Here is a 57,064-nt window from a genome sequence, read left to right as displayed (position 1 = left end):
GAACTGTCGCAGACGGGCGTGACGCTGAGCGCATCCAACATCGGCGGCACGTCGATCCTGCCGCTGATCACGACGCGGCGCGCGTCGACGACGGTCCAGATGGGCGACGGCGAGTCGTTCGCGATCGGCGGGCTGATCAAGGACAACGGGACCGGTGCGCTGAAGGCGATCCCGGGTGTCGGTGAAGTACCGGTGCTCGGCGCGCTGTTCCGCAGCACGTCGTTCCAGCAGGATCGCACCGAGCTGATCTTCGTGATCACGCCGCACCTGGTGAGGCCGCTGCAGACCGCCGACGTGCCGCTGCCGACCGACAGCTTCTCGAAGCCGAACGAGGCCGACGTGTATGCGACCGGCAACATGGAAGGCCGCAAGGGTGTCCGCCGGGCGGGCGCACAACCGGCGAGCGGCGCGATGGATGCACCGCAGACGCCGGCTCCCGCACCTGCTCCGGCGCCGCAATCGGCTGAGCCGGCCGCACCGGCCGCCGCACTGCCCGCACCGCGTGCGCCGCAGCCCGCCGATGCACCGGCGCCGGTGCCGGCGGAGCCGCAGAAGGCCGCGGCTGCCGACGCGGCTGGGACGGTGAGCGCCGAACCGGCGCCGGCCGCGCAGCCGCAAGAGCAACCGCAGTCGCAGCCGCAACAGCAGTCGCAGCCGCAGGCCGAAGCGGCCACCGCGGCTACCGCGGCGCGGATCGCGCGCATCGAAGCGGCTGCCGCGCGTCTCGCGGCCGCCGGCTCCGCCGCGCCGGCAAAACCCGCGCCGCGTTCGAAGCACGGCTTGCCGGCCGCCGCGCACGCGCAGATCGCGCGGGCGGGCACGGAACCCCAGTCCACCGATCGTTGAAGCCATTCAAGGGGAAGCTCATGAAATCCGCCTACCTCGTATTCGTGCGCCGCGCGGCGCTCGCCGTCCCGCTCGCGTTCGCGCTCGCCGGCTGCATGTCGTCGACGCCGGTGTGGGACACCCGCTTCGGCGACTCGGTCCGCGCCGTCACGCAAGCCCAGATCATCGATCCGCATGCCGCCGAACACGCGGCATCGAACCCGGGGGTCAACGGCAGCGCCGCCGCGTCCGCACTCGACAACTACGAAAAGTCGTTCAAGCAGCCCGAGCCGAAAGCCAATGCATTCGTGATCGGGATCGGCAAGTCGGCGCAGTAACACGCAGGCAAGCTCAGGGAGAACGCCATGTCCAGCGCAGCTCGTCATCCGAATCTCACGCGTCGCGGTATGCATCGCCAGCGAGGCGCCGTCGCGATCATCGTTGGTCTCGCACTGGCGGTGATGATCGGGTTCGTCGGTCTCGCGCTGGACCTCGGCAAGCTGTACGTCACGCGCAGCGAACTGCAGAACAGCGCCGACGCATGCGCGCTGTCCGCTGCGCGCGACCTTACATCGGCCATCAGCCTGCAGGTCTCGGAAGCGGACGGCATCGCAGCCGGCCACTCGAATTTCGCGTTCTTTCAGCAGAACGCGGTACAGATGCAGACGGATTCGAACGTCACGTTCAGCGATTCGCTGACCAATCCGTTCCTGACCAAGACGGCGGTTACCACGCCGGCGAACATCAAGTACGTGAAGTGCACCGCGCAGTTGAGCAACATCGCGCACTGGTTCATCGAGGTGCTCAACACGATTCCCGGCGTGCGGGTCGCGAACGCGGCCCAGGTCGCGGCGAGCGCGATCGCGACGGTCGGCGCCGGGCAGACGGCCTGCGCGATTCCGGTGTTCGTGTGCCGTGCGGCTGCCGCCGCGCCCTACAAGGTCGGCGACTGGATCTCGTCGCCGTCCGGCTCGTCGTCGACTTACGGGCCCGGCAACTTCGGCTGGGCCGCGCTCGACGGTTCGACGAACGAGCCGACCATCGCCAACGAACTGTCCGGCAACACCTGCAACATCACGTCGCCGCCCGACCTCGGGTCGACGGGCCTGAAGTCCGCGTCGCTGCGTGCCTGGAACACCCGCTTCGGGATCTACACGAACGGCGCCAACGGCTCGAGCGGCCAGCCGGACTTCACCGGCTACGCGTACGTCGGCCCCAACTACGGGCCGCCGGGAACCGCGGGCATCGTCGGCGACGCATACACGCAGTTCGTGCTGGACCGCGCGAGCTTCAAGTCCTACCAGGGCGACGGCGCACCGCCCACCGGCAGCGGCATCTCGACCAACGGGACGGCGACGGCGAGCAATTACCAGACGTTCGGCGGCGACCGCCGGCTCGCGCTCGCACCGGAAGGCGACTGCTCGACGTTGTCGGGCAGCAGCAGCAAGCTTCACGTCACGCAGTGGGACTGCGTGCTGATGCTCGATCCGCTGCCGTTCAGCCCGGGTAGCGGCGGCGTGACGGCACACCTCGAATACCTCGGCACGACGGCATCCGGCACGACGCCCTGCGCGACGCACGGCTTGCCGGGTACCGGAAGTTCGGCCGGCATCAAGGTGCCGATGCTCGTTCAATAGTGGAGACGTGATCATGAAAAGGCTCCCGATTCGCCGGTCACGCATGCGCGGTGTCGCCGCGGTCGAATTCGCGCTCGTGCTGATGCCGATGATCGTGCTCGCGACCGGCGTGGCCGAGTTCGGCCGCGCGATCTACCAGTACGAGACCCTCACCAAGGCGACGCGCAACGCGGCGCGCTACCTGTCGGTCTTTCTGCCGACCGACAGCGCGTATCCGCTCGCGGAGGCGCAGTGCCTGGTCGTGTACGGCAGCACCACGTGCGGCTCCGCCGGCACCGAGCTGGTGCCGGGGCTCACGACGTCGATGGTGATCGTCTGCGACGCCGCGCATTCGACCGATTGCGCCGATGCGTCCGACCCGCCGCAGTTCGCGAACCTGCCGACGTACGACTCGACCAACAACGCGGCAAGCGGCACGGCCACCGGCAGCATCAACGTCGTCGAGGTGAAGGTGAAGGGCTACCAGTACCAGCCGATTCCGGCCTACCCGGGGCTGTCCTCGATCACCTTCGGCAACATCGTCACCGTGATGAGGCAAGTGTCATGAACGCGCGCCCCTTTCCGCTGTTGCGCCGGCGCACTCAACGCGGCGCAACGATCGTCGAGTTCGCGCTGATCGCATCGATCCTGATCATGCTGCTGATCGGCGTGTTCGAATTCGGGCGCGTGCTGTTCTACTGGAACACCGCGACCGAGGCGATCCGGCTCGGCGCACGTACGGCGATCGTCTGCGACGTGAACGCCGCCGGCGTCGTGAAGCGTGTGAAGTCGCTGATGCCGATGCTGTCGAACGCGAACGTGTCGGTGAGCTACACGCCGTCGGGCTGCGACGTGAGCTCCTGCTCGTTCGTGACGGTCAGCATCACCAACGTGACGGTCAGGACGATGATTCCGATCGCGAACGTCTCGATCACGATGCCGTCGTTCACCACGACGCTGTCGCGGGAAAGCCTGAATTCGTCGACGGGCGGCACGGCCTGTCAATAATCGAACCGACGAGGCACAGTCATGATCAATATCCTCGTAGCTGCCGACGATACCGCCCGGCTCACGCAGATCGCGCGCCTGGTCACCGAGAGCGGACACTATCGCGTGACGCGCGCGCACGGACGGCCGTCCCAGATCGAGCATCGAACCGACGGTCTCGATTCGTTCGACATCCTGCTGATCGACGGCGCGACGACAGACGCGGCCGAGCTGTCGGCGCTCGAGCGGATCTGCCGGCTGCACCCGGGCCTGACCGGCATCCTGGTGACCGCGGATGCGGCGCCGCACGTGCTGCTGGACGCGATGCGCGCCGGCGCGCGCGACGTACTGCAGTGGCCGATCGACCCCGCGGCGCTCGCCCGCGCGCTCGAACGCGCGGCCGCGCAAAGCACGCGGCGCGACAGCGACGATACGCGCTTCGTGTCGTTCATGTCGTGCAAGGGCGGCGCGGGTACGAGCTTCGCCGCGAGCAACGTCGCGTACGAGATCGCCGAAGGCCACAAGCGCCGCGTGCTGCTGGTCGATCTGAACCAGCAGTTCGCGGATGCCGCGTTCCTCGTCAGCGACGAGACGCCGCCGTCGACGCTGCCGCAGCTGTGCGCGCAGATCGAACGGCTCGACGGCGCGTTTCTCGACGCGAGCGTCGCGCACGTGACGTCGACGTTTCACGTGCTCGCCGGCGCGGGCGACCCGGTGAAGGCCGCGGAGATGCGCGAGGACGCGCTCGAATGGATCCTCGGCGTCGCGGCGCCGCGTTACGACTTCGTGATCTTCGACATCGGCGTCAGCATCAATCCGCTGTCGATGATCGCACTGGATCGCAGCGACCAGATCCAGCTCGTGCTGCAGCCCACGATGCCGCACGTGCGCGCGGGCCGCCGGTTGCTGGAGATTCTCGTGTCGCTCGGCTACCCGACCGACCAGTTGCGGCTGGTGGTGAACCGGATGACGCGAGCGAGCGAGCGGTCTCGTGCCGCGCTCGAGGAAGTGCTCGGGCTGCACGCCAGCAGCACGATACCCGACGACGCCGACACCGTGCGCGAAGCGCTCGACCAGGGGCATCCGGCCTCGCGCGTCGCACGCGGCGCGGCGGTCACGCGTGCGTTGCAGGCCTGTGCGAAGCAGATCGTCGAAGGGGACGTGCGCACCAGGCACGGCACGTCCAGCAGCGAACCGTTGATGTCCCGGCTGTTCGGCCGCAAGGCCACGCCGAAGCTCAAGTCCATGTGAATCTTGCGGGGAAACCATCATGTCATTGCGCGAACAGATGTCCTTGTACCGGACGCAGCCGCAGGCTGCGGGCACCGAACCGGCAGGTGCGACGCATTCGTCGGTACGCAACGCCTACCAGAAGCTGCGCCGCGAAATTCACCTGGCGGTGCTCGAACGCGTCGAGCTGGAGCGTCTGTCGCGCCTGCCGCAGGAACAGGTCCGGCAGGAAATCTCGGCGCTGATCTCGCGCATCCTCGACGAGGAGCGCCTGCTCGCGAACGACATCGAGCGGCGCCAGCTCGCGATCGACGTGTACGACGAGATGTTCGGTTTCGGCCCGCTCGAGGCGCTGCTGCGCGACCCCGGCATCTCCGACATCCTCGTGAACACGTACCGGCAGGTCTACGTCGAGCGTGCCGGCCAGCTCGAGCTGACCGACGTGACGTTCTACGACGACGCGCACCTGATGAAGGTGATCGAGAAGATCGTGTCGCGGGTCGGGCGCCGCATCGACGAATCGACTCCGATGGTCGATGCGCGTCTGCCGGACGGCTCGCGCGTGAACGCGATCATTCCGCCGTCGGCGATCGACGGGCCGCTGATGTCGATCCGGCGCTTCGCGGTCAACCCGCTGAAGATGGACGACCTCGTGAGTTACCAGAGCCTCACGCCGCCGATGGCGGAACTGCTCGATGCGCTGGCCCAGGCGAAAGTGAACGTGCTCGTGTCGGGCGGCACCGGCAGCGGCAAGACGACGCTGCTCAACATCCTGTCTGGCTTCATTCCGCGTTCGGAACGGATCGTGACGATCGAGGATGCGGCCGAGCTGCAACTGCAGCAGCCGCATGTGCTGCGGCTCGAAACGCGGCCGCCGAACATCGAGGGCAAGGGCGAGATCACGCAACGCACGCTCGTGCGCAATGCGCTGCGGATGCGGCCGGACCGGATCATCCTCGGCGAAGTGCGCGGCGCGGAAGCGCTCGACATGCTCAATGCGATGAACACCGGCCACGAAGGCTCGCTCGCGACGATCCACGCCAACACGCCGCGCGATGCGCTCACGCGGCTCGAGAACATGATTAGCGTCGGCGGCCTGACGCTGCCGCCGAAGACGATGCGCCAGCAGATCGCGTCGGCGATCTCGGTGGTGGTTCAGGCCACCCGGCTCACCGACGGCAAGCGCAAGATCGTCAGCATCCAGGAGCTGACCGGGATGGAGGGCGACATCATCAACATGCAGGAGATCTTCACGTTCAAGCGCACCGGCATGGATCGCGACGGCACGGTGCGCGGACACTTCTGCGCGACCGGCGTGCGGCCGAAGTTCGCCGAGCGGCTGCAGGCGTTCGGCATCAACCTGCCGGATTCGCTGTACGACCCGGCGCAGCGTTACGAGACGAAGTGACGACGCGCGGTCGTCTGATTCCGGGGAGGCCTCATGGACTCGATCTTTTACGGTTTTGTGATTCTCACCTTCGTCGCGGTCGTGCTCGCGATCGAGGGCGTCTATCAATGGTGGAACACGCGCCACGGTGCCGCGGCGCGCCGGATCGAATCGCGCCTGCGCGCGATGTCGGCCGGCGGCAGCGTGCAGCAGGAGCGGCTGTCGATTCTCAAGAAGCGGATGCTCGACGAGTCGAAGCCGTTCGACCGGCTGTTGTTGCGCATGCCGCGCGTGCAGTCGCTGGACCTCCTGCTGCAGCAGTCCGGGCTCGACTGGACGGTCGCGAAACTGGTCACGCTCTGCGCCGCATTCCCGGTGGCGACGATGCTGGCCCTGACCCTGACCGTGTTGCCGCTGATCGTCGTGGTGCCGATTGCGCTGCTGACCGTATGCATCCCGGTAATGTACGTGATGCGGCATCGCAACCGGCGGATGCTCAAGCTCGAGCGCCAGCTGCCGGATGTCTGCGACATGATCGCGCGCGCGCTACGCTCCGGCCACTCGTTTACGAGCGCGCTCGGGATGGTCGGCGAGGAGTTTCCCGATCCGATGGGCAGTGAATTCAGGATCACGTTCGACGAGATCAATTACGGCGTATCGCTGCACGATGCGCTGGTGAACCTCGCCACGCGCGTGCCGGCCCATGACCTGCGCTACTTCGTGATCGCGGTGCTGATCCAGCGCGAGACCGGTGGCAACCTGGCCGAACTGCTCGACAGCATCGCGTCGCTGGTGCGCGAACGCTTCAAGCTGTTCGACAAGGTCCGCGTGCTGTCCGCGGAAGGGCGGTTGTCGGCCTGGATCCTCGGCCTGCTGCCGTTCGGTACCGCGGGCATGATGGCGGTGTTGAACCGTGAGTTCCTGTCGGTGCTCTGGGAGGATCCGGCCGGCATCAAGATGGTTGGCGTGATGCTCGGGTCGATGGTATTCGGCCTGCTGTGGATTCGCCGCATCATCCGCATTCGCGTCTGACGCGTGTCCCGGGCTTCACGAACCGAATCGAGGCTGTCATGCAAAACCTGAGCGTAGTACATACCGTGATGCTGGCCGGCTTGTTCCTTTTCGTCGCCGGCGGCGTGCTGGTCGCGATGCTGCTGTTCGCGCCGCGCAACATGGAGCGCCGGATCCAGCAGGCGAGCGGAGCGAGCGTGGGCATCGGCACCGGTGCGAACGACGGCGGCGGGCAAACATCGCACTGGGTCGCGAAACTCGTCGAACTGTCGAAACCGATTTCCCGGCTGTCGCTGCCGCAGGAGGGCTGGGAGAACTCGCCGCTGCGGATCCGGCTGATGAATGCCGGCTGGCGCGATGCGAACGCGGGCGCGCTTTACTTCGCGGCGAAGACGGTACTCGCGCTGGCGCTGCCGGGCGCTGCGCTGCTGGCGCTCGCCACGACCCGCCTCGCGGGTCAACGCATGCTGCTGTCGTTCCTCCTCGTGGCGCTCGCCGGGATCGGCTACTACGTGCCGAACGTGATCCTCCGGCGCCGGATCGCGAAGCGTCAGCAGGTGATCTTCGAGGACTTCCCGGATGCGCTCGACTTGCTGACCGTATGCGTCGAAGCAGGGCTCGGGCTCGATGCGGCGCTGATGAGGGTGAGCGAGGAGCTGCGCTTTCGCAGCGAAGTGGTCGCGGGCGAACTCGACTTGCTGCTGCTCGAGATGCGTTCCGGGTTCACGAAGGATACCGCGCTGCGCAACCTGGCGCTGCGGACCGGCGTCGAGGACATCGAATCGTTCTGCGCGATGCTGATCCAGGCCGATCGCTTCGGCACGAGCATCGCGGAATCGCTGCGCGTGCTCTCGGACATGCTGCGCACGCGGCGGCGGATGCGCGCCGAGGAGCGGGCCGCGAAGATCGCGCTGAAGCTGCTGTTTCCGCTTATCTTCTTCATCTTCCCGGCGCTGATGTGCGTGTTGCTCGGGCCGGCGATGATTCACGTGTATCGCGTGCTGCTGCCGACCTTCACCAGCATCGGGCAGTAAGCGGCGGCGGGGGCCGCGCGAACCGGATGTGCGTGCCGGCCCGGCATCGCCGGCCGGCACGGTCACCGTCTTCATGGGAGGCTCCTTCTCCCCCCGGGCGGCGCCGCGAGACAGGTCGATCATAGCGGCGTCAACGCAACCCGGACCCATGGTCGGCCATGGACGCAGCCGTAGTCCACTGCCCGCGCGGGTGGCCCCCTACGGCTTCCCCTCAAGGCCGCCCCTCGCTCGGCACATCGGCCGCCTTGCTGAGCTCGCCCATGATGATCCGTGCGATCTCGTTGGCCGGTGCGCGTCCGTCCGGGCCGGACGCCGTGTTCGCCCACGTGACGATCGTCGTCTTCGTTGCCGGATCGTAGCCCGCGAACGTATTGAAACCCGGTATTTCCCCGGTGTGCCCGTAGAACGTGCCGAACTTCGCGAGCCCCATGCAGTAGCTCGCCGACGCCGGATTCGACGGATCGATCGGCGTGCAGCTCGCGAGGCGTTGCGCCTGCAGGTCCGCATTCAGGTAGCCGCCGCCGACCATCCGCTGCACGTACGCACCCAGTTCGGCCGCGGTAGAGATGCCGGAGCCGGCCGTCCATGCCCACGACGTATTGACCGTCGTCACGTCGGCCGGCTGCAGCGTGCCGTTCTTCGCGGCGGCCTGGCGCGTGGGAGACAGCGCGTCGCCGTCGATCGTCTCCACGTTGGTGCCCCATTGATAACCGCGCGGCGCCGGCGCGGGGAGCGCCGTGTTGTCTTGCGGCGGCAGCGATGTCTCGGTCAGCCCGAGCGGCGCGAACAGCCGCGTCCGGATCGCATCGGCGGCGCTCATGCCGGTGCGCTGCTCGATGATCAGGCCGAGCAGCACCGTATTCGTGTTCGAGTAGCGAAAATCCGCGCCCGGCGCGAAATAGACGGGCTGGTTCTCCGCGATACCCAGCAGTTCGTCGACGGTCCACACCTTGTCCGGCTGCATGTCGAGCGACTGGTTGAACGCAAGGCTGGTCGAGTAGTTGTAGAGACCGCTGCGCATCGTCAGCAACTGCTCGATCGTGATCGTGTCGCCGTTCGGCACGTTCGCGACGTACTGGCTGACATGATCGGTCAGGCGCAGCCTGCCTTCCTGCACGAGTTGCAGGATCACGGTGCCCGTCCACGTCTTCGTCACGCTGCCGATGCGAAAGTGCGCGTTCGTCGGGATCGGCGAGTTCGTGCCGCGCACGGCCGTGCCGAACGACGCGAGCCAGTTGCCTTGCGGCGACTGCACGTAGACGACCGCGCCGGGCGTCATCGTGCTCGCGAGCAGCGCATTGATCTGCGGGCGCGCCTGGGTGGCGTAGGCAGGCTCGTCGCTGTTCAGCGAGCTGTCGCCGCCGCAGGCGGAAACGGCGATGCCGACGGCCAGCGCCGGTGCAACCGTCGCCAGGTGATGCACCAGCCGCTGCGCGGCGCGCGGGAAAAGCCGGGGAGGAGCAGAGGTCGCCATCGCGTGTTCCCTTCCTTGTTGTGTTTAAGTGGTCTCCTTGCACCCCCGAAACTATAGGACACGCAACCGGGCTCCGAAGGTGCGCGATGCATTCGTCATACGATATCGGCCGGCAAGGCCGGCCTGGTTTGCGCGTCACTGAAAATGATGCACGTACCGCAATACCATCCGCGAACCTTGCGGCCGGTTGCGCGCAAGGACCTCGAAGTACGCGTTGAACAGCAGGTGATCCTGCGGCGAAAAACTGACCATCGCGCCGGGCCCGATCGCGAGCACGGCTTCCCGTGTACCGGACACGTCCTGCCCGTTCACTTTCATGTCGGTGGTCTGGCGCAGCCAGTAGCCGTTGAGCCCCAACCGCAGCCCGGGCCGCACTTCGTACTCGGTCGCGAAGTTCGCATGAACGGCCTGGCCGGCCTGCGTCGACGTCACGTCGGGTCCGAGCGCGGTCGCCGGCTCGTGATTGGTCGCATTCCACAAATAGTGCAGGCGCCACGACACGGTCCACTTCGGCGTGACCCAGAACGTCGCGGCCCAGTACGGATCGAACGACCAGAAATGGCTGCCCGGATTGATCGCCCGCGCCGGGTCGTATGCGCCCGTCGGCGCGATGAACTGGAATTCCACCCGCTGCGCGAAGCGCGGCCCCTGCGGGCCCATCACCGGATCGAACTGGATGAACGGGCCGATCAGCAGATCGCCGAACCCGGCCCGCGAATTCAGCGCGACGTTGCCGATTCCGTCGTTCGTGTGCACGGACGCCACCCACGGCAGGATCACGTCGAGCCCCGGATGCATGCCGCCGAACGCCAGCGGCGACTGGTAGACGAGCTGGCTCAGCCCTGCGAACAGGTCGATGTCCTGCTTCGGCAGCCCGACCTTGTTGCCGGCATTGTCGTTGACGCGTCCGGCCGTGTAGTACTCGAGATACTGCGTGCCGTACCAGCCGGCACCGGCCGGCGGCATCCCGTCGAGGAAGCTGGTCATCCCCAGGTTGACCGATGGCAGGTCGGTCGCATGCGCCGGCACGTGCCCGGTCAGGCCGAAGCACACGAGGCCTGCGATCGCAAGCAGGCGAGAGCCGCAATTCATCATCACCACCTCCTGAATATTTGTTTGTATAACTAATCAAGCGGCACGAGAAAGATCGGGGTGTGCCGAGATCGCGCGATACTGGCCCGCATGGAACACGAGCGGTGCATGGCCGAACGCATCGAATGCCTCGATCTGGCCGATGAACAGCAGGTGGTCGCCGCCTTCGTAATGGCCGACATGGCGGCACACGAAACGCGCGCTTGCGCCGTCGAGACAGGGCACGCCGCCCGCATCGGCATCCACGTGCGGCACGCCGTCGAACTTGTCGGCGCTCGGCGTCGCGAAACGGCGCGACAGTTCGATCTGGTCGTGCGCGAGGATATTGATCGCGAAGTGCGTGGCCGCGACGAAATCCGGACGGCTCGGCGCGACCTTGCGCAGGCTCCACAGCACGAGCGGCGGATCGAGCGACAGCGACGAGAACGAATTGGCGGTGAGGCCGACCTTGCGCCCGTCCGGCGCGCGCGTGGTGATCACGGTGACGCCGGTCGGAAACTGCCCGAATGCGGCGCGCAATTGCTGCGGGTCGAGGCCCGGATTGCCGGAAGCGGTGGCGTTCATGTCGCTTACTCCGAACGTGCGGCGTGTTCGCGGATCAGCGCGGCGCAGGCCGCCGGCTCGAACCACCACGGCGCGAACCGGCGCGGATCGTCGAAGCCGTCGACGATCGTCGCGGCGAGCGACGGCAGCTGGCCGGCGGCGCCGAGCAGCTCGAGGATGTGCGGCGGCGGCGGCGTGAGCAGCGAGTTGGTCCAGCGCACGACGTGCTGTGCGTAGGCCCAGTAGCGTTCGAACGTGTCGTGCATCCAGGCTTCGTCGAACGGCTCGGCTTCGCGTGCGAGGATCGCGTCGCCGTACACCTTCGCGCATTTCGCCGCATTGTTCGAACCCTGGCCGGTGATCGGATCGTTGACGACCACCGCATCGGCCATGCCGAACACGGTGCGGCCCGACGGCAGGCGGAAGAACGGCTTGCGCACGGTCGGCGTGAAGCGCCCGGACAGCGTGCCGTTCGGATCGGTCAGCGCAACGTCGCGGCAGCGCTCGAATTCCCACGGCACGTACTGCTGCAGGAACGACAGGCTGCGGTCGAGATGCTGCTCGGGCGTCTTCACGTCGGCCCAGCAGTCGAGCGGGCCGCCGGGGATCCCTTCGAACACCATGATTTCGCACGGGCCCGTCGTGGTCAGCGCCGGAAACACGAAGTATTCGCCGATCCCGGGCAGCAGGTTGAAGCGCACGCGCGAATACGGCTCGCTAGGCGTCATGCCCGTCACGTAGGTGAGGGCCAGCGCGCGTTGCGGGCGCTCGAACGCGCTGCGTGCGTCGTCGCGGCCGAGCAGGTTCACGATTTCGCCCTTGCCGGCCGCGAGCAGCACGAGATCGTGGCTGCGTGCGAGCGCCTCGAGCTCCGGCACGCCGACGTCGCAGATGCGCACGTCGGCACCGCGGCGCCGGATCGCGTCGAGCCAGTCGGCCATCTTCACGCGCTGGTCGACCGATTGCGCGTAGCGGGTCAGCCGCGACGACCAGTCGATCGCCTTGCGACCGTTGCCTTGCGGATGCGGCACCGCGATGCCGATGCCGTCGATGGACGGGCACGCTTCTTCCCAGGCGTTCAGGCCGAGATCGCGTTCGATCTGCAGTGCGGTATGGAACATGCACTGGCTCGACATGACCTTGCCGGCGCGAATCTGTTGCGCGTCGCGATTGGTCGCGAGCGTGACGTGATAGCCGTGGTCGAGCAGCGTGAAGGCGAGTTGCAGGCCGGACTGGCCGGCGCCGACGATAGCGATGCGTTTCATGATGCAATCCTTTGCATGACGAATTAAATGGAGTGGAATGTGGGCGGGAAGGAACGGCCGGCGGTTATTCGGCCAACCTCGGAATCGCCGGCACCGCCTGCTCGGGGCCCATCGCGGAGTAGCCGCCGTCCACCGCGTAGTCGGCGCCCGTCACGAAGCTCGCCGCATCGCTGCACAGGAACGTGACGACCTGCGCGACTTCCGACGGATCGCCCACGCGCCCGAGCAGATGAAATGGCGCGGCCACGCGATCGGTTTTCGCGCGGTCGCCGTGCGTGAGCTCGTCCATCACGCGCGACCACGTCCATCCCGGCGACACCGAGTTGACGCGAATCCGGTCGGCGGCGAGATCCATCGCCATGCTGCGCGTGAGCTGGCGCATCGCGGCCTTGGATGTGGGATAGAGCCAGCGGCCGGTCTGCGCGCATTGCGCGGAGATCGAGCTGAAGTTCACGATCGCGCCGCCGCCGCGCCGGGTCAGGTAAGGGTGCACGGCCTTCACGAGCATCGCGGCCGAGACGACGTTGACGTCCATCGCCGCGAGCCAGTCGTTGCGCGTGGCCTGGATGCCGTTGTCGACGTAGCTGCACGCGAGGTTGATCAGCAGGTCGATCGAGCCGAAGCGTTCGGCGACGGCCGATACCGCGCGTTCGATCGCGCGGTCGTCGGTGATGTCGGTCGCGATGAACGTGCCGCGTTCGCCGAGCGTGTCGGCGACGCGCGCGCCGTTCTCCGCGTCGAGATCGAGGATCGCGACGCACGCGCCGGCGTGGCTCAGGTCCTGCGCGACGGCGGCGCCGATCAGCGTGGCGCCGCCGGTGACGATCGCGACTTTGCCAGCAAGGGCAGTCATGGGGAGTCTCCTGGAATGATTGAGCGCAGGCGGCGCGCGTTCGACGTGCCGCCCGGGTATCGGTCGATTACGCGCTGTCGCGCCAGCGCTGCATCAGCCCGTTGGACGGCACGGTTTCGTCGAGCAGCTTGCGCGCCGTTTCGACACCGGCGACGGGCAGCCCGGCCGCGTCGAGCAGGCCGACCTGCACGAGCACGCTCGCCTGGTCCCAATAGATGTGCTCGTGATACAGCTTGTCGCCGCGGAACTTGACGATCGCGACGAGCGGGATCTCGACGCGCTTGCCGGTCGGCGCGACGCCGGGCAGCATCCAGTCGATCTCGGTCGTGTGCGTGAAGCAGAACAGCAGTTCGTCGACGATCTGGCTCGCGCCGATCGTGCGCGAGATCGGCGTGATCGTGGTGTCCGGCGGGTTCGCATGCACGAAGTGATGCGTGTAGAAGCGCTTGAGTTCGTCGTAGCCGACGCCGCCCGTCAGTGTCGGAATATGGTTCACGTAAGGCTGCGCGACCATCGTATCCATCGTCGCGTCGACGTTGCGCGTGTCGAATTCGTGCCGGAGATGTTCTTCCCACAGCGCGGACAGGTCGTAGCGCGGGCCGAGCGCCGCGCGGAACGCGGCGATCGCGCGCTGATGCGCCATCACCGCGGCCGCCTTGTCGAAATGATCGCCGCCGACGCGTGCGAACGCATGATCGACGCCAGGGTAGACGTACACTTCCACGCCGTCGCGCCCCGCGAGCGCCGCGGCGATGCGTTGCTGCGCGTCGGGCGGACAGAAGCGGTCTTGCGCGGGGATCTGCAGCACGAGCCGGCCGCGCAGATGAGCGGCCTCGTCGAGCGCATGCTCGATGCCCACGCCGTAATAGCTGACCGCGGCGGCCACGTCCGGCAGGCGGCACGCGGCGAGATACGCGAGCTTGCCGCCGAGGCAGTAGCCGAGCACGCCGGCCTGGCCCGTGCATTCCGGCCGTTGCGTGAGCACGGCCAGCGCGGCGGCGATGTCCTCGACTCCCTTGTTTTCGTCGTATTCGCGGTACAGCGCCATCGCACGCTCGAAGTCGGCGGCGGTGTAACCGAGTTCAATGCCGGGCGCCTGGCGCCAGAACAGGTCAGGCACGAGCACCGTGTAGCCTTCTTCGGCGTAGTAATCGGCCACGTCGCGCATCGTCGCGTTCGCGCCGAAGATTTCGTGGCACAGCACGATGCCGGGCCCCGTGCCGCCGGCCGGCGTGCTCAGGTACGCGCGAAACGCGCCGCCGTCCGGCGACGGGATCTCGATGTGTCGTCCTTGCATGTGTCTCTCCATTCTGTTCGTGACTGGCATGGGCCCAGTATTGGCGGACGAAACGCGCGCTTCTATCCGCTTTCTTCGACCGGTATCCGCGAATTCCGGAAACCTGCGGACCGGCCCGCCGCAGCGGGGCCGGGCACGGCGCTCTGCGGGTTTGTGCGGATGCGGAAGCACCGCACAGTTTTCTACGATGCGCGAACGGTCCGCTTCTTGCATCGGGTGCGCAGGGCTTGCGTAGTGTAGCGAGGCGGACTGTCCGGATACTCCGGCCGCTATCCGGATCGTGCGACGGGATTCCCCGGAATCGGGAACGCGTGCACAGCGCAAGTGCGATCGAGCACGACGGGAGAACTTCGATGGGGCAATTTTCCGGAGCGGGCTGGCTGGGTGACGCCGCCTGTTTCAATCACGACACGCTGCTGCTGCAGTCGGATGACCTCGACGAGGTGCGCGCGCGGGTAGCGGACGTGTTCAAGCCGCATCGGCTCACGCTGACCGGCGATTCGCGCGCGCTGCACAGCCGCATGCACCATGCTCGCTGGGGCAACCTGTCGCTGAATCTGCTCGACTACGGTGGCGAGGTGTCCATCGAACCGGGGCCGCTCGAGCACTTCTATCTGTTGCAGATGCCGCTGCGCGGCGACGCCGAGATCGAGTGCGGCGCGACGCGCTTCGTGTCGTCGCCCGACACCGCGTCGCTGCTGTCGCCGACGCTGTCGCTCAGGATGCGGTGGGGCGAGGCGTGCCCGCAAGTGATCCTGCGGATCGAGCGCGAGGTGATGGAGCGGCATGCGCAGCGGCATTTCGGCGACGAGCGGCGCGCGCCGGTGGAGTTCGAGCCGGAATTCAGCCTGTCGTCGCAGCAGGGCGCGTGCCTCGCGCAGATGCTGCCGATGCTGGCCGACGCGATCGCGACGGACGGGCATCCGCTGCGCCATCCGCTCGCGTTCGAGCAACTCGAATCGACGCTGCTCAACCTGTTGCTGTACGGCCACCCGAACACCGCGCGCAACGGCACGCGCCACGCGCCGGCGCCGCTCGCGCCGTTCTACGTGCGGCGCGTCGAGGAATACATCCGCGCGCATCTCGACGAGCCGCTGACGATCGAACGGCTCGCCGAACTCGCGGGCGTCAGCCCGAGCACGCTGTTCGCCGGCTTCCGCAATCGCCACGGCATCACGCCGATGGCATTCGTGCGCCAGTTGCGGATGCAACGTGTGCGCGATGAACTGCTCGACGATGCGACGCCCGGGCTCGCGTCGGTGACGGACATCGCGCTGAAATGGGGCTTCGCGCACCTCGGACGGTTCGCGATCGACTACAAGCGCGCGTTCGGGGAATCGCCGTCGGCCACGCTCCGGATGCGGCGCGTGCGGTGCTGACGGGGCAGCCGCGACACAGGCTCGCGGTCGAAAGCCGAGTCTCGCGACGGGCGACGGATCACGCAACGGTGATCGTTACCGGCTGGACGGAGGATGGGGTTCGGAGCATGCGTCGCGCCGGCCAAGCGACGTGGCTTGCCGGCGCACGCGCGCAACGGGCCGGTTGCGGCAACCGGCCTCCTCGCGTGTGGTTCAGAAATGCACGACGGTCCGGATGGACTTGCCTTCGTGCATCAGGTCGAACGCTTCGTTGATGCCGGTGAGCGGCTTCGTGTGCGTGACGAACGGTGCCAGCTGGATCGTGCCGGCCATCGCTTCCTCGACCATGCCCGGCAGTTCGGAGCGGCCCTTGACGCCGCCGAATGCCGTGCCCAGCCAGCGGCGACCGGTGACGAGCTGGAACGGGCGCGTCGAGATTTCCTGGCCGGCGCCGGCGACGCCGATGACCACCGACTGGCCCCAGCCGCGGTGCGCGCATTCGAGCGCGGCGCGCATCACGTTGACGTTGCCGATGCACTCGAAGCTGTGGTCGACGCCCCAGCCGGTCATTTCGACGATCACCTGCTGGATGGGCTTTTCGTGATCCTTCGGGTTCACGCAGTCGGTCGCGCCGAACACGCGTGCGAGGTCGAACTTGCCGGGGTTGGTATCGATCGCGATGATGCGGCCGGCCTTCGCGAGCTTGGCGCCCTGGATCACCGCGAGGCCGATGCCGCCGAGGCCGAACACGGCCACGGTGTCGCCTTCCTGCACCTTCGCCGTGTTCTTCACCGCGCCGAGGCCCGTCGTGACGCCGCAGCCCAGCAGGCAGACCTGCTCGGGGTTCGCGTCCGGGTTGATCTTCGCGAGCGACACTTCGGCGACGACGGTGTATTCGCTGAACGTCGAGCAGCCCATGTAGTGATAGACCGGCTGGCCGTTGTAGCTGAACCGCGTGGTGCCGTCGGGCATCACGCCCTTGCCCTGGGTGGCGCGCACCGACACGCACAGGTTGGTCTTGCCGCTCTTGCAGAACAGGCACTCGCCGCATTCGGCGGTGTAGAGCGGAATGACGTGGTCGCCGGGTTTGACGCTGGTCACGCCTTCGCCGACTTCCACCACGATGCCCGCGCCTTCATGACCCAGCACGGCGGGGAAGAGGCCTTCGGGGTCGTCGCCCGACAGCGTGAACGCGTCGGTGTGACAGACACCGGTATGGGTGATCTTGACGAGCACTTCGCCCTTGCGGGGCGGTTCGACGTCGATTTCGACGATCTGGAGCGGCTTACCGGCTTCAAACGCAACTGCGGCACGTGATTTCATGACAATCCTGTTGAAAAAATCATCGAATGGAGCGGAGCGTCGACGATCCTGCGCCGGTCAACGCAGGTAGGACCGGACGAGGGTCACGATATCGTCGATCGATTCGGAAGCAGGCCGCGGGGCATCCGCGAGCTGGGTGAACTCCTCGCGCAGATGGCTTTCGAGCACGCCGGCCATCACGCCGTTGATCGCGCCGCGGATCGCCGCCAGCTGCTGCAGTACCGGACCACAGTCGGCGCCTTCCTCGAGCGCCTGCTCGAGCGCATTCAGCTGCCCGCGGACACGGCGCACGCGGGTCAGGACGCGTTTTTTCTCTGCGGGGGAATGCGGCATGGGATCGTGGTTTCCGGATACTGGGGGGCAGTATAGAACAATGCGGTGCCGGAGGTATACCCGGTCGTGCCCGGATGTCGCAGGGCCTCCGCCGGCGGGGTTCCCGATGCCGGCGCGCGATCGGCGTCAGATCAACAGCGAGAGCGTGCGGAACAGCGCGAGATCGTCCTTGCGCGCCGAGCGCGCATGCCGCCGGATCACCTGCAGCAGGCAATCGATGAAGCAGCGCGCGGCGTCGCTCAGCGTGCTGCTGCGGCGCGTGACGACGCCGAGTTCGCTCGGCTCGAAGGTCTCCTTCAGCGACAGCACGCGCATCCGCTCGCCGAATGGCGGCACCGCCGCGAGGATCGTCGGGCACCACGTGCACATGCCGGCCTGTTCGAGCATCGTCTGCAGCATCGCGACCGACTGCGCGCGCACGATGCGCCGCTCGTCGATCTGCGCGCCGTGCCGCGTGAACAGGTAGTCGACGAGCGCGGCCTGGCCGTCGGCCGACGAATTCAGCACCCAGTCGCAATCGAGCAGGTCGTGCACCGACGTCGCGCGTTCGCGCGGATGCCCGGCGCGCACCATCACCGACGTCTCGTAGCGCAGCAGCGGCTCGAACGCGAACTCCTGCGCGCCGCTGCCGGCCTGCACGTGGCCGAGCGCGAAATCCATGCTGCCGTCGCGCAGCAGCGGTTGCGCGACGGCCATCAGCGCTTCGTACAGTTCGAGGCGCACGTCGGGCATCCGCTCGCGAAACTGCAGCACGGTTTCCGCGAGGAAGGTCATCGTCAGCCACGGCGTGACGCCGACGCTCAACCGCCCCTCGACGCGCCCGCGCATCCGTTCGAGATCGCTTTGCGCGTGCTCGAGCTGCTTGAGCACGAGTTTCGCGTGCGTGAGCAGGGTCTTCCCGTATTCGGTGAAGCCGATGCCTTCCGGCGCGCGCACCAGCAGCGGCAGGCGCTCGCTGGCCTCCAGCTCGCGCAACGCACGCGTGACGGCCGCCTGCGACAGCCCGAGCGTGCGCGCCGCGCCGCGGATGCTCCCGGCCTCCGCGCTCGCGACGAGCGCCTGCAACTGATGCAGCTTGATCGTGCTCATGGTGTGAAAGGGTGCAAAAGGGTGTGATAGCCGACAACGAAAGGTTGTCATCATAACGAAACTGCGGCTGTTCGCCGGCTTTTTCGCTGTCTACGATCTCGCCCACGACCTGCCACTCCGGCAGTCGCCACGCGGCACCTGGAAAGGAGTAACGGGGTTGGATCGAGTACGCGTTCCGCCTGAAATGGCGGCCATCGAGACGGAGATGATCGCGCTGCGCCGCCGGCTGCATGCCCATCCGGAACTCGGTTTCGACGAACACGCGACGAGCGGGCTCGTCGCCGATTGCCTGACAACGTGGGGTTATCGGGTCACGCGCGGCCTCGGTGGCACCGGCGTGGTCGGCACGCTCACGCGCGGCGCCGGGAAGCGGCTCGGGCTGCGCGCGGACATGGATGCGCTGCCGATCCGCGAGACGACCGGGCTGCCGCATGCGAGCCGGCACGACGGCGTGATGCACGCGTGCGGCCACGACGGCCATACGGCGATGCTGCTCGCCGCCGCCCGTTGCATCGCGCAGCGCGGGCGCTTCAGCGGCACGCTGAACCTGATTTTCCAGCCGGCGGAGGAAGGGCTGGGCGGCGCGAAGCGGATGCTCGACGACGGGCTGTTTACGCAGTTCCCGTGCGATGCCGTGTTCGCGATGCACAACGTGCCGGGCCTGCCGGCCGGCGTGCTCGGCTTCTGCGACGGCCCGGCGATGGCGTCGGCCGACGAGGTGCGCGTTCGCGTGACCGGGCGCGGCGGCCACGGCGCGGCGCCGCACACGACGATCGATCCGGTGGTCGTCTGCGCGTCGATCGTGATGGCGCTGCAGACGGTCGTGTCGCGCAACGTCAATCCGCAGGAACTGGCGATCGTCACGACCGGCTCGATCCACGCGGGCACCGCATCGAACGTGATTCCGCCGCATGCGGATCTCGAACTGAGCGTGCGGGCGCTGTCGCCGGACGTGCGCGCGCTGCTCGAACGGCGCATTCGCGCGATCGTGCACGGCCAGGCCGACAGCTATGGCGCGACGGCCGAGATCGACTATCGCCACGGTTATCCGGTGCTCGTGAATCACGCGGCGGAAACGGCGTTCGCGCGCGATGTCGCGCGCGAATGGGGCGGCGACGATGCGCTGATTCCCCATCTGCGGCCGATCGCGGCGAGCGAGGATTTCGCGTTCATGCTCGACGCGTGCCCGGGCAGCTACCTGTCGATCGGCAACGGCGATGGCGCGGCAGGCTGCGGGCTGCACAACCCCGGCTACGATTTCAACGATGCGTGCCTCGCGACGGGCGCGAGCTACTGGATCGCGCTCGCCGAGCGCTACCTCGCGTGACGCGCGGCCGGACCGATCCGATTTACCTTCAACGACGGCAACAAGGAGACTGGCAATGAAACAATGGATGGCGGCGCTCGCGGTGGCGCTGACGGCAACGACGGTGGCAGGCGCCGCGCATGCGGGCGACTGGACGGGCAAGGAGATCCGCCTCGCGGTCGATCCCACCTATCCGCCGCTCGAATACAAGCAGCCCGACGGCACGCTGACCGGCTTCGGGATCGACATCACGAACGCGTTGTGCGCGGAGCTGCGCGCGCGCTGCGTGTGGGTCGAGTCGAGTTTCGACGGGATGATTCCGGGGCTGCTCGCGCGCAAGTTCGACGTGATCGCGTCGTCGATGACGATCACGCCGAAGCGCATGCAGCAGATCGCGTTCACGAACCGGATCTCGAACGCGCCGGCGCGGCTGGTCGCGCGCAAGGGTTCGCCGCTGCTGCCGACGGCCGCGTCGCTGAAGGGCAAGCGGGTCGGCGTCGAGCAGGGTTCCGCGCAGGCCGACTATGCGATCGCGAACTGGCAGCCGGCCGGCGTGCAGATCGAGTCGTACCAGAACCAGGACCAGGTCTATGCCGATCTCGTGAGCGGGCGGCTCGACGCGGCGTTCCAGGCGTCGATCGCGGCCAGCGACGGCTTCCTGAAGAAGCCGCAGGGCAAGGATTTCATGTTCGTCGGCGCGGCGATCGACGACGCGAAGTACTTCGGACAGGGCGACGGCCTCGGGCTGCGCAAGCAGGACACCGAGCTGCGCGATGCATTCAACCGCGCGCTGGCGACGATTCTCGCGAACGGTACGTATCAGCGGATCAACCGCAAGTACTTCGACTTCGACATCTACGGCACGAAGTAAGCAGCGCCGACCCGTATCGCAAGGGTTGGGATAACGATATCAATAAGGAAAACGAATGAACTGGAGATTGTTTTTCGTCGCGATGCCGGCACTGTGCGCGGCACCGGCGTTCGCGCAAAGCAGCGTCACGTTGTACGGGTTGATCGATGCGGGCATCGACTATACGAACAACGTCGGCGGCCACGGTGATTGGCAGATGGCGAGCGGCTTCGCGCAGGGCAGCCGCTGGGGGCTGAAGGGCACCGAGGATCTCGGCGGCGGCTACAACGCGCTGTTCCAGATCGAGAGCGGCTTCAACGTGAACAGCGGCACGCTCGCGCAGGGCGGCCGCATGTTCGGGCGGCAGGCTTACGTCGGGCTCGGCAGCACGCGCTTCGGCACGCTCACGCTCGGCCGGCAATACGACTCGGTCGTCGACTATCTCGCGCCGACGACCGCGAACGGCAGTTGGGGCATTTATCCGTTCTCGCATCCGCTCGACAACGACAACACCGGCAACACGTTCCGCGTGAACAACACGGTCAAGTACGCGAGCCCGGATTTTGCCGGCTTCTCGTTCGGCGGCACGTACAGCTTCAGCAACGACACCGGGTTCGCGAACAACCGGCAGTGGAGTGTCGGTGCGCAGTACGAGCAGGGCGGCCTGCTCGTCGGCGCGGCGTTCCTGAACGCGGACAACCCGGGCGCGACGGCCGGCGGTGCGATCGCGGGCTCGGGGTCGGTCGGCGCTGATGCGAACTTCGCGTCGGCGCGGCTGCGGATTTTCGGGGCGGGCGTCAATTACACGGCAGGGCCCGCGACGATCGGGTTCGCGTATACCAACAGCAACGTCACGCGGCCGACCGCGAACGTCGGCTACCTGTTCGGCGACGAGACGATCGAACCCGTCACCGGGCCGCTCGCGGGCGGCACGGTCACGGCGATCAAGTATCAGAACTTCGAAGTGAACGGTAAATACCAGGTCACGCCGGCGTTCTTCGTGGGCGCGCAGTATGTGTATACGACCGTGCGTTATGAAGCGACCACCGGCAGCGCGAAACCGAAGATCCATTCGATCGGGCTGATGGCCGACTACAACCTGTCGAAGCGCACCGACGTCTACCTGATGGGCGCGTACCAGCGGGTTGCCGGCGACGCGACGGGGTCGTCGCTCGACCAGGCGTATGTCCCGGGGGCGGCCGATCTTTCGTCGACGTCGAAGCAGTTGATGGTGCATGCGGGGATCCGGCATAAGTTCTGACCGGATCGGGGTCGAGGGATCGAAGGGCGGGGTGGGCGGCCGGCCTGGCGTCGCCCGCCCGCACAAGCGGCGCATTCCGGCAAGGACCCGCCGCAGGCACGTCAGCAGCATTTCCGAGTTGCCTGTAGTAGTTTGCGTCGGCTTCAGCGGGCGGAATGGAGCCGAGCGGTTCCATCAGCCGATGATGGTTGTACCAGGCCACCCATTCCAGCGTCGCCAGTTCGACGGATTCTCGCGTTTTCCATGGGGCGCGCCGATGAATCCGTTCCGTCTTGTACAAACCGCTGATCGTTTCGGCCAGCGCGTTATCGAAGCTGCCGCCACGCGCCAGCCAACGATGCGACGGGCGAGCACGTCGATCACCAATGCCACGGTCGTTATTCACCGACCTTCGTTTCCGACTCGGCGCGTTTCGCTAGATGTTCGACCATTCTTTGTGCTGCGGGCTGGATAGTGTCAAAGGTCTTGAAACAGACGACGAAGCGGCGCCGGGCCCATGAATCGGTGAGGGGGATGACCCGTACGCCGAGCGACTGCCGGTAAGCGGCCGCAACTTCGACAGGGATGACGCTGATCCCCAAACCGGCGGCCACGACGCGAAAGGCTGCGTCGAAACTCGACACGATCACGCGATACGACACGGTCCGGCCCCGATCCGCGGCTGCTCGCCTGAGCATCGTGTGAACGGCCGTGGCGGGCGGCAGTCCGACGTGATCGAAGTCGAGCGTGTCGTCGAAACCGACCGATTGAAGCCCGGCAAGCGGATGCTCCGGGTGCACGGCGAGCGCCAGCCGATCATGCCGATATGAACGCGCCTGCAGTCCTTGCAAGTCGACGTTGTCCCAGCACACGCCGACCGCAGATGCTCCTTCGCATACCTGCCGGACGAGGTCGCGCGACAGGCGCTCTTCGACGTCGACCGTGATGTTCCGGTTGGCGGGGTCGCGCATGAACGATGCGATGTCGTCCAGTAACACTTCCGCGATCGCGGACGCCGACGCGCAGATGCTCACGCGCCCCTGCAGCCCGTCGCCGATCGCGGTGACGTCGGCCGCGATCCGGTCCATCGTGAACAGCATGCTGCGCGCATGCTCGAGCAGCGCGACGCCGGCCGGCGTGGGCGTAACGCCGCGTCGCGACCGTGTCAGCGCCGGCGCGCCGAGGTCGCTCTCGAGCTGCGCGATGCGCTTGCTGATCGCCGAAGGCTCGATATGCGCTTCCTTCGCGGCTCGCGCGATGTTGCCGTGATCACACACGGCCACGAACAGTCGTAGTGTCTTGAGGTCGAGGTCGCGCATCGGTGCTGTCTCCATGAGTCGATACGTTCCGGGTCGGAAGTTTTCTGCCCGTTTCGGCCGGTATCCGTGTTCTTCGGGAACGTCGGAAATTACCACGACGACGTCCCGCCGGCGCGCCGTGCGGGTTTTCTTCAGAAGATTTCGTGACGACGGCCGGCCCGTTCGCAACGCGGACGCGGCCACATTTCTGAGATTCCGTTTCGGAACGTTATAGCTTCCAGATCGATACTTTACGTCGCTTTTGGAATCTATAGAGTAAGGGCTATCGCCGGCGTGCAATGACCGGCCACAGATTGCGGAGACAGCAACCCCATGCCTTCTTTTCCCTCCCATGTCGTGATTCGCGAGGTCGGATTGCGTGACGGCCTGCAGAGCATCCAGACCGTTCTGCCGACCGAGCGCAAGATCGAATGGATTGCCGATGCGTACGCAGCCGGCCAGCGCGAGATCGAAGTCGGTTCCTTCGTGCCGGCACGGCTTCTGCCGCAACTTGCGGATACGGCCGAGCTCGTCGCCTACGCGAAAACGCTACCGGGCCTCACCGTGTCGGTGCTGGTGCCCAACCTGAAAGGCGCGCAGCGCGCCATCGAGACTTGCGCCGACTTGTTGCTCGTGCCGGTGTCCGCGAGCCGCGAACACAGCCTCGCGAACCTGCGCAAGACGCCCGACGAAGTGATCGCCGAGGTTGCGCATATCCGCGCCGAGCGCGACGCCGCCGGATCGACGACGCTGATCGAAGGCGGCATCGGCACGGCATTCGGCTGCACGATCAAGGGGCGCGTCGAACCGGACGAAGTCTTGCGTTGCATGCAGGCGCTGCTCGATGCGGGCGCGGATCGCGTCAGCATCGCCGATACGGTCGGCTATGCGGGGCCAGCGGCCGTTCGTGACCTGTTCGAGCGTGCGCGTCGCATTGCAGGCGAGCGCTTCTATTGCGGCCACTTTCATGACACGCGCGGCCTCGCGCTCGCCAACATCTATGCCGCGCTGGAAACCGGTGTCGCGCGTTTCGACGCGACGCTCGCAGGAATCGGCGGGTGTCCTCATGCACCGGGCGCAAGCGGCAATGCGTCGAGCGAGGACCTCGCGTTCATGCTGGACGAGATGGGCGTCGACACCGGTATCGACCTGACGGCGCTGCTGGTGCTGCGCGCCAAGGTCGCGCGCTGGCTCGACGGCGAAACGCTGCATGGCGCGCTGTGGCGTGCCGGTCTGCCGAAAACGCATCTTGCATCGACAGCGCTCAATGCCTGAGGACCTCATGGAAACCAACGCAAGACTTCCGCTCGACGGTGTGCGCGTGATCGAGTTTACACACATGGTCATGGGGCCGACGTGCGGGATGATCCTCGCGGATCTCGGCGCGGAGGTCATCAAGATCGAGCCGCCCGGCGGCGACAAGACGCGCAAGCTGCCGGGCCTCGGCATCGGCTTCTTCCGCACCTTCAACCGCAACAAGAAGAGCGTCGTTCTCGACATCAACACACCGGAGGGCAGGGACGCCGCGCTCGCGCTGATCGGCACGTGCGACGTGATGCTCGAGAACTTCCGCCCGGGCTTGATGACGAAGCTCGGTCTCGACTACGACACGCTTTCGAATGCGTTTCCACGGCTCGTCTACGTGTCGCACAAGGGATTCCTGCCCGGCCCCTACGAGAAGCGTCTCGCGCTCGACGAAGTCGTGCAAATGATGGGTGGACTGTCGTACATGACGGGGCCGGTGGGCCGGCCGTTGCGTGCGGGAACATCGGTCAACGACATCATGGGTGGCATGTTCGGCGCGATCGGCGTGCTGGCCGCGTTGCGCGAACGGGATGTCACCGGACGCGGACAGGAGGTACAAAGCGCGCTCTTCGAAAACTGCGTGTTCCTCTCCGCGCAGCACATGCAGCAGTATGCAATGACGCATGAAGCGCCGCCGCCGATGCCCGCGCGCGTGTCCGCATGGAGCGTGTATGACGTGTTCACGCTTGCCGACGGCGAACAGCTGTTCATCGGCGCCGTTAGCGACAAGCAGTTCGTCACGCTGTGCGACGTCCTCGGCCGCCCGGATCTGCCGGCGGAGCCGCGCTTCGCGAGCAACGCATTGCGTGTGGCGGTTCGGCCCGAATTGCTCGAAGCGCTCGGCGCCGTGCTCAAGGACCATCGTGTCGACGAACTGATGCCGAAGCTCGAGGCCGCGGGCATTCCGTACGCGCCGATCGTGCGACCGGAGCAGCTGTTCGACGACCCGCATCTGAAGGCCAGCGGCGGACTCGTGCCGATGGAGACCGACGACGGCACGATGACCGATGTTGTCTTGTTGCCGCTGACGATGGGAGGTCGGCGGCCGGGCGTACGGCAGGCGCTCGCTCGGGTCGGCGAACACACGCACGAGATTCTTTCGCGACTGCGCGGACGAGCGAGCGCATGACCTTCCAGGCGCACTCGCGAAAGCGGTGAGGGAACCGACGGACGAACAGGTTGCGAACCTGCTCGAGGACAGATCCGCCGAGGTGTCGTAGGGAAACACAGTTGAACAACGCGCTCCACGCATGACGTGCGCGGAGCGCGATACACCGGCAGACGGACCACGATCCAACAACAAGGCCGTCGACATTTGCCGTATCCAGGAGACATACATGCATTCCACCGCAACCGCGGATTCCCGTCCGCACGATCAACTCGTCGTCAACGTCGACAACTCGCCGGGTGCCGCAATCGCCGCGCGTATGGATCGTCTTCCGATCACCCGCCATCTATGGATGCTGGTGCTGCTGATCTCATTGGGTGGCTTTTTCGAAGTCTACGACCTGATCTTCACCGGCTACATCGCGCCGGGCATGACGAACAGCGGGGTGCTGCAAACGACCACGCACGCGTTTTTCGGCTTCACCGGGATCGCCGGCTTCATCGCCGCGACGTTCGCCGGCCTGTTCGTCGGAACGTTCGGACTGGGCTGGCTGCCCGATCGATACGGCCGGCGCTCGGTGTTCACGGTCTCGCTGCTCTGGTATTCGGTCGGTTCAGTGATCATGGCCTTCCAGACCACCCCGGAGGGGATGATTTTCTGGCGCTTCATCACCGGCATCGGCGTCGGGGTCGAAATCATCACGATTGACAGCTATGTGACGGAGGTTGTGCCACAACACATGCGAGGCCGCGCGATGGCGTTCAACCAGAGTGTGATGTTCGCGGCGGCTCCAGTCGCCGCGATCCTGTCGTACTGGCTCGTACCGACCACGGTGTTCGGTATCGAAGGGTGGCGCATCGTGGTGCTCGCAGGCGCGGCCGGCGCATTGCTGGTGTGGTTCATCCGGCGCGGTGTGCCTGAGAGCCCGCGGTGGCTCGCCATACGCGGAAAACTCGACGAGAGCGACGCGATCGTGCGGAACATCGAGGCGATCGTCGAGCGTCAGTCGGGGCGGTCGCTGCCGCCCCCGTCGCAGGTCGTGGTGCAGCCGAAGCATCGACGTGCATCGCTTGCGGAGTTGTGGCAGCAACCGTATCGATCACGCATGGTGATTCTGATTGTCTTCAACTTCTGCCAGGCGATCGGCTACTACGGTTTTGCGAGCTGGGTGCCGACGCTGTTGATCAGCCAGGGCATCACGGTCACGAAAAGCCTGCTCTATTCGTTCATCATCGCGTTCGCGTTGCCGATCGGGCCGCTGCTGGCGATGGCGGTCGCCGACAGGATCCAGCGCAAATACCTGATCGTTGGCGGTGCGTTGATCGTGATCGTATGCGGGATGGCGTTCGCACATGCCAGGACGATGGCACCGCTGATCATCCTCGGTGTGTTGATCAGCTTCGCCGGCCAGATCATCTCGGTCTGCTATCACGCGTACCAGGCAGAGTTGTTCCCGACAGCGATACGGGGCCGGGCCAACGGCATCGTGTATTCGGCCAGCCGGGTCGGTGCGATGATGTCGGGCTTTCTGATCGCATTCCTTCTCCGTGATTTCGGCGTGCCAGGGGTATTTGCCGGCATCACGGCATGCATGCTGATGGTCGCGGTGTCAATCGGCCTCTTTGGACCGAAGACCAATGGTGTGCGGCTCGAGGAACTGAACCACTGACCAGTCACGATTATCTCGACAACCGCGACGCGTACAAGGGCACGTTGCGGTTTGATGGATCGAAGATCGGTCCGGCATGGGGATCTTGCCATCGCCAGGCCGACGATGCCAAGGCCGTCAAGTGGCAGCCGGTGTTCGGCGACGATTGGCCGGCGAACCGATAGTTCCGGCGTCCGAATCGAACCCTCACCCCCGCGCCACCCCCGTCGACTCCCGCACGACGAGCTCCGGCGCCCCGATCGTATGCACGGCGGCAGCCGGTTCGATCCCGTCGATCATGTCGAGCGTCAGCGCGATCGCCCGCGCGGCGATCTGCGACGTCGGAAACCGCACCGTCGTCAGCGCGGGGCGGAACTGGTGCGCGAGCTGGATATCGGTCATGCCGATCACCGACAGATCGGCCGGCACGCGCAGGCCGAGATCGGCGGCCGCCTGCATCGCGCCGATCGCCATCAGGTCGTTGGTCGCGAACAGCGCGGTGAGGCCGGGCTGCGCCCTCAGTAACGCAGCAGCCGCTTCGTAGCCGCCTTCGATCGAATCGTGCGCCGACACGGTCGTCAACGCGTCCGCCGGATGGCCGCGTGCCGCGAGTTCGTCGGCGAAGCCGCGCAGCCGCACCGACTGCGGGCCGCCCGATCCCCTGCCGACGAGCGCGCCGAACGCGCGATGCCGCAGCCCGGACAGGTGCGTGGCCGCCAGCGCCCCCGCCGCCGCGAAATCGACTGTCACGCACGGCAGCGTGCGCGACGCATGCACGTGCTCCCACATGCACAGCACGATCGACGCACCGTGGCGTGCGATGTCGGCCAGCTCGGCTTCGGCGAGGTCGGTGTTCATCACGATCGCGCCGGCGGCGAGCGTCCCCGCGATCCGCTCGAGGTAGTTGCGCGTGATGGCCGGATCGTCGTCGGTATTCGACACCAGCAGGTAATGGCCGCGCTTGCGCGCCTCGCGCTCCGCGGCCAGCACGAACTCCGGATAGAACGGGTTCGTGATGTTCGACAGCATCAGCGCGAGCGTCGACGTGCGGCCCTCGGCCAGCGCGCGCGCGGTCAGGTTCGGCCGATAGCCGAGTTCGCGGATCGCGGCCATCACGCGTTCGACGGTCGCCGGCTTCACCTTCTGCGGATTGCGCAGCACGTTCGAGACGGTCGCAGCAGTGACGTTCGCGCGCTGCGCGACTTGCGCGAGCGTCACCATGCGCGGCCTGCAGGTGGTCGGGAGAAGAGGCGCGACGGAAGCGAAGCGGGGGAGTGTCTGCTCATATTCTGGGAGTGCGTCCCACTAGTTGCACAAGGACAGGCGATACGCTAATTTCTCGGCACATCAGATCAAGGAGACGACATGGTACGGCGAACCGGGCGAATTGCACCACTGAAATTTAAGCGATTAAATTTCTCGATCCGTAGCGCCTGACCGGAAGAGGAGAGCGCGATGACCGCCATTTCATTGAAGGACGTCTCGAAGCGCTACGGCGACCATGCGCCGGTGCTGCGCGACGTGAACCTCGAGATCGCGTCGCACGAGTTCTGCGTGTTTCTCGGTCCGTCGGGGTGCGGCAAGTCCACGCTGTTGCGGATGATCGCCGGGCTCGAGGACGTGACCGAAGGCGAACTGCGGATCGGCGGTGCGCGCATGAACGACACGCCGCCCGCCGAGCGCGGTGTAGCGATGGTGTTCCAGAGCTATGCGCTGTTTCCGCACATGACCGTGTTCGACAACATCGGCTTCGGCCTCCGCATCGCCGGCACGCCGAAGGACGAGATCCGCCGCCGCGTGACCGAAGCCGCGCGCGTGCTGCAGCTCGACGCGCTGCTCGATCGCAAGCCGAAGGCGTTGTCGGGCGGCCAGCGGCAGCGCGTCGCGATCGGCCGCGCGATCGTGCGCGAGCCGCGCGTGTTCCTGTTCGACGAGCCGCTGTCGAATCTCGACGCGACGCTGCGCGGCCAGACACGCGTCGAGATTGCCCGCCTGCACGCACGCTTCACGCAATCGAGCTCCGTCTACGTGACGCACGACCAGATCGAGGCGATGACGCTGGCCGACCGGATCGTGCTGCTGCACGCGGGCGACGACGTCGCGCGCTTCGGCAGCATCGCACAGGCCGGTGCGCCGCTCGATCTGTATCACCGGCCGGCCAACCGCTTCGTCGCGGGCTTCATCGGCTCGCCGCGGATGAACTTCCTGCCCGCGGTCGTCGAAGCGGGCGATGCGCATGGCTGCCGGCTGCGCCTGGATGGAACCGGCGAAACGCTGACGCTGCGCGATCGGCCGTTGCCGCGCCACGTCGGCAGCGGCGCGCGCGTGACGCTCGGGATTCGTCCCGAGCATCTGACGGTCGCCACGGCGGGCGATGCCGACTTGCCGGCGATCGTGCGTGACGTCGTACTCGTCGAGCAGCTCGGCGAAGCCGCGTACGTGCATCTCGACCAGCCCGGCGGCGTGCCGCTGCTCGCGAAACTGCCGGGCCAGGCCGCGTTGCGGCGCGGCGAGCGGCATGCATTCCGCGTGTCGCCGTCGTGCTGCCACCTGTTCGACGAGGCCGGCATCGCGTTGCCGGCCGTCCACGCCGAAGCGGCGTTCGCGTAGCGGCGCACTGCCGACCCGCCGCGCGCGACGCGGCACCCATCACACCAATACCAGGAGACAACGATGAGACTTCGTGCGAGCCGATTGCTGCTTGCCCTGACGACTGCCGCGGCATGCGCCGCGGGGACGGCCGATGCGGGCACGCTGAAGGTGAACGTCGCCGCGCGCGGCAACCAGCGTGCGACGTGGCAGGCGGCGTTCGACCAGTTCCACAAGGCGAATCCGGATATCGACCTGAAGGTCAGCTACGTCGGCGAGGAGGCGTACAAGGTGCAGATGTCGGGCTGGCTCGCGACCGATCCGCCCGACGTGCTGAGCTGGAACAACGGCGAACGGCTCGCGTATTTCGCGAAGCGCGGGCTGATCGAGGACCTGAGCGCGGACTGGCAGAAGAACGGCTGGAACGACACGTATGCGGCCGTGAAGCAGTCGTCGACCTACGGCGGCAAGCTCTATAGTTTGCCGCTCGGCTACGACGCGTATGGGTTGTTCTACCGCAAGGACCTGTTCGAGAAGGCCGGCATTCACGGCGAGCCGGCCGACTGGGCGCAGTTTCTCGACGCGTGCCGCAAGCTGAAGGCGGCGGGCATCGCGCCGGTCGCGGTGGCCGCGCGCGATGCGTGGACGCTGGCCGCGTGGTTCGACTACCTCGACCTGCGGATCAACGGCTACGCATTTCACCAGAAACTGATGGCCGGCGACGTCGCGTATACCGATCCGCGCGTGCGCGCCGTGTACGCGGCCTGGAAGAAGCTGATCGACGACAAGTATTTCATCGACAACGCGCTGTCCTACGACGTCGATTCGCTGAGCCCGCTGATCGTCAACGGCCAGGCCGCGATGACGCTGATGGGCACTTGGTATTCGGCGGGCCTGCTGAGTGCGGCGCGCAATCCGATCGGCTTCTTCCGCTTCCCGGTGATCGATGCGTCGGTGCCGCTTGCGGAAGATGGCCCGGTCAACGTGCTGATCGTGCCGGCGAAGGCGCACAACAAGACGGACGCGCGCCGCTTCCTCGCGTTCATGGGGCAACCGGCCGTCAGCGGCGAGTTCGCGAAGGGAATGGGGCAACTGCCGTCGAACAACAAGGCGCCCGAGCCGCAGGACCCGATCTCGAAGATCGGCTTTCGCACGCTCGCGACGACGCCCGGCGGCATCGCGCAGTTCTACGACCGCGACATGACGAAGGAAATGGCGGACGAGGGGATGAAGGCGATGCAGCAGTTCCTGTCGGACCCGACGCAGCTCGACGCGATCCTGCAGCGCCTCGATCAGGCCCGCAAGCGGATCTACCGGAAGTAGCGCGCCATGCGGCCGGGCCGGCGCATGCCGGTCCGGTCCTTCGTTGCCACCGTTCGCAGAAGGTCACCTCATGTCAACCAGCCTGTCCGAAAGCGCCGCGCGCCGCGAAGCCGGCCCGCAGCGGCATGCGCGCGCGTCGCTCGCGCGCCGGTGCAACCGCGCGGCCCTGTGGTTCGTGCTGCCGGGATTCGCGCTCTTCACCGTGTTCGTGCTGTATCCGATCGTCAGCAGCATCTGGCTGAGCGTCCATCACTGGGACGGGATGACGCCGATGACGTATGCCGGGCTCGACAACTATCGCGAGCTGCTGCAGTCCGATACGTTCTACGTCGCGCTGAAGAACAACGTGCTGTGGCTCGCGCTGTTCCTCGCCGCGCCGCCGCTCGGCCTCGCGCTCGCGCTGTACCTGAACCAGGACGTGTTCGGCATCCGGCTCGTGAAGTCGCTGTTCTTCGCACCGTTCGTGTTGCCGGGCGTCGTCGTCGGCCTGGTGTTCTCATGGTTCTACGATCCGACGTTCGGGCTGCTGAAGCTGATCGTCGGACACGGGATCCCGGTGCTCGGCGATCCGCGCTATGCGACCTACGGCGTGATCGTCGCCGCGCTCTGGCCGCAGATTCCGTTCTGCATGATCCTCTACCTGACCGGGCTCACCGGCATCAACGGCGAGATCGTCGAAGCGGCGCGGATGGAAGGCGCGCGCGGCTTCACGCTGCTGTGGCACGTGATCCTGCCGCAATTGCGGCCGGCGACCTTCATGGCGGTGGTGCTGACCGTGATCGGCGCGCTGCGCAGCTTCGACCTGATCTCCGTGATGACGGGAGGCGGCCCGTTCGACAGCTCGACCGTGCTCGCGTACTTCATGGTCGACCAGGCGATCAAGTACTACCGCGAAGGCTATTCGGCCGCGATCGCGGTCGTGCTGTTCGCGATCATGCTCGTCTATATCGTGTGGCAGCTGCGCAAGCTGGTGCGCGTCGAATCATAAGGATCACCAACATGTATCCGATGCCTGTGTCCCGCTGGGGACGTCCCGCCCGCCTGCTGTACCGCCTGTCGCTGCCGTGCGCGCTCGCGCTGTGGCTCGTGCCGCTGCTCGCGGTGCTCGTCACGTCGATCCGCTCGACCGACGAGATCACGGCCGGCCATTACTGGGACTGGCCGAAGCAGTTCGCGCTGCTCGACAACTACGGCACCGCGCTCACGCAGACGCCGATGCTGCATTACTTCGCGAACAGCATCCTGATCACGGTGCCGTCGGTCGTGGCATCGAACCTGCTCGCGTCGCTCGCGGGGCACGCGCTCGCGAACTACCGGTTCCGCGGCAATCTCGTGCTGCTCGGGCTGTTCGTGGCCGGCAACTTCGTGCCGATCCAGATCCTGATGATCCCGGTGCGGCAGATCATGCTCGGCGTCGGCCTGTACAACACCGTGTGGGCGCTCGTGCTGTTCCATACCGCGTTCCAGACCGGCTTCTGCACGCTGTTCCTGCGCAACTTCATCCGCGAGTTGCCGTTCGAGCTGATCGAGGCCGCGCGCGTCGAAGGCGCGTCCGAATGGGCGATCTACTGGCGCGTCGTGCTGCCGCTCGTGCGGCCGGCGCTCGCGGCACTCGCGATCCTCGTATTTACGTTCGTGTGGAACGACTACTTCTGGGCGCTGTGCCTCACGCAAGGCGACGACGCGGCGCCGATCACCGTCGGCGTCGCCGCGCTCAAGGGGCAGTGGACGACCGCCTGGAACATCGTGTCGGCCGGCTCGGTGCTCGCGGCGCTGCCGTCGGTCCTGATGTTCTTCGCGATGCAGAAGCACTTCGTCACCGGGCTCACGTTCGGCGCGACCAAGGGCTGACCCGTCCCATCCTCTTTCATCTGCAAGGAATCCACGATGCATCTCGGCGTTTGCTATTACCCCGAACACTGGCCGCGCGAACAATGGGAGCGCGATGCGCGGCGGATGGCCGAACTGGGCCTGACCCGCGTGCGGATCGCCGAATTCGCGTGGAGCCGGATGGAGCCGGAACCCGGCCGCTACGACTGGGCGTGGCTCGACGAGGCGATCGACACGCTCGCCGGCCAGCAGCTGAAGATCGTGCTCGGCACGCCGACCGCCGCGCCGCCGAAATGGCTCGTCGATCGCCATCCGGAGATCCTGCCGATCGGCGCGGACGGCGCGGTGTGGCAGTTCGGCTCGCGTCGCCACTACGATATCGCGAGCCCCGTGTATCGCGAGCACTGCGTGCGCATCGTGGACGCGATGGCGCGGCGCTACGGCGCGCATCCGGCGGTGATCGCATGGCAGACCGACAACGAGATCGGCTGCCACAACACGCTGCCGAGCTATACGCGTGCGGCGCTCGAAGGTTTTCGCGCGTGGCTCGCGGTGCGCTACGGCGATATCGGCGCGCTGAACCGCGCGTGGGGCAACGTGTTCTGGAGCATGGAGTATCGCGGCTTCGACGAGATCGAACTGCCGCGCCATACGCCGACCGATGCGAATCCCGCCCATCTGCTCGACTTCCGCCGCTATCAGTCGGATGAGGTCGCGCGGTTCCATGCCGTGCAGGTGGATGCGATCCGCCCGCACGCACCGGGCCGCGACGTGCTGCACAACTTCATGGGCTTTTTCACCGAGTTCGATCACTACGCGTTCGCGCGCGGCGGCCTCGACGTGGCCGCGTGGGACAGCTACCCGGTGCCGCGCACCGAAGTGCTGCCGCTCGACGAATCCGACAAGCGGCGCTGGGCCCGCACCGGGCACCCGGACGTGTCGGCGTTCTCGCACGACCTGTATCGCGGCGTCGGCAACGGCCGGATGTGGGTGATGGAGCAGCAGGCGGGGCCCGTCAACTGGGGGCCGTACAACCCGGTGCCGCACGCCGGCGCCGTGCGGCTATGGACGTGGGAAGCGTTCGCGCATGGCGCGGAGCTCGTATCGTATTTCCGCTGGCGGCAGTATCCGCATGCGCAGGAGCAACTGCATTCGGGGCTCAACGCACCGGACGACCGGCTGTCGCCGGGCGGCCACGAAGTGGCGCGCGTCGCGCGTGAACTGGCTGCGCTGGATCCCGGGTGCTTCGCGGGTTCGGAACCTCCGGCGCGCGTCGCGCTGCTGTTCGACTACGAGGCGGACTGGATGATCCGGATTCAGCCGCATGGCGCCGACTTCGACTATCAGCAACATGCGTTCGACTGGTATCGCGCGCTGCGCGAACTCGGGATCGACGTCGATATCGTCGCGGCCGGTGCGGACGTGTCGCGTTATGCGTTCGTCGTCGCGCCGACGCTGCCGGTCGTCACGGATCGCATCGTCGAGCAGGCCGCGCGTGGCGATGCGCAGTGGCTGTTCGGGCCGCGCACGGGTTCGCGTACGGCGGCATTCGCCATCGCGCCGGGCCTCGCACCCGGCAAGCTGCGTGACGTGCTGCCGGTGCGGATCGGCCAGGTCGAATCGCTGCGGCCGTCGCTCGCCCCGCGCGTCGCGTTCGACGGCATCGACGGCCACGCGCTGAAATGGCGCGATCACGTCGATATGGAATCGATCACCGGTGTCGACGTGCTCGCGGCCTGCGACGACGGCGTGCCCGCACTTGTGCGGCGCGGCCGCGTGACGATGGCGACCGCCTGCTTCGATCGCACGCTGTTGCGTGCGATCGTCGGCCGCTGCGCGCGCGACGCCGGACTGCCGGTGCGTGCATTGCCGGACGGCGTGCGCTTGCGCCGGCGCGGGCGCGTCGTATTCGCGTTCAACTACGGCGACGCAACGTGCACGCTGCCCGCGCCGGACGGTGCGCGTTTCGTGCTCGGCGGCCGCGAACTCGGCGCGGTCGACGTCGCCGCATGGGTCGAGCCGGACTGACGCGATGCAGTCGTTGCGGCCGCTGCGATTGCAGTTCGCGCGCCTCGCCGGGATCGCGCATTTCGTGCCGCTGTCCGCGGCGGCGCTGATGCTCGGCGTCGCGATGTCGTTTACGGCGCCGTACCTGTCGCTGTTCGGCGTGCAGGCGGCAGCAATGTCGCCGTCACTGGCCGGCGTATTCATGACGCTGATCGCGGCGAGCGGTGTCGTCGCCAGCACGTGGGCCGGACGCTGGTCCGATCGCCGCGACCGCCACCGGCCGTTGCTCGTCGTATCGCTCGCCGCTGCAGCGCTTGGTTTCGCGCTGCTGTGCGTGCTGCGCGCGCACGGGCCGGTGATCGCGGCCGGCACGATCCTGCTCGGCGCGGGGGCCGTGTCGTTGTCGCAGATCTTCTCGTTCGCGCGCGCGGTGCTGCCGGTCGATGACGACGCACAGCGCGAGCTCGCGTCGGCCGCGCTGCGCACGATGCTGTCGGTCGCGTGGGTGTTCGGGCCCGCGCTCGGCGCACTGATCCTCGCGCAGACGGGTTTCACCGGGCTCTTTCTCGCGGCTTCGGCGGGCTTCGTCGCGTGCGCGGCGATCGTCGCTCGGATTCCGGAGCCTGCGCGGCGTCCGGCCGCCGTTCACGTGCGCGCGGTCGACCACGCTCCGGCGCCGTCGGGCGATGCTGCGTCGGTCGTCGTCACGCCGCGCGCGCGCGTGCTGCGGACCCTCGTCGCGCTGACGCTAATGGGGCTCGCCGCGAACGCGACGATGATCGTGCTGCCGCTGTACATCGTGCGCGGCCTTGGCGGCACGCCGGCGAACGTGTCGGCTGCGCTGGGCCTGGCCGCGTTGCTCGAGATTCCGATGATGCTGTGGCTCGGCATCCGCTCGACGCGGCTCGACAAGGCACGCTGGCTGACCGCATGCGCGGTCGTGCATGCGGCGTATTTCATCGGGCTCGCGACTGTGACGCGAGTCGACCTGATCCTGCCGCTGCAGTTGTTGAGCGCTTGCGTGGTCGCGATCACGTCGTGCCTCGGGATGACGCGCGTATGCGACCTGATGCCCACGCGCCCCGGCACCGCGACCGCGATGTTCTTCAGCACCGCGCGCGTCGGCTCGATCGCGTCGGGTGTGCTGTCGGGGGCGTGCGTCGACCTGTTCGGCTATCGCGCGACGTTCGCGGGGTGCTGCGGGCTCGCACTCGTGGCGTGCGTGCTGCTCGCGCTGGATGCGCGCGGCGAGCGGGGCGGTGTGAGCGGAACGGCGCAGCGAGCGGTATGAGCGACGCAAGCGACACAAGCGACACAAGCGACACAAGCGACACAAGCGACACAAGCGACACCACACCGCCCGCACGACACCGCTTCAACCTACCGCACTGACGCACGATGCGCCGGTGCGGTGAATCGGCGATGCCGTGAAGCGTCAACGCTTGCGATACGCGTCGAGCGACGCCAGCGCATTGCCGTGGAAGTCGAACAGCGTATTGTTGTCCCACTGATCGCCCGCGCCCAGCTTCCAGCCGGCACCCGGCGTCGGGATCCATTCCGGCTCCCACCAGAACACGCCCTTGCCGCGATTGCCCGGCACGCCCTTTACGATATCGACGACCGCCGCGAGGAACTGCGCCTGGCCGGCCGGCGACGGCGGGAACGCGGTCGAGCCGGTGTTCGTCATCGCATTCGGCTCCGAGTCGCCGTCGCTGGTGGTCCACGGATACGCGGTCTCGACGACGATCAGCTCCTTGTCGTAGCGCACGGCGAGATCGTTCGCGTTGGTGCGCAAGTCGTCGAGCGCGCCTTGCCACTGCGGGTAATACGACAGGCCGATCACGTCGAACGCGACACCGCGTTGCGTCGCGCTGTCGAACCACCAGCGGCTTTTCGCGTTGTCGCCGCCGCTGTCGATGTGCAGCATCACCTTGATGCGCGGATCGACGGCCTTCACCGCATCGTGGCCCGTCCTCAGCAGTTGCGCGAGGTTATCCCACTGGTCGTAGCGGCCGAGCGGCCACAGCATGCCGCCCGTGATCTCGTTGCCGATCTGCACCCACTCGGGCCGCACGCCGGCGCGCTGAAGCTGGCGCAGCACGTCGGTCGTATAGGCGGACAGCAGCGCGCACGTATCGGCGAGATTCTTGCCGGCCCATGCATGCGGCGGGTATTGCTTGCCGGGGTCGGCCCACCAGTCGCTGTAGTGGAAGTCGATCAGGATGCGCATGCCGAGCGCGGCCGCGCGCTTCGCGAGCGCCACGACATGGGCCGCGTCGTTGTAGCCTGCCGCATCGCTCTGGTTCGCGGGGAAGAAATCCGGATTGCCGGGATCGTTCCATACCTTGATGCGGATCGAATCGACGCCATGCGCATGCAGGATCTTCAGGCAGTCGCGCGGCTGCCCGCGGTCGAAGTACCGTGCACCGTGCGCCTCGAGTTCCGGCAGCGTCGACACGTCGGCGCCCATCGCGAACGGGATACCCGCGCTGCCTGCGGCGCGCGCGACGCCTTGCGCGACGGCCGGCAACGCGCCGGCCAGGTCGACGCATGCGAGCGCCGCGGTCGAGACGCTCCAGCGCAACATCGATCGTCTGTTCATCGTCATCCTCCAGTATCGGGCCCGGTCGATCGATCGCAGGATCGCGGGCTCCATCGGTTTAAGCGCTTAAATTTCGGCCTCGATACGAGGCCGGATCGAGCGTAGCGCAGCCGCCGATGCCAACGCAAAGAACGCGTGCGTTGCCTACTATCTGGCGACGGGCGTGGGGACGGAGAGGAGAGACAGGCGGATCGATGTTGCGCCCGGTGCAGAGCCGTGCTTTTTCTCAGGTGCCGTTCGTGGCGAATCTGTCGAGATATGACCGGGCTGCGACGGCCTCGCCGTCAATCAAACCCCGAAGAACGCCAAGCCCGCGATCACGATGCCGATTGCGGCCACGCCAATCGAAAGGCCCTGCATCCATGAACGGCGCGTGAGGATCGTGATCGCCGCCAGCGCGATCGAGATCTGGATGACGGTCGTCGCCTGCGACCACCGATGGTGTCGGTGCATCCGCGCCTCGCTGGCCGCGTTGTTCTTCTCGACTTCCTTTTCGAGCGCCTCGGCTTGCGCCCGGATCGGTTCCTTGTCGGCGCGGTATCGTGCGGCGTCCGCCTCGAACCGCTTTCGCTGCGGCGACGATTCCGGGCTCAACGCCGCGCCGAGTTCGGCGAGGTTCTGCTTGTTGCCCTTCGCCTGATAGTAGGCCCACTGGTTCGCAGCCTCGGTTTTCCGGATCGCGGCGTCATTCTTGTAGAGCAGCGCGAGGCTTTCGTCGGCACCGCTCTGGTAGGCCGATATCGCACCGAAGCAGGCAAGCACGGCCGTCAGCACGGCGATGCGCGACGTACCTTGATCGCCGCCGTGAGCCGCATGATGTTCCACCGCATGGTCGTGAGGGCCATGAACTTCGTATTCTTCAGACATCCGTAAGCAACCCGCAAGAGTTGAATGAAATCCGGCGCCGGCCGACTGCGCACGGACGCTCGATCGCACATGGGAGTCTGACACAGGTTTGCGTGCTGGCGATGCTTTCGCGAGACGCGCCAGCCCGGCGCGTCTCGCGCCATGTTCAGCGACGGATCCGGATCCTCTGGGACCGCATCGCGGCGGATAAACGATAAACCTCAGGCGGCCGCTGCCTGGACGGATTCGGTATCCCGGTTGACGTGATTGACCCAGTGGTTTCGGAGCGGGCATGCCGACCGGTGTACATGGCAGTTTGCGGACTGGCGCGTTCGCATGCGACCCGACCCGGCCCGACGTGTCCGCTACCGCTACCCGCGAACGCCGACCCGATACCGCGTCGTCTGGCGATAGGTCCGGCCCGGACGAAGGATGGTTTCGTCGCGCAACGCGTCCATGTTGACCTGGTTCGGAAAGCACCCGGCTTCGACGCACAGCGCCGCGTGCCGCCGGCACGCCACGCCGCCGCTCACGCGCACGCCGTCCAGATAGTTGCCCGTATAGAGCTGCAGCCCGCGCTGGTCCGTCGACACGGCAAGCTCCCGGCCGCTTTCCGGATCGTAGATCGATGCGACGGGCCGCACGCCGCGCCCAGGCTCGCGCAGCACATAACAATGGTCGAAGCCGCGCCCGCGCGTGAGCTGCGCATGCGGCCAGTCGAGGCGCGCGCCGATCGGCGCGCTCTGCCGGAAATCGAACGCGCTACCCGTCACGTCGGCGGTGCCGGTCGGGATCAGCGCATCGTCCACTTCGACGAACGCGTCGGCGTCGATCTGCAGCAGATGGCCGCGCACGTCGCTGCCCGCGCGCCCGCTCAGGTTGAAGTAGCTGTGATTGGTCAGGTTCAGCGGCGTCGGCGCATCGGTCACGCCCGCGTAGTCGATCGTCAGCGTGCCGTCGTCGTCGAGCGTATAACGCACCTGCACCGTCACGTTGCCTGGAAATCCCGCATCGCCTTCCGGCGAATCGAGCCGCAGCGTCAGCCCGCCACGGTCGTCGACCACGTCCCAGCGCGCGCGGTGAAAGCCGCTCGCGCCGCCGTGCAGCAGGTTGCCGTTTTCGTTGCGGTCGAGCGTGTGGTCGACGCCGTCGAGCGCGAAGCGCGCATTCGCGATCCGGTTCGCCCAGCGGCCGACCGTCGCGCCGAGGTAGGCGCCCGATTCGACGTAGTCGGCCGGCGTGTCGTGCGCCAGCACGATATCGGCGAAGCGCCCGGTGCGGTCGGGGGCGAGCCACGACACGACGGTCGCGCCGAGATCGCTGACGACGACGCGCATCCCGTGCGCGTTGCGCAGCGTGTAGCGCCGCACCGGATCGCCGCCGGGCAGCGTGCCCCACGGTTCGGACGGAATGCGGCCCGCGTCGGATGCCGGGCGGGGAGAGTCGGTGTCGATATGCATGAGTGGGTTCGCTCGTGAGCGGTGAATTCAGTGGGCGGGCGCGGTGCGCTCCTGGTATTCGCGCGGGGTGCAGCCGAGTTCGCGGCGGAATACCGCGTACATGTATTGCAATGACGTGAAGCCGCAGCGGATCGCGACTTCCGCGCTCGACGCGTTGCGGCTCGCGAGCAGCGCCTGCGCGGCCTCGAGCTTGTGACGCAGGATTTCCTGGTGCACGGTGCGCTGCAGTTCGCGCCGGAAGTGCTCTTCGAGCAGCGAGCGCGACACGCCGACATAGTCGGCGACCTGTTCGGTCTTGATCCCCTGGCACGCGTACTGCCGGATGAAATGCCGCGCGCGCATCACGTGCGGGCTCGCGAGCGGCTGGTGGCGCGTCGATTCCAGCACGTTGATGCCGACCGGCGGCACGAGGATGCGCTGTCCGGGAAAACGCGCGCCGCGCAGCATCCGGTGCAGCAGGTGCGCGGCGGTGCGGCCCATTTCCTCGGTGCCCTGGATCACCGACGAAAGCGGAATGCGCGTCAGCGTGCGCGTGAGCGGATCGTTGTCGATGCCGATAATCGCGACCTGTTCCGGCACCGCGATGCCGGCGAGCAGGCACGCCTGCAGCAGATGCCGCGCGCGCGCATCGGTGACCGCGATCACGCCGACGGGCTTCGGCAGCGCATGCAGCCAGCCGATCAGCTGCTCGATCGCGTGATTCCAGCCCGACGCGCTCGTCGACAGGCCGCGGTAGATCGGCGCGTCGAGCCCGTCGGCGCGCGCGAGGCGATCGAACGCGAGCTCGCGCTGCTGCGCCCAGCGGTTCTCCTGCGCGACCGGCAGGCTGTACATCGCGAAATGCGCGAGCCCCGCGCCGATCAGGTGCGTATAGGCGAGCGACACGAGCTTCGGGTTGTCCGTCGCAATATATGGGACGCCGTGCGGATACTGCGCGGGATCCTCGTACGACGAGCCGACCGCGACGATCGGCAGCGGCGAGCCGGCGAGCGCGTCGGCGACGGCCGGATCGTCGAAGTCAGCGATGATGCCGTCGCCGTCGAAGCGTTCGATGCCGGCGAGCCGGCAGCGGAAGTCGTCCTCGAGGAACAGGTCCCACACGACACGCGTCGTGTGCAGGTACTGGCCGATGCCGCTGATGATCTCGCGGTCGTAGACCTTGTTCGCGTTGAACAGCAGCGCGATGCGGTGCGGTGTCTGGGCGGAAGAGGCGCGGGTCATGTCGGTCTCGGGGCGGGCGCCGCTCGGGCGTCTTGCCGTTGTCTCCGGGGCGCGCGGACGGTGCCGCGCGATGCTCTGGTGTCCGCCGATTGTAGGCCGGAACGCGCACCGCGCGCAGCGGCTGGCAAGAAACGTTAAGCATGCTGCGCAATTTCGCAATTGCCGGCCGGCAGGCGCGCGGGCACGATCCAGCCAACCGGATTCGGCCGCGTGCGTCGTCGTCACGACGCGCGTTGCGCCGCAACAAGACCCTGCACGGAGACGCCATGTCGTATTTCGAACACATTCCCGCGATTCGCTACGAAGGCCCGCAGTCGGACAACCCGCTGGCTTACCACCATTACGACCCCGAGAAGCGCGTGCTCGGCAAGACGCTCGCCGAGCATCTGCGGATTGCCGTCTGCTACTGGCATACGTTCGTATGGCCGGGGCACGACATCTTCGGGCAGGGCGCGTTCCGGCGGCCGTGGCAGCAGCCGGGCGACGCGCTCGAACGTGCGCGCATGAAGGCGGACGCGGCATTCGAGTTCTTCACGAAGCTCGGCACGCCTTTCTATACGTTCCACGACACCGACGTCGCGCCGGAAGGCGACACCCTGCGCGAATACGCGGCCAACTTCGCGCGGATGGTCGACTATCTCGGCGAGCGCCAGCAGGCGAGCGGCGTGCGGCTGCTGTGGGGCACCGCGAACCTGTTTTCGCACCCGCGCTTCGCGGCGGGCGCCGCGACGAACCCGAACCCGGACGTATTCGCGTGGGCCGCGACCCAGGTGTGCCATGCGCTCGACGCGACGCACCGGCTCGGCGGCGAGAACTACGTGCTGTGGGGCGGCCGGGAAGGCTACGAGACGCTGCTCAATACCGACCTGAAGCGCGAGCGCGAGCAGTTCGCGCGCTTCCTGTCGATGGTGGTCGAGCACAAGCACCGGATCGGCTTCACGGGCGCGCTGCTGATCGAGCCGAAGCCGCAGGAGCCGACCAAGCACCAGTACGACTACGACGTCGCGACCGTGCACGGCTTTCTCGTGCAGTATGGACTGCAGAACGAGATCCGCGTGAACATCGAGGCGAACCACGCGACGCTCGCCGGTCATTCGTTCCATCACGAGATCGCGAATGCGTTCGCGCTCGGCGTGTTCGGCAGCGTCGACGCGAACCGCGGCGATCCGCAGAACGGCTGGGACACCGACCAGTTCCCGAACAGCGTCGAGGAGCTGACGCTCGCGTTCTACGAGATCCTGCGCCACGGCGGCTTCACGACCGGCGGGATGAACTTCGACGCGAAGGTGCGGCGCCAGAGCGTCGATCCGGAAGACCTGTTCTACGGCCATGTCGGCGCGATCGACGTGCTCGCGCTCGCGCTCGAGCGCGCGGCGGTGCTGGTCGAGAACGACCGGCTCGACGCGCTGCGCCGGCAGCGCTACGCGCAGTGGGACGACGCGTTCGGCCGCAAGATCCTGTCGGGCGGTTACACGCTGCAGTCGCTCGCGGACGACGCGCTCGCGCGCGGCGTGGACCCGCGGCACGCGAGCGGCGCGCAGGAGCGGCTCGAGAACATCGTGAACCAGGCCATCTACGGGCTGCGCTGACGCCATGTATCTCGGACTCGATCTCGGCACGTCGGGCGTGAAGGCGGTGCTGCTCGACCGCGACGGTGCGGTGCGGGCGAGCGCGAGCCACCCGCTGACGGTGAGCCGGCCGCGGCCGCGCTGGTCGGAACAGGCGCCGCACGACTGGTGGGACGCCGCCTGCGGCGCGCTCGCCGCGATCGTCGCCGACGCCCGCGCGGGCGGCATCGATCCGCGCGACATCGCCGCACTCGGGCTCACCGGCCAGATGCACGGCGCGACGCTGCTCGACGCGCATGGCGACGTACTGCGCCCCGCGATCCTGTGGAACGACGGCCGCGCGGATGCGGAGTGCGCGGAACTCGAGCGGCTCGCGCCCGCGCTGCGCACGGTGGCAGGCAACGTCGCGATGCCGGGCTTCACCGCACCGAAGCTGATGTGGGTGCGCCGGCACGAGCCCGATGTGTTCGCACGCATCGCGTACGTGCTGCTGCCGAAGGATTATCTGCGCTACCGGCTGACCGGTGCGTTCGCAACCGATCCGTCGGATGCCGCCGGCACGCTGTGGCTCGACGTCGCGAAGCGCGACTACGACGACACGCTGCTCGGCGCGTGCGGGCTGTCGCGCGCGCAGATGCCGGCGGTGTTCGAGGGCAACCGCGTGACGGGCACGCTGCTGCCGGCCGTCGCGCGCGCACTCGGGCTGCGCGAGATCCCGGTGGTGGCCGGCGGCGGCGACAACGCGGCCGGCGCGGTCGGCGTGGGGATCGTGCGGCCCGGCGATGCACTGCTGTCGCTCGGCACGTCGGGCGTGTATTTCGCGGTGTCCGACGGGTTTCGCGCCAACCCCGAATCGGCGGTGCACAGCTTCTGTCACGCGTTGCCCGATACGTGGCACCTGATGTCGGTGATGCTGAACGCGGCCGGCTGCATCGACTTCACCGCGCAACTGACCGGTTACGACGACGTCGCGGCGCTGCTCGCCGATGCCGAGGCGAACGCGCGCGCGAGCCGCCCGTGGTTCCTGCCTTACCTGAGCGGCGAGCGCACGCCGCACAACGACGTGAATGCGAAGGGCGTCTTTTATGGGATGACGCCCGATACGCAGCGTGCGGATCTCGCGAACGCGACGCTCGAAGGCGTCGGCTTCGCGCTGCTCGACGGCATCGACGCGCTGCATGCGGCCGGGCTCGAGCCCGCCGGCATCACGGTGATCGGCGGCGGCTCGCGCAGTGCTTACTGGACGCAGATGCTCGCGGACCTGAGCGGACGCGCGCTGACGCTGCGCGCGGGTGGCGAGGTCGGTCCGGCGCTCGGTGCCGCGCGCCTTGCTCGCCTCGCGCTCGAACCGGATACGCCGCTCGGCGACGTGTGCCCGCAACCGCCGGTCATCGCGGTGCGCGAGCCCGATCTCGCACGGCACGCGTGGTATCGCGACATGCGGCGGCCGACGTTTCGTGCGCTTTATCGCGCGCTCGAACCGGTGTTCGCGACGGGTGCGTGACGCGCGGATGGCGAGCGCGGTTCGCATCGCACGATGCCGCGCGTTGCGAGGACTCGATGCGGGCGGCGCACTCATGCGCCCGCCCGATGTTCGTGAGGTTGTTCGACAATTTCGATAACAAGGAGTGGAGACAATGAAATCCGTGACGCGTCGTACCGTATTGAGTTCGCTTGCCGGCGCCGCTGCGCTGGCGATGTTCGCGCTGGGCGCGCCGCTCGCGCATGCGAGCAAGGACAAGCCCGAGATCGGCTTCTGCATCGACGACCTGCGCGTCGAGCGCTGGTCGCGCGATCGCGACTATTTCGTCGCGGCCGCGACGAAGCTTGGCGCCAAGGTATCCGTACAGTCGGCCGACGCGAGCGAGGCGCGGCAGATCTCGCAGATCGAGAACCTGATCTCGCGCGGCGTCGACGTGATCGTGATCGTGCCGTTCAATTCGAAGACGCTCGGCAACGTCGTCGCCGAAGCGCGCAAGGCCGGCATCAAGGTCGTGTCGTACGACCGCCTGATCCTCGACGCGGACGTCGACGCGTACATCTCGTTCGACAACCAGAAGGTCGGCGAGCTGCAGGCGCAGGGCGTGTTCGACGCGAAGCCGAAGGGCAATTATTTCCTGCTCGGCGGCGCGCCGACCGACAACAACGCGAAGATGCTGCGTGAGGGCCAGCTGAAGGTGCTGAAGCCGGCGATCGACCGCGGCGACATCAAGGTCGTCGGCCAGCAGTGGGTGCCGGAGTGGAGCGCATCGACCGCGCTGCGGATCGTCGAGGATGCGCTGACCGCGAACAACAACAAGATCGATGCGATCGTCGCGTCGAACGACGGCACCGCGGGTGGCGCGATCCAGGCGCTCGCCGCGCAGCATCTGGCCGGCAAGGTGCCGGTGTCCGGGCAGGATGCGGACCTCGCGGCCGTCAAGCGCGTGATCGCCGGCACGCAGACGATGACCGTCTACAAGCCGCTGAAGCTGATCGCGAGCGAAGCCGCGAAGCTCGCGGTCGATCTCGCGAAGGGTACGAAGCCCGCGTTCAACGCGCAATACGACAACGGCAAGATGAAGGTCGACACGGTGCTGCTGCAGCCGACGCTCCTGACGAAGCGCAACGTCGACGTCGTCGTGAAGGACGGCTTCTACACCCAGGCCCAGCTCGCGAGCCAGTAACCGCTCGATGGGCATGATGCACGCGGCCGGCGAGGTGCGGCCGCACATGGTCCGGCCGCGTGCGCACTGCGAGGCAATGAACGTATGACCGAACCCTTGCTGACGATGCGCGGCATCGTCAAGGCATTCGACGGCGTGAAGGCGCTCGACGGCATCGACCTGACCGTGCGCCCCGGCGAGTGCGTCGGCCTGTGCGGCGAGAACGGCGCCGGCAAGTCGACGCTGATGAAAGTGCTGTCGGGCGTCTACCCGCACGGCACGTGGGACGGCGAGATCCGCTGGGAAGGCGCGCCGCTCGTTGCGTCCGGCGTGCGCGACACCGAACGCGCGGGCATCGTGATCATCCACCAGGAACTGATGCTGGTGCCCGAGCTGTCGGTCGCCGAGAACATCTTCCTCGGCAACGAGATCACGCTGCCCGGCGGGCGCATGCACTATGCGGAGATGGTGCGGCGTTCGGAAGCGCTGCTGCGCGAGCTGCGGATCGACGCGATCAACGTCGCGCAGCCGGTGATGAACTACGGCGGCGGCCATCAGCAGCTGATCGAGATCGCGAAGGCGCTGAACAAGCGCGCGAAGCTGCTGATCCTCGACGAGCCGTCGTCGTCGCTGAGTGCCGCCGAGACGCGCATCCTGCTCGACATCGTGCGCGACCTGAAGCGCCGCGGCGTCGCGTGCGTATACATCTCGCACAAGCTCGACGAAGTCGACGCAGTGTGCGACACGGTGACCGTGATCCGCGACGGCCGCCATGTCGCGACCGAGCCGATGCGTGCGCTGACCACCGACCGGATCATCGCGATGATGGTCGGCCGCGAGATTCGCAACCTGTATCCGCGCGAGCCGCACGAGATCGGCGACGTCGTGCTGGAGGCGCGCAACGTGACCTGTCACGACGTGGCGAACCCGCGCCGCAAGCGCGTGGACGACGTGTCGTTCAGCGTGCGGCGCGGCGAGATCCTCGGCGTCGCCGGGCTCGTCGGCGCGGGCCGCACCGAGTTGATGCAGGCGATCTTCGGCGCGTATCCGGGCGCGAGCACGGCGACCGTGCGGATGAACGGCCAGCCGCTCGCGATCCGCTCGCCGGCCGATGCGATCCGCGCGGGCATCGCGATGGTGCCGGAGGACCGCAAGCGCCACGGGATCGTGCCGCAACTCGGGGTCGGCCACAACATCACGCTGTCGGTGCTGCGCCGGTTCGCCGCGCGCGGGCGGATCGACGCGGCCGCCGAACTCGATGCGATCCGCACCGAGATGCAGCGGCTGTCGGTGCGCGCGGCACACCCGTTCCTGCCGATCGCGAGCCTGTCCGGCGGCAACCAGCAGAAGGCCGTGCTCGCGCGGATGCTGCTGGCCGACCCGCAGGTGCTGATCCTCGACGAACCGACGCGCGGCGTCGACGTCGGCGCGAAGGCCGAGATCTACCGGCTGATCTTCGCGCTCGCGAAACGCGGCGTCGCGCTGATCGTCGTGTCGTCGGAGCTGCCGGAAGTGCTCGGGCTCGCCGATCGTGTGCTGGTGATCGGCGAAGGCGAGCTGCGCGGCGATTTCGTCAACGACGGTCTCACGCAGGAACAGATCCTCGGCGCCGCGCTGAAGCCCGCGCGGCAGCCGTCCGAACCCATTGCAGCGAGTGCGTCATGAATACCGAACTTTCTTCTTCCCCCGCCGTGCCGCCGGGCGCCGACGCGCGTCGCACGCACGGCCATCCGCTGCGCCAGGTGTTCGTGCGCTACAAGGTCCTCGCGCTGCTGTTCGCGGTCGCGGCGATCTGGGTGTTCTTCTCGGTGCTGACCGACGGCGCGTTCGTCACGCCGCGCAACGTGTCGAACCTGCTGCGGCAGATGTCGATCACCGGGATGCTCGCGTGCGGCATGGTGTTCGTGATCATCGCGGGCGAGATCGACCTGTCGGTCGGCTCGCTGCTCGGGCTGCTCGGCGGTGTCGCGGCGATCCTCGACGTCAATCGGCACTGGCCGGTCGCCGTGACGGTGCCGGCGGTGCTCGCGCTCGGCGTGCTGGTCGGGCTGTTCAACGGCTGGTGGTCGACCTACCGGCGCGTGCCGTCGTTCATCGTCGGGCTGGGCGGGATGCTCGCGTTCCGCGGGATCCTGCTCGGCGTGACGGGCGGCTCGACGATCGCGCCGGTGTCCGACGGCTTCGTGTTCATCGGCCAGGGCTATCTGCCGCGCGCGGCCGGCGACGGCCTCGCGGTGCTGCTGTTCGCGCTCGTCGCGCTGCTGGTGCTGCGGCAGCGCGCCACGCGGCACCGCTACCGGCTCGCCGTCGCGCCGCTGTGGCAGGACGTCGCGAAGGTCGTCGGCGCCGGGGCCGTGCTGTTCGCGTTCGTCGCGACGCTCGACCGCTACGGCGGCATTCCGGTGCCGGTGCTGCTGCTGCTCGCGCTGCTCGGCGCGTTCTCGTGGATCGCGACGCAGACCGTGTTCGGCCGGCGCATCTATGCAGTGGGTTCGAACCTGGAGGCGACGCGGTTGTCGGGAGTCGACACCGATCGCGTGAAGCTCGCGATCTTCGCGCTGATGGGGCTGATGTGCGCGTTCGCGGGCATCGTCAACACCGCGCGGCTCGCGGCCGGCTCGCCGTCGGCCGGCACGATGGGCGAGCTCGACGCGATCGCCGCGTGCTTCATCGGCGGCACGTCGATGCGCGGCGGGTCGGGCACCGTCTACGGCGCGCTGATCGGCGCGCTCGTGATGGCGAGCCTCGACAACGGGATGTCGATGCTCGACGTCGACGCGTACTGGCAGATGATCGTCAAGGGCGCGGTGCTGGTGCTGGCCGTGTGGATCGACGTGGTGTCGCGCTCGAACCGGCGCTGAGGCGGCGTTCTACCGCGCCTGCGCCTCGATGAAATCGACGCACGCCCGCGGCGGCGCCGGCGCGACGCGCCGCTGCGGGTAATACGGATAACCCCGCGCGGGCGTCCGGCGACGGGCCGTTGACCTGCGCGACGCCTGAATGCAGCGAAATGCGGCGCCCGTTCCGCGACTACGTGCGGTCGCGATGGCGCGCGCGCGTCGCGCCCGTGATCACTGCGATGCCGAACAGAATGACGGCGACGATCTCGATGATGTGCTGCGACACATGCAGCGTCATCAGGCCCCATGCCACGCCGGCGATGAAAACGATCCATCCGAGCAGGTAGATAAGCAGAGTCATCACTTTTCTCCTGTAATTGTGGGTCATGACGCCGGTTGCCTGTGTTGCAACATTTGCCGGGCAACCGGCAATCCGGGATGTGCGCATATTTCGTACCCGGTGCGGCCGCGTCGTGCCCGGGCCGCGGGCGAGGCTGCCCGCGCAGCGGTCGCGTCGCGTGATGACGTTGCCGCGACGTCGGCCGGCGCCAGCCGGATTCGGCGCTCACGCATGCGATCCTCGACGTCGTTCTGGCCCGCGCGGCGGACATGGAAGGCGACGAAACGGGAAGTCCGAGGCGCCTTTTTTGAAAATCCGGTGAGGGGCCAACGGCAATTTGCGCACACGCCTGTCCACGGGGCAGTGGCACAGCGTCGCGGATCTCACCGGATCGATCGTGCGCAGCCGTCTACGTCGGACACGAACATCAGGATCGCGCGGCGAGCCAGTTCCGAACGAGTCGCGCAACCTGCTTCCGGCGCTCGATCATCACCATGTGCCCTTCGCCGGGCAGCGCATGGTGGGTCACCGACGGCACCCACGCGGAAGTTTCGAGCGCCGCGTCGGCGAAGATCGGGTCGTCGGCGCCGCCGACGATCAACGTATCCGCGCGGATCCGCCGCGGCCACGGCGAATCGTCGCGCGCATCGTCACGCAATGCACGCAGCGTGCGGACGATGACGTGTCGTTCGTTGACCGATGACGCGACGTGGCGGCGTCGACTGAACAGCGCCGCGCGCAGGAGCATGTTGCGCCAGCTGGCGCGGAAGCATCCGGACATCGTTTCGAGCAGACGGACGAAATCGGAGCGGGTCGTATGCACGATTTGCTGCTCGATGAGCCGGCAGCCGTTCGGGGCGAGGCGATGCGCGCTCGACACCAGCCCGAGTCGCGAGACGCGTTCCGGGTGGGCGGCCGCAAGGCGCGCCGCCACGACGCCGCCGAACGAGATGCCGATGAGCGTCGTGCACTGCCAATGCGCGGCGATGCCGCGCGCGAGATGCTCGACGATGTCGGCGATCCGGTATTGCGCACCGGGCTTGTCAGGATACCCGAGCAGGACGAATGGCGTGTCGGGCGGCAAGATACCGGCGACGCGGAGCAGGTCGCGCCGCAGCCGGCGCTTGGTCGTCTTCGAGACGAAGGCTTGTCCGCCGTTCAGCACGATGACCGCGGGCGGTTCGCCACCCACCTGTGCGGCCAGGATGCCGCCGTCCAGCTGCATCGTTCGAACGCGGCGAGCACCGATCCGGAACGCGGTCGATTCGTCCGGTATGCGGTTCATGCGCTACCTCCTGATGAAAAGGTGCCGGCATCAACGCCGGGCAATCATGCCGACGGTTAATGGCTTATAGGCTCCGTCGACAATTCAAAATATGACGGATGTCCGTCGTACGCACTGAAACAGAAAATGCCCGATGCGGCGCAGCGGGCGTTCTGGCGTCCGGTTACCGTCGGGTTTGGTAACGGACTATTGATTAAAGACCACGCTTTAAACGCCCTGCATAATCACTGGCTGCTTCACTCAGTGAATGGCTGGCGTCGATTGTCGCGATCAGCTCCTCCACGAACCACGGAAGGACGAGCGTCGTTTCTGCGCTCGACAAACCGACTTTCACGCGCTGCGAAGTGTAATCCGGTTGAGGTAGCGTCACGGGCAGAGCGCCGTTGGATTGCGGCGTGTCAGCCGCAATGGCTTGCGCGTTCGAAAGCTGCGCATTTATCAAAAGCGCAAATGCCATGATTGCGTGTCGGACAGGTTTCTTCATTTTTCGCCATTCCCTGCGAGAAAATATGAATCGGAAAAGCAGGGAAATGATCCTAGCGAATCTGCTGCGCGAAAAGTATGTGAAATTTGTCATTATCTGTGCGAAAGCTCATGCTGAGTGTCCGGGTGGACACATGCACTCGGACCCAGACGACCGAGAAACGAGACCTTCGAAGCAGAATGGCGATAGGCCGCCGACGGGACGGCAGACGGGAAACCGAATCGAACTGGAACGCGTAGGCGATCGACGCAAACAGGCTACGCGGTGCGCCCGGCGTGACCCACGGGCTGTCGCAGGAACTGACGGAGGTGGCGCGATCGAACAGGTCGTTCAGCGCGCGCGCTCGAATGGGTAATGAAGCGTCGCGTCCGCACCGATGTCCGACGTGAACGACGGTGCGAACGGATCGCGTTTGCCCGGCACCGTATCGCGGACGCTGCCGTTGTTCCAGGTCATCGCGACGAAGCGGTAGCCGCCGACGCCGCCCACGGGCGGCGCCGTCGCAAGGATCGATGGCCGCTGCCGGTTACGATGCCGACAACCTGACCGACACCCCCGTCGCCGTATAAACCGGCGTCGCCTTGAACCCGTCGACCGTCACCGTCGAGAACTTCGCGGAAGCCGCCGCGCCGTCGATCAGCGCGATCGTGTCGCCGGCCTTCGGCACATAGCCGTTCACGAACTTCACGTGCAGCGTGCCGCCGGCGACGGTGAGCGGGCCGCCCACGCGCAGGCGTCCGCCGCCGTTGCCGTCGATGTCGAGTTCGAGCGTCGTGTCGTCGAGCTGCGTGTAGCGCGTCGCGATCGTGACGGGTGCGCTTGCCGCGATCTTCACGCTGCCGCCGGCCCCGACGTACACGTCGCCGGTGCCGAACGCGCTAGCCGATGCCGCGGCGAGCGTGCCGCCGCTGACCTGCGTGCCGCCCGTATAGCGGTTGTCGCCCGCCAGCGTCAGCGTGCCGGTGCCTTGCAGCGTCAGCTTGCCCGCGCCCGCGATGTCGTTGCGCCACTGGTCGGCCGCATTGAGCCCGCCCTGCGACGCATCCATCGACACGATCACGTTGCCGTTGAACGCGCCGTAGCCGTCGCCCGCGGCGAACAGGTTCAGGCGGCCCCAGCCTTCTGCATCGTCCATCACCGGATAGCCGGACTGCACTTCGGTGGTCTTCAGCACGACGCGCCGCTGGTCGGCGCTCAGGTACGGGAAGCGCGTCTGCAGCAGCACCTCCGCGCCCTTCGGCACGACGGGCGGCGCGTCGGTCGATTCGATCGCGCCGAAGCCGAACGTCATGCGGCGCGTGAAAGCGGCCTTGTTGGTCGCGTAATCGGCGAAGCGGTCGGTGGCCGTCGTGCCCGAATGCGCGAACGCGGCGAAGGTCGCGCCGGTCGTCCCCGTGAGCTGCTGAAGCGCCTGGTGAGCCTGACCGTACGCGGCCTGCGCGTCGCTCGCGTACGCGGTGAGGTTCGCCGCGCTGATGGCCAGCGCGAGCATGCGGCCGCCGATCACGTCGAGCGGCGAGTGCATGCCGGCGAGGATCCGGTTCTCGCCCAGTTCGAGGCCGCGGCTGACCATCTCCTGGAAGCGCTCCGGCACGAGCCACGCCATCGTCATCGCGTCGCGCATCGCTTCGGCCGTGTGGCCGCTGATGAAGCCGCCGTCGGTCGCGGGCGTCGTGCTTTCCGCCGGCACGAGCGTCGGCGCGACGACCACGCTCGCGCTCCAGCGGTACGGCCGTGCGTACTTGTAGAAGCGCTTCGACGGTTCGGTCGACGCGTTGTTGCCCATTTCGTTGAGCAGGTCGACGACTTTCCCGAAGTTCGCGTTGGCGCTGCTGCCGACGCCGACGTTGTTGCCGCTGTCGTTGTACAGCACCGTGGTGGCGTCGGCGGGCACGCTGGTGATGCTGGTCGTCTGCTGCGCGGCCGTGCGCCACGCGTCGGTGAGCGGGCCCATGCCGTCGGTCACGCTGTAGCCCTTGCCGCGCCGGTCGTCGAAGTAGGCGGCATCGGCCTGCTGTTGCGTGCGCGCGGTCGTTGCGTTGACCACGTATTGAACGTTGGCCGCGAGCACCGTGTCGTTCAGGATCGTGCCGCACGGCGCGCCGCTGCCGGGCAGGCCCGAGCAGGTCGACGGCGAGATCGCCGGGAACGCGCCGTTCGCGGCCGCGGTCACGCCTGCGTCGACGAGCATCGTCGACGGCTGCCACAGGTCGAGGAAGCGGCTCATCACGCGTACCGCGGCGTTGGTCGACAGCGTCGCATAGCGCGCGTCGCCGCGTTGGTTGGTCGCGATGTTGTCGACGAAGGCCGGCACGCTCGGCACGGGTGCGCTGTCGACGAAGCCGGGGTCGGCCGGCGGCGCCGGCATGGCCGCGCTGGTCGGGGTGGTCGACGCGACATCGTCGCCGCCGCCGCACGCGGCGAGAACGATCGCACTCGACAGCGCTGCGACGTGCAGCGGGAAACGGCTTCGTGACGCAAACATGCAAAACTCCATCCGGTGTGTTGAAGATGGCGGATTGTCGTGGGCGATCGTGACGCAGCCGTTAAGGATTTGTTGCGGGGCGCGGTCGAAGCACGCGAATGCTCACTATTTGGTGAATTCGTGATACTGAACGTGATGGACGAGGCGAGCGGGCCATCGCCAGCGCATCGCAACGCGCCGGCCATGCGTGCGTCCGGCCGGGCATGTGTTCCCCGGAACGACGACGATAACCGGCGCGATCACGCCGCCTCGGCGGCCGATTCCGCGTCGGCGCGGCACACGCGGTTTCTGCCGTGCCGCTTGGCCGCATAGAGCGCAAGGTCCGCCTGATGCGACAGCGCATGCACGGTCCGCGGGTGCGCGCGATGGCCGGTCGCGCAGCCGATGCTGACCGTGAACGGCGGAATCGTTGCATCGAAGCCGTCGAGCCGGCTGTGTTCGACGGCGCACCGGATCGCTTCCGCGACTTCCGCGGCGCCGCTTTCGTCCGTATCGGGCAGCACCGCGACGAATTCCTCGCCGCCGTAGCGTGCAGCGATGTCGCCGCGCCGCCGCACGTTCGCGCGGATGCATTCGGCGAGAAAGCGCAGCGCCGTGTCGCCTTGCGCATGGCCGTAGCGGTCGTTGTATTGCTTGAAGTGGTCGGCGTCGATGAACAGCACCGACAGGCTGCCGCCGCTGCCGCGCTGCAGCCGCGCCCATTCGTCGGCGAGCGCCGCATCGAGCGCGCGGCGGTTGTGCAGGCCCGTCAGCGGATCGGTGCGCGTCTGGTCGGTGAGCAGCGTCTGCTTGCGCAGGTTGTCGCGCAGCGCGAACGCGAGCAGCCACACCACCGCGCAGAACAGCGCGCCGATGACGGACGCCGACACGCCGACCGTCCACGTCAGGCGCGTGATGCCGGCCAGCACGTCGCCCTCGGCCGGGGCCACGACCGCGATCAACGGCGTGCCGGGCACGTGCTGGTACGTATAGAGCCGCGCGACGCCGTCGATGCTCGAGCGCGCCGCATAGAAGCCCGAGTCGCGGCTCAGCATCTGCACGAACGACTTCGTGCGGCGCAGCCGGCTGATCTGCTGATCGCTCAACGGCGGGTTTCTCGCGAGGATCGTGCCGTCCGCGCGCAGGATCGCGCTGACGCCGTGCGGTCCGACGTTCAGGCGCGACAGCAGGTGATCGAAGTAGGCGAGGTCGATCGCGACCACCACGATGCCGTCGAACGAGTGATCCGGCCGTTCGATGCGCCGCGACAGCGCGATGGATCTCGTGCCGCCGCGCGAACGTGCGCTATACGCCTCGGACACGTAGAGGCCGACGTTGTGCGCATCGCGATGAACCTTGAAGTAGTCGCGATCGCTGAAATCCCAGTTGTGGTGCGGGCCGCAGCATCCGTCGATCTGCCGGCCGTCGCGGTTCGTCACGCCCATGCCGGTCATGTATTGCGCGGTCGTGCGCTCGAACAGCACGTCGTGACGCAGCCCGGTGTCGATGCGCGCGACCGCGGGGTTGCGGAGGTTGGCGGCGAGTGCGACGAGCGCATTGTTGGACGTTTCGACGGTGCGCCCGATCTCGCTGACCAGGACGGCGGCGACGTTGCGCGACGTCTCGTGCGCATGTTCGACCACTTCGCTGCGTGCGGCCCACAGCGTGGCCGCGCTGATGCCGAGCGCCGCCAGCGACATCAGCGTGCCCAGCACGCCGACGATCAAGTAATTGCGGCCGGCCCAGTCGGCAATTTTCTCGATCGAAGTGGGTGCAGGCATGGCTGGCGCTCGTGCGGGAAGCTCGCTGCGTCTGCAGCGGCGCGGGTCAAATCCGGGTTAACGGCAAGTATGCCCGGAAATCGAGGCAGATTCGCGCCGCGATCGCCGCACCCGGCGCCGCAAACGTGTGCGGCAGCGGCGCACCGCGCAACGGGCATGCAGCCGCGGCGACGCCGGGCGGCTGCACGCGCCGGCGCGGGATCAGTCGAGCCCGCCCTGGCACAGGTACTTGATCGACAGGTAGTCGTCGAGGCCGTAGCGCGAGCCTTCGCGGCCGTAGCCCGATTCCTTCACGCCGCCGAACGGCGCGGCCTCGCTCGCGAGCGCGCCTTCGTTGATCCCGACGATGCCGGTTTCGAGCCGCGCCGACACGCGCGCGATGCGCCGCACGTCCTGCGTGTAGAAATACGCGGCAAGCCCGAACGGCGTGTCGTTCGCGGCGTCGACGGCTTCGTCCTCGGTATCGAACCGGAACAGCGCGGCGACCGGGCCGAAGGTTTCCTCGCAGGTCAGCTGCATGTCGGCGGTGGCGTCGGCGAGCACCGTCGGCGCGTAGTAGTGCGGCCCGAGTTCGGTCAGGCGCGTGCCGCCCGTCAGCACGCGCGCGCCGCGCTCGATCGCGTCGCCGACATGGCGCGCGATCTTGTCGACCGCGCGCGCGTTGATCATCGGGCCGATCTGCGCGGCCGGGTCGGTTGCAGGCGCAACCTTCAGCGCGGCAACGCGCGCGGCGAGCTGCGCGGCGAAGGCCTCGTAGACGCCGGCCTGCACGTACACGCGGTTCGGCGACACGCAGGTCTGGCCGCCGTTGCGGAACTTGGCGGCCATCAGCCCGTCGACCGCGGCGTCGAGTTCGGCATCGTCGAACACGATGAACGGCGCATTGCCGCCGAGCTCCAGCGACAGCTTCTTCAGCGTCGCGGCCGACTCGCGTGCGAGCAGCTTGCCGACGGGCGTCGAGCCGGTGAACGTGATCTTGCGCACGCGGCCGTCGGCGAGCCAGTCGGCCACCGCGTCGATGCCGCGTTCGCGCGACGCGGCGATCAGGTTCAGCACGCCGGGCGGCACGCCGGCTTCCTGCGCGAGGAAGGCCAGCGCGAGCGCGGTGAGCGGCGTGTCCTCCGCCGGCTTCGCGACGACCGTGCAGCCGGCCGCGAGCGCGGGCGCGATCTTGCGCGCGATCATCGCGAGCGGGAAATTCCACGGCGTGATCGCGGCGACGATGCCGATCGGCTCCTTCACCGCACTCAACCGCTTGCCGCGCTGCTGCTGCGGAATCAGGTCGCCATACGTGCGCGTCGCTTCCTCGGCGAACCACTGCACGTACGACGCGCCGTAGGCGACTTCGCCGCGCGCTTCGGCGAGCGGCTTGCCCTGTTCGCGCGACATCAGCTTCGCGAGATCGTCGGTGTGCGCGACGATCGCCGCGTGCCACGCACGCAGGATCGCGGCGCGTTCGCGCGCGGGCGTCGCGCGCCAGCCGGGCAGCGCGCGTGCGGCCGCGTCGGTCGCGGCGCGCGCGTCGGCGGCGCCGCTGTCGGGTGCGTGGGCAACGAGGTCGAGCGTCGCCGGATCGGTGACGTCGAAGCGACGGCCGTCGAGCGCGTCGCGCCAGGCGCCGTCGATCAGGTTGGCGGTGCGAACGAGTTCGGTGCGGGACAGCGTAAGCGGCATGGCAGGTCCTTGGGTGAGGCGGTTCGGCGGCGACGCCGGCGCGCGACGACCCCGCGCGGACAGCGGGCTGCCGCGTTCGAGGGTGCCGCGTGCCGCGGTCAGTGCCGTTCGCCGAACAGCGATTCGAGCGGGTAGTGCCGTTTGACGAACGGCGACTTGATGATCACGTAACTGAAATACTTCTCGATGCCGATGTTCTGCTCGAGCAGCCCTTCGACGATCGTCTGGTAATGGCTCACGCTGCGCGTGATGAACTTCAGCAGATAGTCGTAGCCGCCGCTCGCGAGGTGGCATTCGACGATCTCGTCGACGTTGCGGATCGCCGCGACGAAGCGGTCGAAGTCCTCGCGCCGGTGGTCGGCCAGCGTGACCTCGGTGAACACGACCTGCACGTCGCCGAGCTTCTCGAGCTGGATGTGCGCGCCGTAGCCGCCGATGTAGCCGGCCTTCTCGAGCCGCTTCACGCGGATCAGGCACGGGCTCGGCGACAGCCCGACCGCATCGGCCAGCTCGACGTTGGTCATGCGGCCGCGCTTCTGCAACTGGGAGAGGATGCGCAGGTCGATGCGATCCAGCTTGCTGTCCGTCATGGTTACGTGAGAGGGGAAAAAATGGAATGTCCGGTTACTTTAG

General features: G+C 67.4%; 50 protein-coding genes and 1 pseudogene (1 of these 51 running past the window's edge). 27 read left to right on the top strand and 24 right to left on the bottom strand.

Annotated elements, in window-relative coordinates:
- The 9 genes in view from DIE02_RS17045 to DIE02_RS17005 are tightly spaced (at most 38 nt apart) and all read left to right on the top strand, a layout consistent with a single transcriptional unit that may run on beyond the window.
- A protein-coding gene (locus tag DIE02_RS17045) for a type II and III secretion system protein family protein (protein WP_124487330.1) crosses the window boundary here: on the top strand, nt 1–846 show its 3' end. The gene continues 1,149 nt to the left of window position 1, outside the view; the window shows 846 of its 1,995 coding nt (coding positions 1,150–1,995); its start codon lies off the left edge, out of view; its stop codon occupies nt 844–846.
- 20 nt (nt 847–866) lie between these two features.
- Nucleotides 867–1,163: a hypothetical protein gene (locus DIE02_RS17040; RefSeq protein ID WP_044844304.1), complete on the top strand. Its 297-nt coding sequence runs from the start codon at nt 867–869 to the stop codon at nt 1,161–1,163.
- 27 nt (nt 1,164–1,190) lie between these two features.
- Entirely contained in the window at nt 1,191–2,462 is a 1,272-nt protein-coding gene (locus DIE02_RS17035) for a pilus assembly protein TadG-related protein (protein ID WP_124522735.1), read from the top strand.
- Nucleotides 2,463–2,475: 13 nt separating this feature from the next.
- Entirely contained in the window at nt 2,476–3,009 is a 534-nt protein-coding gene (locus DIE02_RS17030) for a TadE/TadG family type IV pilus assembly protein (protein WP_124487327.1), read from the top strand.
- Nucleotides 3,006–3,449 carry a TadE/TadG family type IV pilus assembly protein gene (locus tag DIE02_RS17025; RefSeq protein WP_124487326.1) on the top strand — a complete coding sequence of 148 codons (444 nt, stop codon included), beginning with the start codon at nt 3,006–3,008 and terminating at the stop codon, nt 3,447–3,449. Before DIE02_RS17030 ends, DIE02_RS17025 begins: the two co-directional genes overlap by 4 nt.
- Before the next feature lie 21 nt (nt 3,450–3,470).
- Nucleotides 3,471–4,679 (top strand): AAA family ATPase, encoded by a 1,209-nt coding sequence (locus DIE02_RS17020; protein ID WP_124487325.1) that lies wholly within the window; start codon nt 3,471–3,473, stop codon nt 4,677–4,679.
- A gap of 19 nt (nt 4,680–4,698) precedes the next feature.
- On the top strand, nt 4,699–6,066 hold the full coding sequence (locus tag DIE02_RS17015) for a CpaF family protein (RefSeq protein ID WP_124487324.1): 1,368 nt from the start codon (nt 4,699–4,701) through the stop codon (nt 6,064–6,066).
- 33 nt (nt 6,067–6,099) lie between these two features.
- On the top strand, nt 6,100–7,077 hold the full coding sequence (locus DIE02_RS17010) for a type II secretion system F family protein (RefSeq protein ID WP_124522733.1): 978 nt from the start codon (nt 6,100–6,102) through the stop codon (nt 7,075–7,077).
- A 38-nt stretch (nt 7,078–7,115) separates the two neighbouring features.
- Entirely contained in the window at nt 7,116–8,090 is a 975-nt protein-coding gene (locus DIE02_RS17005; protein ID WP_124487322.1) for a type II secretion system F family protein, read from the top strand.
- A 211-nt stretch (nt 8,091–8,301) separates the two neighbouring features.
- Here the strand turns inward: DIE02_RS17005 and DIE02_RS17000 are convergent, their stop codons facing one another.
- The 6 genes from DIE02_RS17000 to DIE02_RS16975 form a co-directional block, all read right to left on the bottom strand.
- Nucleotides 8,302–9,564 (bottom strand): serine hydrolase, encoded by a 1,263-nt coding sequence (locus DIE02_RS17000; RefSeq protein WP_124529559.1) that lies wholly within the window; start codon nt 9,562–9,564, stop codon nt 8,302–8,304.
- Between the two features lie 135 nt (nt 9,565–9,699).
- Nucleotides 9,700–10,659 (bottom strand): transporter, encoded by a 960-nt coding sequence (locus DIE02_RS16995; RefSeq protein WP_124529557.1) that lies wholly within the window; start codon nt 10,657–10,659, stop codon nt 9,700–9,702.
- A gap of 33 nt (nt 10,660–10,692) precedes the next feature.
- A complete protein-coding gene (locus DIE02_RS16990; RefSeq protein WP_124487309.1) occupies nt 10,693–11,220 on the bottom strand; it encodes a flavin reductase family protein in 528 nt (175 codons plus the stop codon).
- Nucleotides 11,221–11,225: 5 nt separating this feature from the next.
- Nucleotides 11,226–12,464 carry a styrene monooxygenase/indole monooxygenase family protein gene (locus DIE02_RS16985; protein WP_124522727.1) on the bottom strand — a complete coding sequence of 413 codons (1,239 nt, stop codon included), beginning with the start codon at nt 12,462–12,464 and terminating at the stop codon, nt 11,226–11,228.
- A gap of 64 nt (nt 12,465–12,528) precedes the next feature.
- Nucleotides 12,529–13,317, bottom strand: a complete 789-nt coding sequence (locus DIE02_RS16980) for an SDR family oxidoreductase (RefSeq protein ID WP_124487307.1) — start codon at nt 13,315–13,317, stop codon at nt 12,529–12,531.
- Nucleotides 13,318–13,384: 67 nt separating this feature from the next.
- Nucleotides 13,385–14,614 (bottom strand): dienelactone hydrolase family protein, encoded by a 1,230-nt coding sequence (locus DIE02_RS16975; RefSeq protein ID WP_124529555.1) that lies wholly within the window; start codon nt 14,612–14,614, stop codon nt 13,385–13,387.
- A 353-nt stretch (nt 14,615–14,967) separates the two neighbouring features.
- Here DIE02_RS16975 and DIE02_RS16970 point away from each other — a divergent pair, with 353 nt between their 5' ends.
- A complete protein-coding gene (locus tag DIE02_RS16970) occupies nt 14,968–15,993 on the top strand; it encodes an AraC family transcriptional regulator (RefSeq protein ID WP_124487305.1) in 1,026 nt (341 codons plus the stop codon).
- Between the two features lie 192 nt (nt 15,994–16,185).
- On the opposite strand, the gene DIE02_RS16965 is transcribed toward DIE02_RS16970, so the two are convergent.
- The 3 genes from DIE02_RS16965 to DIE02_RS16955 form a co-directional block, all read right to left on the bottom strand.
- Nucleotides 16,186–17,295 carry an S-(hydroxymethyl)glutathione dehydrogenase/class III alcohol dehydrogenase gene (locus tag DIE02_RS16965; RefSeq protein ID WP_124487304.1) on the bottom strand — a complete coding sequence of 370 codons (1,110 nt, stop codon included), beginning with the start codon at nt 17,293–17,295 and terminating at the stop codon, nt 16,186–16,188.
- Between the two features lie 57 nt (nt 17,296–17,352).
- Entirely contained in the window at nt 17,353–17,628 is a 276-nt protein-coding gene (gene frmR / locus DIE02_RS16960; protein WP_124519886.1) for a formaldehyde-responsive transcriptional repressor FrmR, read from the bottom strand.
- 126 nt (nt 17,629–17,754) lie between these two features.
- The gene (locus tag DIE02_RS16955; RefSeq protein WP_124487303.1) at nt 17,755–18,717 is read right to left on the bottom strand and encodes a LysR substrate-binding domain-containing protein; all 963 of its coding nucleotides are present in this window, start codon (nt 18,715–18,717) and stop codon (nt 17,755–17,757) included.
- Nucleotides 18,718–18,922: 205 nt separating this feature from the next.
- On the opposite strand from DIE02_RS16955, the gene DIE02_RS16950 reads away from it, so the two are divergent.
- The 3 genes from DIE02_RS16950 to DIE02_RS16940 are packed head-to-tail and all read left to right on the top strand — an operon-like array spanning nt 18,923 to nt 22,134.
- Nucleotides 18,923–20,044, top strand: coding sequence for a M20 aminoacylase family protein (locus DIE02_RS16950; RefSeq protein WP_409364370.1), 1,122 nt, complete (start codon nt 18,923–18,925; stop codon nt 20,042–20,044).
- A 55-nt stretch (nt 20,045–20,099) separates the two neighbouring features.
- Nucleotides 20,100–20,894, top strand: coding sequence for an ABC transporter substrate-binding protein (locus tag DIE02_RS16945; protein ID WP_124519884.1), 795 nt, complete (start codon nt 20,100–20,102; stop codon nt 20,892–20,894).
- Between the two features lie 55 nt (nt 20,895–20,949).
- On the top strand, nt 20,950–22,134 hold the full coding sequence (locus DIE02_RS16940) for a porin (RefSeq protein ID WP_124529551.1): 1,185 nt from the start codon (nt 20,950–20,952) through the stop codon (nt 22,132–22,134).
- Nucleotides 22,135–22,237: 103 nt separating this feature from the next.
- Here the strand turns inward: DIE02_RS16940 and DIE02_RS16935 are convergent.
- Nucleotides 22,238–22,462 (bottom strand): annotated as a pseudogene (locus DIE02_RS16935) (integrase core domain-containing protein); the annotation flags it as partial.
- 49 nt (nt 22,463–22,511) lie between these two features.
- Nucleotides 22,512–23,432, bottom strand: coding sequence for a LysR family transcriptional regulator (locus DIE02_RS16930; protein WP_124529589.1), 921 nt, complete (start codon nt 23,430–23,432; stop codon nt 22,512–22,514).
- Nucleotides 23,433–23,744: 312 nt separating this feature from the next.
- On the opposite strand from DIE02_RS16930, the gene DIE02_RS16925 reads away from it, so the two are divergent.
- From DIE02_RS16925 to DIE02_RS16915, 3 genes are all read left to right on the top strand, one after another.
- The gene (locus DIE02_RS16925; RefSeq protein ID WP_124529549.1) at nt 23,745–24,686 is read left to right on the top strand and encodes a hydroxymethylglutaryl-CoA lyase; all 942 of its coding nucleotides are present in this window, start codon (nt 23,745–23,747) and stop codon (nt 24,684–24,686) included.
- Nucleotides 24,687–24,693: 7 nt separating this feature from the next.
- Nucleotides 24,694–25,845, top strand: a complete 1,152-nt coding sequence (locus tag DIE02_RS16920) for a CaiB/BaiF CoA-transferase family protein (RefSeq protein WP_124529547.1) — start codon at nt 24,694–24,696, stop codon at nt 25,843–25,845.
- A gap of 208 nt (nt 25,846–26,053) precedes the next feature.
- The gene (locus tag DIE02_RS16915; protein ID WP_124529545.1) at nt 26,054–27,493 is read left to right on the top strand and encodes an MFS transporter; all 1,440 of its coding nucleotides are present in this window, start codon (nt 26,054–26,056) and stop codon (nt 27,491–27,493) included.
- 186 nt (nt 27,494–27,679) lie between these two features.
- Here the strand turns inward: DIE02_RS16915 and DIE02_RS16910 are convergent, their stop codons facing one another.
- Nucleotides 27,680–28,693, bottom strand: a complete 1,014-nt coding sequence (locus tag DIE02_RS16910; protein ID WP_124487296.1) for a LacI family DNA-binding transcriptional regulator — start codon at nt 28,691–28,693, stop codon at nt 27,680–27,682.
- Between the two features lie 234 nt (nt 28,694–28,927).
- On the opposite strand from DIE02_RS16910, the gene DIE02_RS16905 reads away from it, so the two are divergent.
- The 6 genes from DIE02_RS16905 to DIE02_RS16880 all read left to right on the top strand — a co-directional run bounded on the left by DIE02_RS16905 (nt 28,928) and on the right by DIE02_RS16880 (nt 36,512).
- Nucleotides 28,928–30,082 (top strand): ABC transporter ATP-binding protein, encoded by a 1,155-nt coding sequence (locus DIE02_RS16905; RefSeq protein ID WP_124529543.1) that lies wholly within the window; start codon nt 28,928–28,930, stop codon nt 30,080–30,082.
- 63 nt (nt 30,083–30,145) lie between these two features.
- Nucleotides 30,146–31,384, top strand: coding sequence for an ABC transporter substrate-binding protein (locus tag DIE02_RS16900; RefSeq protein WP_124487294.1), 1,239 nt, complete (start codon nt 30,146–30,148; stop codon nt 31,382–31,384).
- Between the two features lie 70 nt (nt 31,385–31,454).
- Nucleotides 31,455–32,372 (top strand): carbohydrate ABC transporter permease, encoded by a 918-nt coding sequence (locus tag DIE02_RS16895; RefSeq protein ID WP_124529541.1) that lies wholly within the window; start codon nt 31,455–31,457, stop codon nt 32,370–32,372.
- Between the two features lie 11 nt (nt 32,373–32,383).
- Nucleotides 32,384–33,235, top strand: a complete 852-nt coding sequence (locus tag DIE02_RS16890) for a carbohydrate ABC transporter permease (RefSeq protein ID WP_124529539.1) — start codon at nt 32,384–32,386, stop codon at nt 33,233–33,235.
- Nucleotides 33,236–33,271: 36 nt separating this feature from the next.
- Nucleotides 33,272–35,242 carry a beta-galactosidase gene (locus DIE02_RS16885; protein WP_124529537.1) on the top strand — a complete coding sequence of 657 codons (1,971 nt, stop codon included), beginning with the start codon at nt 33,272–33,274 and terminating at the stop codon, nt 35,240–35,242.
- A gap of 4 nt (nt 35,243–35,246) precedes the next feature.
- The gene (locus DIE02_RS16880) at nt 35,247–36,512 is read left to right on the top strand and encodes a sugar efflux transporter (protein WP_124519874.1); all 1,266 of its coding nucleotides are present in this window, start codon (nt 35,247–35,249) and stop codon (nt 36,510–36,512) included.
- Nucleotides 36,513–36,656: 144 nt separating this feature from the next.
- Here the strand turns inward: DIE02_RS16880 and DIE02_RS16875 are convergent, their stop codons facing one another.
- From DIE02_RS16875 to DIE02_RS16860, 4 genes are all read right to left on the bottom strand, one after another.
- Nucleotides 36,657–37,823 (bottom strand): arabinogalactan endo-1,4-beta-galactosidase, encoded by a 1,167-nt coding sequence (locus DIE02_RS16875; RefSeq protein ID WP_124529535.1) that lies wholly within the window; start codon nt 37,821–37,823, stop codon nt 36,657–36,659.
- A 288-nt stretch (nt 37,824–38,111) separates the two neighbouring features.
- Nucleotides 38,112–38,690 carry a DUF4337 domain-containing protein gene (locus DIE02_RS16870; RefSeq protein ID WP_124487374.1) on the bottom strand — a complete coding sequence of 193 codons (579 nt, stop codon included), beginning with the start codon at nt 38,688–38,690 and terminating at the stop codon, nt 38,112–38,114.
- A 350-nt stretch (nt 38,691–39,040) separates the two neighbouring features.
- Nucleotides 39,041–40,129 (bottom strand): aldose epimerase family protein, encoded by a 1,089-nt coding sequence (locus tag DIE02_RS16865; protein ID WP_124487288.1) that lies wholly within the window; start codon nt 40,127–40,129, stop codon nt 39,041–39,043.
- A 27-nt stretch (nt 40,130–40,156) separates the two neighbouring features.
- Nucleotides 40,157–41,350, bottom strand: a complete 1,194-nt coding sequence (locus DIE02_RS16860) for a DNA-binding transcriptional regulator (RefSeq protein WP_124522717.1) — start codon at nt 41,348–41,350, stop codon at nt 40,157–40,159.
- Between the two features lie 266 nt (nt 41,351–41,616).
- Between DIE02_RS16860 and xylA the strand changes: the two genes are divergently transcribed.
- The 5 genes from xylA to DIE02_RS16830 all read left to right on the top strand — a co-directional run bounded on the left by xylA (nt 41,617) and on the right by DIE02_RS16830 (nt 48,424).
- Nucleotides 41,617–42,939 (top strand): xylose isomerase, encoded by a 1,323-nt coding sequence (gene xylA, locus DIE02_RS16850; protein WP_124522715.1) that lies wholly within the window; start codon nt 41,617–41,619, stop codon nt 42,937–42,939.
- 4 nt (nt 42,940–42,943) lie between these two features.
- On the top strand, nt 42,944–44,422 hold the full coding sequence (gene xylB, locus DIE02_RS16845; protein WP_124522713.1) for a xylulokinase: 1,479 nt from the start codon (nt 42,944–42,946) through the stop codon (nt 44,420–44,422).
- 133 nt (nt 44,423–44,555) lie between these two features.
- Complete coding sequence (gene xylF, locus DIE02_RS16840) at nt 44,556–45,584, top strand: D-xylose ABC transporter substrate-binding protein (RefSeq protein WP_124487285.1); 1,029 nt, start codon at nt 44,556–44,558, stop codon at nt 45,582–45,584.
- Between the two features lie 84 nt (nt 45,585–45,668).
- Nucleotides 45,669–47,228: a D-xylose ABC transporter ATP-binding protein gene (gene xylG, locus DIE02_RS16835; RefSeq protein ID WP_124519868.1), complete on the top strand. Its 1,560-nt coding sequence runs from the start codon at nt 45,669–45,671 to the stop codon at nt 47,226–47,228.
- The gene (locus tag DIE02_RS16830; protein WP_044844279.1) at nt 47,225–48,424 is read left to right on the top strand and encodes a sugar ABC transporter permease; all 1,200 of its coding nucleotides are present in this window, start codon (nt 47,225–47,227) and stop codon (nt 48,422–48,424) included. The genes xylG and DIE02_RS16830 overlap by 4 nt, the downstream gene beginning before the upstream one ends.
- Nucleotides 48,425–48,593: 169 nt before the next feature.
- Here DIE02_RS16830 and DIE02_RS35540 read toward each other — a convergent pair whose 3' ends face one another.
- From DIE02_RS35540 to DIE02_RS16795, 8 genes are all read right to left on the bottom strand, one after another.
- Nucleotides 48,594–48,764, bottom strand: coding sequence for a hypothetical protein (locus DIE02_RS35540; RefSeq protein WP_185640854.1), 171 nt, complete (start codon nt 48,762–48,764; stop codon nt 48,594–48,596).
- Nucleotides 48,765–49,170: 406 nt separating this feature from the next.
- Complete coding sequence (locus DIE02_RS16825; RefSeq protein WP_124522711.1) at nt 49,171–50,028, bottom strand: alpha/beta fold hydrolase; 858 nt, start codon at nt 50,026–50,028, stop codon at nt 49,171–49,173.
- A 193-nt stretch (nt 50,029–50,221) separates the two neighbouring features.
- The gene (locus tag DIE02_RS16820; RefSeq protein WP_124529533.1) at nt 50,222–50,512 is read right to left on the bottom strand and encodes a hypothetical protein; all 291 of its coding nucleotides are present in this window, start codon (nt 50,510–50,512) and stop codon (nt 50,222–50,224) included.
- Nucleotides 50,513–50,842: 330 nt separating this feature from the next.
- Nucleotides 50,843–51,001 (bottom strand): hypothetical protein, encoded by a 159-nt coding sequence (locus tag DIE02_RS35535; protein WP_185640853.1) that lies wholly within the window; start codon nt 50,999–51,001, stop codon nt 50,843–50,845.
- 37 nt (nt 51,002–51,038) lie between these two features.
- On the bottom strand, nt 51,039–52,997 hold the full coding sequence (locus tag DIE02_RS16810) for a phosphatase PAP2 family protein (RefSeq protein WP_124529531.1): 1,959 nt from the start codon (nt 52,995–52,997) through the stop codon (nt 51,039–51,041).
- 239 nt (nt 52,998–53,236) lie between these two features.
- On the bottom strand, nt 53,237–54,757 hold the full coding sequence (locus DIE02_RS16805) for a GGDEF domain-containing protein (RefSeq protein ID WP_124529529.1): 1,521 nt from the start codon (nt 54,755–54,757) through the stop codon (nt 53,237–53,239).
- Between the two features lie 201 nt (nt 54,758–54,958).
- A complete protein-coding gene (locus tag DIE02_RS16800; protein ID WP_124529527.1) occupies nt 54,959–56,431 on the bottom strand; it encodes an NAD-dependent succinate-semialdehyde dehydrogenase in 1,473 nt (490 codons plus the stop codon).
- A gap of 98 nt (nt 56,432–56,529) precedes the next feature.
- Nucleotides 56,530–57,021 (bottom strand): Lrp/AsnC family transcriptional regulator, encoded by a 492-nt coding sequence (locus DIE02_RS16795; protein WP_006749694.1) that lies wholly within the window; start codon nt 57,019–57,021, stop codon nt 56,530–56,532.
- Between the last annotated feature and the right edge of the window lie 43 nt (nt 57,022–57,064).

It is taken from the genome of Burkholderia sp. Bp8991, from assembly GCF_003853795.1.
In the GTDB taxonomy this organism is placed as follows: Bacteria; Pseudomonadota; Gammaproteobacteria; order Burkholderiales; family Burkholderiaceae; genus Burkholderia.
This window is presented reverse-complemented; position numbering and strand designations above follow the sequence as displayed.

Excerpts from the sequence above, each read along its gene's own strand:
- DIE02_RS17040 (WP_044844304.1), top strand. The coding sequence starts at position 867 with ATGAAATCCGCCTACCTCGTATTCGTGCGCCGCGCGGCGCTCGCCGTC.
- DIE02_RS17035 (WP_124522735.1), top strand. The coding sequence starts at position 1,191 with ATGTCCAGCGCAGCTCGTCATCCGAATCTCACGCGTCGCGGTATGCAT.
- DIE02_RS17030 (WP_124487327.1), top strand. The coding sequence starts at position 2,476 with ATGAAAAGGCTCCCGATTCGCCGGTCACGCATGCGCGGTGTCGCCGCG.
- DIE02_RS17025 (WP_124487326.1), top strand. The coding sequence starts at position 3,006 with ATGAACGCGCGCCCCTTTCCGCTGTTGCGCCGGCGCACTCAACGCGGC.
- DIE02_RS17020 (WP_124487325.1), top strand. The coding sequence starts at position 3,471 with ATGATCAATATCCTCGTAGCTGCCGACGATACCGCCCGGCTCACGCAG.
- DIE02_RS17015 (WP_124487324.1), top strand. The coding sequence starts at position 4,699 with ATGTCATTGCGCGAACAGATGTCCTTGTACCGGACGCAGCCGCAGGCT.
- DIE02_RS17010 (WP_124522733.1), top strand. The coding sequence starts at position 6,100 with ATGGACTCGATCTTTTACGGTTTTGTGATTCTCACCTTCGTCGCGGTC.
- DIE02_RS17005 (WP_124487322.1), top strand. The coding sequence starts at position 7,116 with ATGCAAAACCTGAGCGTAGTACATACCGTGATGCTGGCCGGCTTGTTC.
- DIE02_RS17000 (WP_124529559.1), bottom strand. The coding sequence starts at position 9,564 with ATGGCGACCTCTGCTCCTCCCCGGCTTTTCCCGCGCGCCGCGCAGCGG.
- DIE02_RS16995 (WP_124529557.1), bottom strand. The coding sequence starts at position 10,659 with ATGATGAATTGCGGCTCTCGCCTGCTTGCGATCGCAGGCCTCGTGTGC.
- DIE02_RS16990 (WP_124487309.1), bottom strand. The coding sequence starts at position 11,220 with ATGAACGCCACCGCTTCCGGCAATCCGGGCCTCGACCCGCAGCAATTG.
- DIE02_RS16985 (WP_124522727.1), bottom strand. The coding sequence starts at position 12,464 with ATGAAACGCATCGCTATCGTCGGCGCCGGCCAGTCCGGCCTGCAACTC.
- DIE02_RS16980 (WP_124487307.1), bottom strand. The coding sequence starts at position 13,317 with ATGACTGCCCTTGCTGGCAAAGTCGCGATCGTCACCGGCGGCGCCACG.
- DIE02_RS16975 (WP_124529555.1), bottom strand. The coding sequence starts at position 14,614 with ATGCAAGGACGACACATCGAGATCCCGTCGCCGGACGGCGGCGCGTTT.
- DIE02_RS16970 (WP_124487305.1), top strand. The coding sequence starts at position 14,968 with ATGGGGCAATTTTCCGGAGCGGGCTGGCTGGGTGACGCCGCCTGTTTC.
- DIE02_RS16965 (WP_124487304.1), bottom strand. The coding sequence starts at position 17,295 with ATGAAATCACGTGCCGCAGTTGCGTTTGAAGCCGGTAAGCCGCTCCAG.
- frmR (WP_124519886.1), bottom strand. The coding sequence starts at position 17,628 with ATGCCGCATTCCCCCGCAGAGAAAAAACGCGTCCTGACCCGCGTGCGC.
- DIE02_RS16955 (WP_124487303.1), bottom strand. The coding sequence starts at position 18,717 with ATGAGCACGATCAAGCTGCATCAGTTGCAGGCGCTCGTCGCGAGCGCG.
- DIE02_RS16950 (WP_409364370.1), top strand. The coding sequence starts at position 18,923 with ATGATCGCGCTGCGCCGCCGGCTGCATGCCCATCCGGAACTCGGTTTC.
- DIE02_RS16945 (WP_124519884.1), top strand. The coding sequence starts at position 20,100 with ATGAAACAATGGATGGCGGCGCTCGCGGTGGCGCTGACGGCAACGACG.
- DIE02_RS16940 (WP_124529551.1), top strand. The coding sequence starts at position 20,950 with ATGAACTGGAGATTGTTTTTCGTCGCGATGCCGGCACTGTGCGCGGCA.
- DIE02_RS16930 (WP_124529589.1), bottom strand. The coding sequence starts at position 23,432 with ATGCGCGACCTCGACCTCAAGACACTACGACTGTTCGTGGCCGTGTGT.
- DIE02_RS16925 (WP_124529549.1), top strand. The coding sequence starts at position 23,745 with ATGCCTTCTTTTCCCTCCCATGTCGTGATTCGCGAGGTCGGATTGCGT.
- DIE02_RS16920 (WP_124529547.1), top strand. The coding sequence starts at position 24,694 with ATGGAAACCAACGCAAGACTTCCGCTCGACGGTGTGCGCGTGATCGAG.
- DIE02_RS16915 (WP_124529545.1), top strand. The coding sequence starts at position 26,054 with ATGCATTCCACCGCAACCGCGGATTCCCGTCCGCACGATCAACTCGTC.
- DIE02_RS16910 (WP_124487296.1), bottom strand. The coding sequence starts at position 28,693 with ATGGTGACGCTCGCGCAAGTCGCGCAGCGCGCGAACGTCACTGCTGCG.
- DIE02_RS16905 (WP_124529543.1), top strand. The coding sequence starts at position 28,928 with ATGACCGCCATTTCATTGAAGGACGTCTCGAAGCGCTACGGCGACCAT.
- DIE02_RS16900 (WP_124487294.1), top strand. The coding sequence starts at position 30,146 with ATGAGACTTCGTGCGAGCCGATTGCTGCTTGCCCTGACGACTGCCGCG.
- DIE02_RS16895 (WP_124529541.1), top strand. The coding sequence starts at position 31,455 with ATGTCAACCAGCCTGTCCGAAAGCGCCGCGCGCCGCGAAGCCGGCCCG.
- DIE02_RS16890 (WP_124529539.1), top strand. The coding sequence starts at position 32,384 with ATGTATCCGATGCCTGTGTCCCGCTGGGGACGTCCCGCCCGCCTGCTG.
- DIE02_RS16885 (WP_124529537.1), top strand. The coding sequence starts at position 33,272 with ATGCATCTCGGCGTTTGCTATTACCCCGAACACTGGCCGCGCGAACAA.
- DIE02_RS16880 (WP_124519874.1), top strand. The coding sequence starts at position 35,247 with ATGCAGTCGTTGCGGCCGCTGCGATTGCAGTTCGCGCGCCTCGCCGGG.
- DIE02_RS16875 (WP_124529535.1), bottom strand. The coding sequence starts at position 37,823 with ATGAACAGACGATCGATGTTGCGCTGGAGCGTCTCGACCGCGGCGCTC.
- DIE02_RS16870 (WP_124487374.1), bottom strand. The coding sequence starts at position 38,690 with ATGTCTGAAGAATACGAAGTTCATGGCCCTCACGACCATGCGGTGGAA.
- DIE02_RS16865 (WP_124487288.1), bottom strand. The coding sequence starts at position 40,129 with ATGCATATCGACACCGACTCTCCCCGCCCGGCATCCGACGCGGGCCGC.
- DIE02_RS16860 (WP_124522717.1), bottom strand. The coding sequence starts at position 41,350 with ATGACCCGCGCCTCTTCCGCCCAGACACCGCACCGCATCGCGCTGCTG.
- xylA (WP_124522715.1), top strand. The coding sequence starts at position 41,617 with ATGTCGTATTTCGAACACATTCCCGCGATTCGCTACGAAGGCCCGCAG.
- xylB (WP_124522713.1), top strand. The coding sequence starts at position 42,944 with ATGTATCTCGGACTCGATCTCGGCACGTCGGGCGTGAAGGCGGTGCTG.
- xylF (WP_124487285.1), top strand. The coding sequence starts at position 44,556 with ATGAAATCCGTGACGCGTCGTACCGTATTGAGTTCGCTTGCCGGCGCC.
- xylG (WP_124519868.1), top strand. The coding sequence starts at position 45,669 with ATGACCGAACCCTTGCTGACGATGCGCGGCATCGTCAAGGCATTCGAC.
- DIE02_RS16830 (WP_044844279.1), top strand. The coding sequence starts at position 47,225 with ATGAATACCGAACTTTCTTCTTCCCCCGCCGTGCCGCCGGGCGCCGAC.
- DIE02_RS35540 (WP_185640854.1), bottom strand. The coding sequence starts at position 48,764 with ATGACTCTGCTTATCTACCTGCTCGGATGGATCGTTTTCATCGCCGGC.
- DIE02_RS16825 (WP_124522711.1), bottom strand. The coding sequence starts at position 50,028 with ATGAACCGCATACCGGACGAATCGACCGCGTTCCGGATCGGTGCTCGC.
- DIE02_RS16820 (WP_124529533.1), bottom strand. The coding sequence starts at position 50,512 with ATGAAGAAACCTGTCCGACACGCAATCATGGCATTTGCGCTTTTGATA.
- DIE02_RS16810 (WP_124529531.1), bottom strand. The coding sequence starts at position 52,997 with ATGTTTGCGTCACGAAGCCGTTTCCCGCTGCACGTCGCAGCGCTGTCG.
- DIE02_RS16805 (WP_124529529.1), bottom strand. The coding sequence starts at position 54,757 with ATGCCTGCACCCACTTCGATCGAGAAAATTGCCGACTGGGCCGGCCGC.
- DIE02_RS16800 (WP_124529527.1), bottom strand. The coding sequence starts at position 56,431 with ATGCCGCTTACGCTGTCCCGCACCGAACTCGTTCGCACCGCCAACCTG.
- DIE02_RS16795 (WP_006749694.1), bottom strand. The coding sequence starts at position 57,021 with ATGACGGACAGCAAGCTGGATCGCATCGACCTGCGCATCCTCTCCCAG.